45 protein-coding genes and 1 pseudogene are annotated in these 42,669 nt (G+C 73.3%); 24 read left to right on the plus strand and 22 right to left on the minus strand.

What is annotated here, in order from left to right; genetic code table 11:
- Nucleotides 1-82 precede the first annotated feature (82 nt).
- The gene (locus ACWDN5_RS28200; RefSeq protein WP_449678393.1) at nucleotides 83-1,351 is read right to left on the minus strand and encodes an ATP-grasp domain-containing protein; all 1,269 of its coding nucleotides are present in this window, start codon (nucleotides 1,349-1,351) and stop codon (nucleotides 83-85) included.
- Nucleotides 1,352-1,434: 83 nt separating this feature from the next.
- Here ACWDN5_RS28200 and ACWDN5_RS28205 point away from each other — a divergent pair, with 83 nt between their 5' ends.
- Nucleotides 1,435-2,937: an FAD-dependent oxidoreductase gene (locus ACWDN5_RS28205; protein ID WP_449678394.1), complete on the plus strand. Its 1,503-nt coding sequence runs from the start codon at nucleotides 1,435-1,437 to the stop codon at nucleotides 2,935-2,937.
- Nucleotides 2,938-2,956: 19 nt separating this feature from the next.
- Here the strand turns inward: ACWDN5_RS28205 and ACWDN5_RS28210 are convergent, their stop codons facing one another.
- The 3 genes and pseudogenes from ACWDN5_RS28210 to ACWDN5_RS28220 form a co-directional block, all read right to left on the minus strand.
- The gene (locus ACWDN5_RS28210) at nucleotides 2,957-3,481 is read right to left on the minus strand and encodes a DUF1360 domain-containing protein (protein WP_449678423.1); all 525 of its coding nucleotides are present in this window, start codon (nucleotides 3,479-3,481) and stop codon (nucleotides 2,957-2,959) included.
- Nucleotides 3,478-3,960: an SDR family NAD(P)-dependent oxidoreductase gene (locus ACWDN5_RS28215; protein WP_449678395.1), complete on the minus strand. Its 483-nt coding sequence runs from the start codon at nucleotides 3,958-3,960 to the stop codon at nucleotides 3,478-3,480. The genes ACWDN5_RS28210 and ACWDN5_RS28215 overlap by 4 nt, the downstream gene beginning before the upstream one ends.
- Before the next feature lie 82 nt (nucleotides 3,961-4,042).
- Nucleotides 4,043-4,420: pseudogene (locus tag ACWDN5_RS28220) on the minus strand (SDR family NAD(P)-dependent oxidoreductase); the annotation flags it as partial.
- Between ACWDN5_RS28220 and ACWDN5_RS28225 the strand changes: the two are divergent.
- Nucleotides 4,365-5,378: a DNA topoisomerase IB gene (locus ACWDN5_RS28225; protein ID WP_310975705.1), complete on the plus strand. Its 1,014-nt coding sequence runs from the start codon at nucleotides 4,365-4,367 to the stop codon at nucleotides 5,376-5,378. The pseudogene ACWDN5_RS28220 and the gene ACWDN5_RS28225 sit on opposite strands and share 56 nt — an antisense overlap.
- An 81-nt stretch (nucleotides 5,379-5,459) precedes the next feature.
- Nucleotides 5,460-5,789 (plus strand): hypothetical protein, encoded by a 330-nt coding sequence (locus ACWDN5_RS28230; protein WP_449678396.1) that lies wholly within the window; start codon nucleotides 5,460-5,462, stop codon nucleotides 5,787-5,789.
- 511 nt (nucleotides 5,790-6,300) lie between these two features.
- Here ACWDN5_RS28230 and ACWDN5_RS28235 read toward each other — a convergent pair.
- Nucleotides 6,301-6,681 (minus strand): VOC family protein, encoded by a 381-nt coding sequence (locus tag ACWDN5_RS28235; protein ID WP_449678397.1) that lies wholly within the window; start codon nucleotides 6,679-6,681, stop codon nucleotides 6,301-6,303.
- A 4-nt stretch (nucleotides 6,682-6,685) separates the two neighbouring features.
- Nucleotides 6,686-7,699, minus strand: a complete 1,014-nt coding sequence (locus ACWDN5_RS28240) for a YihY/virulence factor BrkB family protein (RefSeq protein ID WP_449678398.1) — start codon at nucleotides 7,697-7,699, stop codon at nucleotides 6,686-6,688.
- Nucleotides 7,700-7,752: 53 nt separating this feature from the next.
- On the opposite strand from ACWDN5_RS28240, the gene ACWDN5_RS28245 reads away from it, so the two are divergent.
- Nucleotides 7,753-8,220 (plus strand): SRPBCC family protein, encoded by a 468-nt coding sequence (locus tag ACWDN5_RS28245; RefSeq protein ID WP_310975701.1) that lies wholly within the window; start codon nucleotides 7,753-7,755, stop codon nucleotides 8,218-8,220.
- A 500-nt stretch (nucleotides 8,221-8,720) separates the two neighbouring features.
- On the opposite strand, the gene ACWDN5_RS28250 is transcribed toward ACWDN5_RS28245, so the two are convergent.
- The 6 genes from ACWDN5_RS28250 to ACWDN5_RS28275 form a co-directional block, all read right to left on the minus strand.
- On the minus strand, nucleotides 8,721-10,313 hold the full coding sequence (locus ACWDN5_RS28250; RefSeq protein ID WP_449678399.1) for a phytoene desaturase family protein: 1,593 nt from the start codon (nucleotides 10,311-10,313) through the stop codon (nucleotides 8,721-8,723).
- Between the two features lie 17 nt (nucleotides 10,314-10,330).
- Nucleotides 10,331-11,404 (minus strand): NAD-dependent epimerase/dehydratase family protein, encoded by a 1,074-nt coding sequence (locus ACWDN5_RS28255; RefSeq protein WP_449678400.1) that lies wholly within the window; start codon nucleotides 11,402-11,404, stop codon nucleotides 10,331-10,333.
- A 34-nt stretch (nucleotides 11,405-11,438) separates the two neighbouring features.
- On the minus strand, nucleotides 11,439-13,463 hold the full coding sequence (locus ACWDN5_RS28260) for a CocE/NonD family hydrolase (RefSeq protein ID WP_449678401.1): 2,025 nt from the start codon (nucleotides 13,461-13,463) through the stop codon (nucleotides 11,439-11,441).
- Between the two features lie 22 nt (nucleotides 13,464-13,485).
- A complete protein-coding gene (locus ACWDN5_RS28265) occupies nucleotides 13,486-14,670 on the minus strand; it encodes a zinc-dependent alcohol dehydrogenase (RefSeq protein WP_449678402.1) in 1,185 nt (394 codons plus the stop codon).
- A 64-nt stretch (nucleotides 14,671-14,734) separates the two neighbouring features.
- Nucleotides 14,735-15,730: an inorganic phosphate transporter gene (locus ACWDN5_RS28270; RefSeq protein ID WP_310975696.1), complete on the minus strand. Its 996-nt coding sequence runs from the start codon at nucleotides 15,728-15,730 to the stop codon at nucleotides 14,735-14,737.
- Nucleotides 15,731-16,345: a DUF47 domain-containing protein gene (locus tag ACWDN5_RS28275; protein ID WP_449678403.1), complete on the minus strand. Its 615-nt coding sequence runs from the start codon at nucleotides 16,343-16,345 to the stop codon at nucleotides 15,731-15,733.
- A 93-nt stretch (nucleotides 16,346-16,438) separates the two neighbouring features.
- Between ACWDN5_RS28275 and ACWDN5_RS28280 the strand changes: the two genes are divergently transcribed.
- Entirely contained in the window at nucleotides 16,439-17,380 is a 942-nt protein-coding gene (locus ACWDN5_RS28280) for a glycosyltransferase (protein WP_449678404.1), read from the plus strand.
- 23 nt (nucleotides 17,381-17,403) lie between these two features.
- Nucleotides 17,404-18,612 (plus strand): glycosyltransferase family 4 protein, encoded by a 1,209-nt coding sequence (locus ACWDN5_RS28285; RefSeq protein WP_310975693.1) that lies wholly within the window; start codon nucleotides 17,404-17,406, stop codon nucleotides 18,610-18,612.
- 53 nt (nucleotides 18,613-18,665) lie between these two features.
- On the opposite strand, the gene ACWDN5_RS28290 is transcribed toward ACWDN5_RS28285, so the two are convergent.
- The 3 genes from ACWDN5_RS28290 to ACWDN5_RS28300 are packed head-to-tail and all read right to left on the minus strand — an operon-like array spanning nucleotide 18,666 to nucleotide 21,255.
- Nucleotides 18,666-19,556 (minus strand): glycosyltransferase family 2 protein, encoded by an 891-nt coding sequence (locus ACWDN5_RS28290; RefSeq protein WP_449678405.1) that lies wholly within the window; start codon nucleotides 19,554-19,556, stop codon nucleotides 18,666-18,668.
- On the minus strand, nucleotides 19,535-20,401 hold the full coding sequence (locus ACWDN5_RS28295) for a glycosyltransferase family 2 protein (protein ID WP_310975691.1): 867 nt from the start codon (nucleotides 20,399-20,401) through the stop codon (nucleotides 19,535-19,537). Before ACWDN5_RS28295 ends, ACWDN5_RS28290 begins: the two co-directional genes overlap by 22 nt.
- Nucleotides 20,398-21,255 carry a polysaccharide pyruvyl transferase family protein gene (locus ACWDN5_RS28300; RefSeq protein ID WP_310975690.1) on the minus strand — a complete coding sequence of 286 codons (858 nt, stop codon included), beginning with the start codon at nucleotides 21,253-21,255 and terminating at the stop codon, nucleotides 20,398-20,400. Before ACWDN5_RS28300 ends, ACWDN5_RS28295 begins: the two co-directional genes overlap by 4 nt.
- A gap of 73 nt (nucleotides 21,256-21,328) precedes the next feature.
- On the opposite strand from ACWDN5_RS28300, the gene ACWDN5_RS28305 reads away from it, so the two are divergent.
- From ACWDN5_RS28305 to ACWDN5_RS28345, 9 genes are all read left to right on the plus strand, one after another.
- Complete coding sequence (locus tag ACWDN5_RS28305) at nucleotides 21,329-22,294, plus strand: UDP-glucuronic acid decarboxylase family protein (RefSeq protein ID WP_449678406.1); 966 nt, start codon at nucleotides 21,329-21,331, stop codon at nucleotides 22,292-22,294.
- Between the two features lie 112 nt (nucleotides 22,295-22,406).
- Entirely contained in the window at nucleotides 22,407-24,080 is a 1,674-nt protein-coding gene (locus tag ACWDN5_RS28310; RefSeq protein ID WP_449678407.1) for a carbamoyltransferase family protein, read from the plus strand.
- Nucleotides 24,080-24,640: a D-sedoheptulose-7-phosphate isomerase gene (locus ACWDN5_RS28315; RefSeq protein WP_310975762.1), complete on the plus strand. Its 561-nt coding sequence runs from the start codon at nucleotides 24,080-24,082 to the stop codon at nucleotides 24,638-24,640. Before ACWDN5_RS28310 ends, ACWDN5_RS28315 begins: the two co-directional genes overlap by 1 nt.
- Nucleotides 24,637-26,004 (plus strand): PfkB family carbohydrate kinase, encoded by a 1,368-nt coding sequence (locus tag ACWDN5_RS28320; RefSeq protein ID WP_310975687.1) that lies wholly within the window; start codon nucleotides 24,637-24,639, stop codon nucleotides 26,002-26,004. Before ACWDN5_RS28315 ends, ACWDN5_RS28320 begins: the two co-directional genes overlap by 4 nt.
- A 36-nt stretch (nucleotides 26,005-26,040) precedes the next feature.
- On the plus strand, nucleotides 26,041-26,727 hold the full coding sequence (locus tag ACWDN5_RS28325) for an SDR family oxidoreductase (RefSeq protein WP_449678408.1): 687 nt from the start codon (nucleotides 26,041-26,043) through the stop codon (nucleotides 26,725-26,727).
- Nucleotides 26,718-27,668, plus strand: a complete 951-nt coding sequence (locus ACWDN5_RS28330) for a glycosyltransferase family 9 protein (RefSeq protein WP_449678409.1) — start codon at nucleotides 26,718-26,720, stop codon at nucleotides 27,666-27,668. The genes ACWDN5_RS28325 and ACWDN5_RS28330 overlap by 10 nt, the downstream gene beginning before the upstream one ends.
- Nucleotides 27,661-28,971, plus strand: coding sequence for a UDP-glucose dehydrogenase family protein (locus ACWDN5_RS28335; protein WP_449678410.1), 1,311 nt, complete (start codon nucleotides 27,661-27,663; stop codon nucleotides 28,969-28,971). Before ACWDN5_RS28330 ends, ACWDN5_RS28335 begins: the two co-directional genes overlap by 8 nt.
- Nucleotides 28,968-29,573, plus strand: coding sequence for a flavodoxin family protein (locus ACWDN5_RS28340; RefSeq protein WP_310975683.1), 606 nt, complete (start codon nucleotides 28,968-28,970; stop codon nucleotides 29,571-29,573). Before ACWDN5_RS28335 ends, ACWDN5_RS28340 begins: the two co-directional genes overlap by 4 nt.
- Before the next feature lie 97 nt (nucleotides 29,574-29,670).
- Complete coding sequence (locus tag ACWDN5_RS28345; RefSeq protein ID WP_310975682.1) at nucleotides 29,671-29,850, plus strand: hypothetical protein; 180 nt, start codon at nucleotides 29,671-29,673, stop codon at nucleotides 29,848-29,850.
- A gap of 3 nt (nucleotides 29,851-29,853) precedes the next feature.
- On the opposite strand, the gene ACWDN5_RS28350 is transcribed toward ACWDN5_RS28345, so the two are convergent.
- Nucleotides 29,854-30,972 (minus strand): FUSC family protein, encoded by a 1,119-nt coding sequence (locus tag ACWDN5_RS28350; RefSeq protein ID WP_449678411.1) that lies wholly within the window; start codon nucleotides 30,970-30,972, stop codon nucleotides 29,854-29,856.
- Between the two features lie 536 nt (nucleotides 30,973-31,508).
- Nucleotides 31,509-32,840, minus strand: a complete 1,332-nt coding sequence (locus ACWDN5_RS28355; protein WP_449678412.1) for an aldehyde dehydrogenase family protein — start codon at nucleotides 32,838-32,840, stop codon at nucleotides 31,509-31,511.
- 90 nt (nucleotides 32,841-32,930) lie between these two features.
- Here ACWDN5_RS28355 and ACWDN5_RS28360 point away from each other — a divergent pair, with 90 nt between their 5' ends.
- Together ACWDN5_RS28360 and ACWDN5_RS28365 are read left to right on the plus strand one after the other, a co-directional pair.
- Nucleotides 32,931-34,403 carry an HAD-IIIA family hydrolase gene (locus ACWDN5_RS28360; protein WP_449678413.1) on the plus strand — a complete coding sequence of 491 codons (1,473 nt, stop codon included), beginning with the start codon at nucleotides 32,931-32,933 and terminating at the stop codon, nucleotides 34,401-34,403.
- Nucleotides 34,400-35,446, plus strand: a complete 1,047-nt coding sequence (locus ACWDN5_RS28365) for a glycosyltransferase family 9 protein (RefSeq protein WP_449678414.1) — start codon at nucleotides 34,400-34,402, stop codon at nucleotides 35,444-35,446. The genes ACWDN5_RS28360 and ACWDN5_RS28365 overlap by 4 nt, the downstream gene beginning before the upstream one ends.
- Nucleotides 35,447-35,483: 37 nt before the next feature.
- Here the strand turns inward: ACWDN5_RS28365 and ACWDN5_RS28370 are convergent, their stop codons facing one another.
- Both ACWDN5_RS28370 and ACWDN5_RS28375 read right to left on the minus strand, forming a co-directional pair.
- Complete coding sequence (locus tag ACWDN5_RS28370) at nucleotides 35,484-35,672, minus strand: DUF2795 domain-containing protein (RefSeq protein WP_310975677.1); 189 nt, start codon at nucleotides 35,670-35,672, stop codon at nucleotides 35,484-35,486.
- A gap of 60 nt (nucleotides 35,673-35,732) precedes the next feature.
- Nucleotides 35,733-36,752 (minus strand): Ppx/GppA phosphatase family protein, encoded by a 1,020-nt coding sequence (locus tag ACWDN5_RS28375; protein ID WP_310975676.1) that lies wholly within the window; start codon nucleotides 36,750-36,752, stop codon nucleotides 35,733-35,735.
- Between the two features lie 72 nt (nucleotides 36,753-36,824).
- Between ACWDN5_RS28375 and ACWDN5_RS28380 the strand changes: the two genes are divergently transcribed.
- The 5 genes from ACWDN5_RS28380 (at nucleotide 36,825) to ACWDN5_RS28400 (ending at nucleotide 39,251) form a co-directional block, all read left to right on the plus strand.
- Entirely contained in the window at nucleotides 36,825-37,655 is an 831-nt protein-coding gene (locus tag ACWDN5_RS28380) for an SDR family oxidoreductase (protein WP_449678415.1), read from the plus strand.
- 152 nt (nucleotides 37,656-37,807) lie between these two features.
- Entirely contained in the window at nucleotides 37,808-38,245 is a 438-nt protein-coding gene (locus tag ACWDN5_RS28385; protein WP_449678416.1) for a DUF4383 domain-containing protein, read from the plus strand.
- Nucleotides 38,246-38,311: 66 nt separating this feature from the next.
- Nucleotides 38,312-38,479, plus strand: a complete 168-nt coding sequence (locus tag ACWDN5_RS28390) for a hypothetical protein (RefSeq protein WP_310975673.1) — start codon at nucleotides 38,312-38,314, stop codon at nucleotides 38,477-38,479.
- The gene (locus ACWDN5_RS28395; protein WP_449678417.1) at nucleotides 38,476-38,892 is read left to right on the plus strand and encodes a hypothetical protein; all 417 of its coding nucleotides are present in this window, start codon (nucleotides 38,476-38,478) and stop codon (nucleotides 38,890-38,892) included. The genes ACWDN5_RS28390 and ACWDN5_RS28395 overlap by 4 nt, the downstream gene beginning before the upstream one ends.
- The gene (locus ACWDN5_RS28400; protein WP_310975671.1) at nucleotides 38,889-39,251 is read left to right on the plus strand and encodes a VOC family protein; all 363 of its coding nucleotides are present in this window, start codon (nucleotides 38,889-38,891) and stop codon (nucleotides 39,249-39,251) included. Before ACWDN5_RS28395 ends, ACWDN5_RS28400 begins: the two co-directional genes overlap by 4 nt.
- Before the next feature lie 11 nt (nucleotides 39,252-39,262).
- Here ACWDN5_RS28400 and ACWDN5_RS28405 read toward each other — a convergent pair whose 3' ends face one another.
- The 3 genes from ACWDN5_RS28405 to ACWDN5_RS28415 all read right to left on the minus strand — a co-directional run bounded on the left by ACWDN5_RS28405 (nucleotide 39,263) and on the right by ACWDN5_RS28415 (nucleotide 40,752).
- A complete protein-coding gene (locus tag ACWDN5_RS28405; RefSeq protein WP_449678418.1) occupies nucleotides 39,263-39,685 on the minus strand; it encodes a DUF6292 family protein in 423 nt (140 codons plus the stop codon).
- Between the two features lie 82 nt (nucleotides 39,686-39,767).
- Nucleotides 39,768-40,409, minus strand: coding sequence for a phosphoribosyltransferase (locus ACWDN5_RS28410; protein WP_449678419.1), 642 nt, complete (start codon nucleotides 40,407-40,409; stop codon nucleotides 39,768-39,770).
- A 4-nt stretch (nucleotides 40,410-40,413) separates the two neighbouring features.
- Nucleotides 40,414-40,752, minus strand: coding sequence for a hypothetical protein (locus ACWDN5_RS28415; protein WP_449678420.1), 339 nt, complete (start codon nucleotides 40,750-40,752; stop codon nucleotides 40,414-40,416).
- Nucleotides 40,753-40,859: 107 nt separating this feature from the next.
- On the opposite strand from ACWDN5_RS28415, the gene ACWDN5_RS28420 reads away from it, so the two are divergent.
- Nucleotides 40,860-40,988, plus strand: a complete 129-nt coding sequence (locus tag ACWDN5_RS28420; protein WP_449678421.1) for a hypothetical protein — start codon at nucleotides 40,860-40,862, stop codon at nucleotides 40,986-40,988.
- A 155-nt stretch (nucleotides 40,989-41,143) separates the two neighbouring features.
- Entirely contained in the window at nucleotides 41,144-42,574 is a 1,431-nt protein-coding gene (locus ACWDN5_RS28425) for a glycoside hydrolase family 76 protein (protein WP_449678422.1), read from the plus strand.
- Nucleotides 42,575-42,669: the final 95 nt, after the last annotated feature.

The following is a 42,669-nucleotide window of genomic DNA, read 5'->3' on the forward strand; positions in this document are numbered from 1 at the left end:
GTCGAGCGCGCGGGTGTTGCCGCGGCAATCGGCCGGGATCTTCGCCAGCAGCGACCCGAACACCAGCCCGGTTTTTCCGTGCTCAGTCGAATTCGAACGGCAGGGCGTCCACGCACGCCTGGTACTTCTGCACCATCTCGTGCTCGGTGTGCCCGGCGACGAACAGGTGGGCCAGCTCGAAGCTGTAGCTGTCCTGCTCCGGCAGGTCCGACAGCCGCTGCCCCACCTCCGGCACGATCTCGATCTGGATGCCGTCGATGCGGTTCTGCACCGTCGCGATCTCCTCGGGCGTCGGCACGCGGGTCACGACGCCGTCCTCGAACCGGCGCAGGTACCACTTGCCGGCGATCTGGTAGGTGCCCTTGCGGGGCCGGCGGCCGGGGTCCTGGCCCAGGCCGAGGCGGACCATGATCTCGTGGTTGGCGACGCCGTCGACGAACTCGAACAGCTCGGCGTGCGACTGCGAGTGCCGCGGGTTGATCTCCAGCAGGCACACCTGGCCGGAGTCGGGGTCGCAGAAGAACTCGATGCTGAAGGTGCCGTTGTCGAAGCCGATCTGCTTCATCACGCGCTCGGCGACGTCGCGCATCCGCTGGACCGGCTCCTCCCCCAGCTGCGACGGGTACTGGTGGCGCAGGAAGGACGAGCTGTCCGGGTAGTTGATCGAGTCGAGCGCACCGTAGACGGTGACTTCGCCCTGGTAGACATACCCTTCGACGGCCGCCTGGACGCCGTGCAGCGCTTCTTCCGCAAGGCAGGCGGCCCCGCCGACCCGGGCGATCTCCGGCGGCAGGTCGACCTGGTCGAGGACGTAACCGAACGGCTCCCCCACCCGGCCGACGCCGGCCCGGATCTCGGCCACCGCGTCGGCGAATTCCGCGTCGTTCTCGGCCTTGAAGGCGAGCTCGGAGGAGAAGGACTTCACCGGCTTGAGCCACATGGGGTAGCCGACGCCTTCCGGCGGGGCGGGCCGTTCGTCGTCGAGGTCGACGACGCCGAAGTTCGGCAGCTCGTCGATCACCTTTCTCTGCTCCAGCCGGCTCCAGTATTTGTGCTCGCACTTCAGTACCGCTTCGAGCGAGACGCTGGGCAGGCCGTAGCGGCCGCACAGGATGGGTACGAGCGTCGCGGCGGGGAAGTCCCAGTAGCTGACGATCGCGCCGACTTCGCCGTCGAACGCGTCGAGTTCGTGCTGCGCCGTCTTCAGCAGCGCTTCGAAGTCGATTTCGCCGTGTTGCAGCTCTTCGGGGGTCAGGAGCCCGTGGAACCGGTAGCTTCCGGCCCACGGCAGGCGATCCAGTACGCGCTGGTTCTCCTCGTCCAGGCCGATCACGAAGATGTCGGTACTCATGAGCTGGGGCTACCCGGGGTTTCGCGCGGCCGAAACGGGCCGGATGGCCGGTTTGGCCGGGCGTTCAGCGGGCACCCGCAGGCATGACAGCCCTGCCCGAACCGCTCTCGCTGTGGGTCGAAACCGCTCCCGCCCCGGATCGCACCGCCGTCCCGGTGCCGGAATCCGCCGACGTCGCGGTGCTCGGGGCGGGCATCGCCGGGCTCACCACCGCGCTGCTGCTCGCGCGCGCCGGCCGGTCGGTCGTCGTGCTGGAGGCCGAGCGGGTCGCGGCCGGGGTGTCCGGCCACACCACCGCGAAGGTCAGCGCCCAGCACGGGGCCAAGTACGCGGACCTGACGTCCCGCCACGGCGCCGGTGCCGCGAAGGCCTACGCCGGAACCCAGTCGGCGGCCCTCGAATGGATGGCGGCCACCGCGGCCGAGCTCGGCATCGACTGCGGCTTCACCCGCGCCGACAGCTACGTCTACACGACCCGGGAAAGCACCGTCGACTCCCTCAAGCAGGAGGCCGACGCGGCCGCCGCGGCGGGCCTCGCGGCGTCCTTCACCGAGGACGTGGCGCTCGACGTGCCCGCGCTGGGGGCCGTGCGGACCACCGGGCAGGCGCACTTCCACCCGCGGCGGTGGCTGCTCGGCCTGGCCGCGGAAATCGAGCGGGCGGGCGGCACGATCGTCGAGCACGCCCGGGCGACCGCGCTCAACGGCCAGACCGTCCGGACCTCGCGGGGTGACGTCGTGGCGGGCGAAGTCGTCGTCGCGACCCACTACCCCGTGCTCGACCGCGGCCTGTACTTCGCCCGGCTCGACCCGGTGCGCGATCTCGTCGTCGCCGGCCCCGCGGCCGCGAACAGCGCGCCCGAGGGCATGTTCCTCGACGCCGACACGCACCACTCCGTGCGCGGCTACACCGAGCAGGGCACCCCGATGGTGATCGCCGGCGGCGAGCACTACCGGGTGGGCGCGCACGTCAACGTCGAACGCCGGTACGGGCGGCTCGCGGACTGGGCGGACAAGCACGCGGGCCTGCACCGCGTCACCCACCGCTGGTCGGCGCACGACATGTCCACACCCGACCTGCTGCCCTACGTCGGCCGCTACCTGCCGGGGACGAAGAACCTGTGGGTGGCCACCGGCTTCGGCCAGTGGGGCATGACCGGTGGCACGGCCGCGGGGCACGTGCTGGCGGCGCGGATCCTCGGCGAGCCGCACCCGGCCGCGGACCTGTTCGACCCCAACCGCTTCGACGTGCGGTCCGTGCTCGAGGTGACCCAGGACAACCTGACCGTCGCGAAGTACCTCGTCGGCGACCACGTCGCCGCGCTGTGGCGGTCCGAGAAGCTCGACGACCTCCGGCCCGGCGAGGCCGAGGTCGTCCGCGTGGGTGGCGAGCTCGTCGCGGCCCACCGCGACGACGCCGGAAAGCTGCACACCGTCGGCGCGCACTGTACCCACCTGGGCTGCCTGGTTTCGTTCAACGACGCGGAGAAGACCTGGGACTGCCCGTGCCACGGCTCGCGGTTCGGCGTCGACGGCGAAGTGGTGCAGGGCCCGGCGGTCCGCCCGCTGCGCCGCGGCCCGGAATGAGCCGCGGCGCAAGCCCGGGCTAACCGGACGCGAGCTTCTTGCCCGCGTCGTACAGCAGGTGCAGGGCGTCCGCCAGGCCGACGGCCGTCAGCATCGTCGCCGCCAGGCGGGTCACGCGCGGAGCGATCACCAGGCCGGCGGCCAGTCCCGTGCCGACCCAGACGTTCAGGCAGAACGGGCACGACACGAGTTCGCCGACCGCGTGCTCGACGTGCCCCTTGGCCGGGACGGACTCGTTCAGCTCGTCGTCCCCGGCCGGTTCTTCGTACCGGGTGAACGGGGCGCGCAGCGGGCTGGTGACGGCGTCCTTGGCCAGGAGACGGCTGGCCTTGAACGTCGCCGCGCCCAGCAGGACCGTGTCGCCGACGCCGAACCGCTGCGGCAGCCGGGCCCCGACGGCGCGACCGAGCAGCGTCAGCCCGCCCACCAGGCCGCTGTAGGCACCCATCGCGGCGACGTACCCGCCCAGCGGCCGGTCTTCCCCGCCGGCGTAGCTGCGCTGGACCTGCTTCGCCTTGCGGGTGAAGTCCTCGATCACGCTCATGCGTCCGCCGATCCGGGCTGCATCATCTTGCCCTGCTGCTTCGCCTTGGCCTGGTCGGGCAGGACGCGCGAGCCGGCCGCCTGGAGCTTGTTCTTCACCGCGCCGGGAACGATCTTGTCCTTGCCGGCCATCAGCGCTTCGTAACCCGCTTCGGCGATCTCGGCCGGGCTGTCCTTGTCGCCGGCGGCGATCTTGGTGTCTTCCATGCCGGCGCGTTCGAAGAACTCGGTGTCGACCGGGCCCGGCAGCATCGCGGTGACGGTGACGCCCTTGTCCTTCACCTCGGCGCGCAGGCCTTCGGAAAACGACGTCAAGAACGCCTTCGAGGCGGCGTAGACGGCCTGGTAGGGCGCGGGCGACGTGCCGGCGATCGACGAGGTGAACAGCACCCGGCCGTGGCCGCGGCCGACCATGCCGGGCACCACTTGCTTGGTCAGGTGCACGGCCGAGCGAACGTTCAGGTCGACGACCGTCAGCATGGTCCTCCAGCCGGGTGTCCCCGGCGAACTCGCCGTTGATCCCGACGCCGGCGTTGACGGCCAGTGCTTCGACCGGGCGGTCCGCGACCCGGCGCACGAGCTCCTCGACGCCGTCCGGGGCGGCGAGGTCGGTGCGGACCGCCTCGACCTGCGCGCCGCACGCACGCACCTCGTCGGCGGCCGCGGCGAGCTCGGCGTCTTCGGCGGCCAGGACGAGGTCGAAGTCGTGCCGGGCGAACTGTTTCGCCAGCTCCAGCCCGATCCCGCTCGACGCGCCGGTGACGACGGCGAGCGGCTTGGTTGCGGTGGTCATCCGTGCTCCTTCCGTGCTTCTCCCGTCGGCTACCCGCCGCTGGGGGCGGCAATCATGGTTTCCCGGTACGCCGGGCGGGTATTTCGCGGCGGTGGGACGCACCAGACTCCGGCGCAGTGACCTGCGCGGCCCGGGCATCAAGCGCATCCGCCGCGGCCGCGGGTTCTCCTATGCCATGCCCGACGGTTCACCGGTGACCGACGACGAGCTGCTGACCCGGATCAAGGACCTCGTGATCCCGCCGGCCTGGCGGAACGTGTGGATCTGCCCGTACCCGAACGGGCACGTCCAGGCGGTCGGCACGGACGACGCGGGGCGGCGCCAGTACCTGTACCACGAGCAGTGGCGGCGCGACCGCGACGAGGAGAAGCACGACCGGGTGCTGCAGATGGCGCGCCGGCTGCCGGCCTGGCGTTCGTCGGTGGCGGAAGACCTCGCCGGGCGCGGCCTGACGCGCAAGCGGGTGCTCGCGGCGGCGTTGCGCATGCTCGATCGGGGGATCTTCCGCACCGGCGGCGAGGAGTACGCGGAGGAGAACGGCACCCACGGCGTCGCGACGCTGCTGCGTTCGCACGCGGCGGTCCGGGGTGACGAGTGCCGGTTCTGCTACGTCGCGAAGGGCGGTCTCGATCGCGAAGTGGCCATCTGCGACGCCGAGCTGGCGTCGGTGGTGAAGGCGTTGCTGCGCAGCCGGTCGGAGAGCGACCGGCTGCTGGTCTACCGCGAGGGCGGCACGTGGCACGAGGTCCACGCGGCCGACATCAACGAGCGGTTCAAGGAGCTCGCGGGCGAGGACTGCACGGCCAAGGACATGCGCACGTGGAACGCGACGGTCCTGGCGGCGGCGGCCTTCGCGGCCGCGGACCCCCCGACATCCGAGACGGCCCGCAAGCGCGCGGAGGCGAAGGTGATGAAGGAGGTCTCCACGGCGCTGGGCAACACGCCGGCGGTCTGCCGCTCGTCCTATGTGGACCCCCGGCTCGTGGAGGCCTATCGCGCGGAGCGCACGATCGCCCCGGCGTTGAAGAGGGCAGCACGGCTGGACGGCGACGAGGCGCGGGCGGTGCTGGAGAGGGCGTGCGCGCGGCTGCTGAACGCGTCGTGACGGTGTGGAGTGGGAGGTACGGTGGGATCCATCCGAACGTGTACTGGCCCGGGGCTGCACCGGTCGGGGACCCTGGAGGGGATGACGACTTCGGCAGTCCGCTGGCGCGCCTCGATCGCCCTCACCGTGGGCGGTGAGGGCACGGTGGCGAGCATCGTCGAGTCCGATCACGGGAGTGAAGGGTCGGCGCGCGAGTGGGTGGAACGGAAGCTGCCTGCGGCCCGGTTTCCGGCGTGGATCCCGGCGGCCCGGCGGCGGGATGGGGTCGAGTTGTTCGGCCGGGTGGTGCGGGGAAGGGTGGTGACGGACCGGCTGGTGCCGACCTGGGAGACGGAGGCGGAGCCGGTGTGGCATGCGGATCGGGCCGGGGACGCGGTGCAGTGGCGTCGCTGCGCGGCTGAGGACCGCTGAGGTTCCCGGCGGCCGGTGAGATCGGGCCGGGCCGAGGTTGGGCCAGTGGGAGGCCGAGGTTCGGACCAGTGCGAGGTCGGGCTGAGGCTGATGCGGCCGCAACCCACGCGCGCCCGCCACAATAAGGCCTCGGCGCCGCCCAACGCAGCTCTCCGCGCACCTGAGCGGCCCTCAGCGCGCCCACCGCACCCACCGCACCCCAAGCCGCCCCAAGCGGACCTACCGCGACCGGAGCCACTCGAAGCGCACCGCCGCAACCCGAGCCACTCTCAGCGCACCCCAAACGGCCTCAGCGGGCCCACGCCGCCTCACCACGCCCACCGCAACCCAAGCCGCCCCCAGCGCTCACCCGCAACCCAAGCCGCCTCACCGCGCCCACCCGCAACCCAAGCCGCCCTCAGCGTGCCCACCGCGCCGCAAGCCGCCCCCACCGCACCCCAAGCCACACCGGACCACCGCCACCGGAGCTTCCGGCCGCCCCGGGCCGCAGCCCGCAAGCGCCCAGCCGAGCTCAGGCCGCGCCCACGTCCTTGCGCAGCAAGCAGAACTCGTTGCCCTCCGGGTCCTGCAGGACCACCCACGACTCCTCGCCCGTCTGGCCCACGTCCGCCGGCCGGGCGCCCAACGCCGTCAAGCGCGCCAGTTCCGTCTCCTGATCGACCCCCGCCGGGCTCACGTCGAGGTGCAGCGGGAGCTTGCCGCGGCGGGGATTGTCCGTCTGGGCGAGGATGAGCGTCACCGGCCCCTCACCGAAAGCCGCTCCCGGCGGGCCCAGGGCCAGGCCGTCCGGCTCGTGGCCGATCACCTCGTAGCCGAGGACCGCGCACCAGAACTCGGCCAAGCGGTCCGGGTCGTGGCAGTCCAGCACCAGCTCGGTGATCCGGCAGGCCATCCGCTCACTTCCGTTCGGACTCCGCCACCGCCGCGGCTTCGTCGTCGTCCATCGCCTTCGTGTCCCGCGGCGGCAGGAACGGCTCCTCCTGGTCGTCCGCGCGGCCCGCCTCGATCGTGCGGCCGCGGGCCAGCTCCGCGTCCAGCTCGGCCCCCAGCAGAATCGCGAGGTTGGAGATCCACAACCATACAAGGAACACGATCACCCCGGCCAGCGAACCGTAGGTCTTGTTGTAGGAACCGAAATTCGCGACGTACAGCGCGAAGCCGGCCGACGCCAGCACCCACAGCACCACCGCCAGCAGCCCGCCCGGCGTCAGCCACTTGAAGCCCGGCAACCGCACGTTCGGGCCCACCCAGTACAGCAACGCGAACGCCAGGCTCACCAGCAGCGCGATCACCGGCCACTTCGCGATCTCCCACACCAGCACGCCGGTCGAGCCGAGGCCGATCAGGTCGCCGAGCCGGCGGGCCACCGCGCCCGTCGCCACCACGCCCAGCGCGCACGCCGCCAGCAGCACCACGATGCCGACCGTCAACGCGATCCGCAGCGGGATCGTCTTCCACACCGGCCGCCCCTCCGGCATGCCGTAGATCGCGTTCGACGCCCGCATGAACGCGCCGATGTAGCCCGACGCCGACCACAGCGCACCCAGCAGGCCGATGATCGCCAGCGGGCCGGCCAGACTGCGCGAGCCGGTCAGCTCCCGGATCGCGCCGACGAGGATGTCCTTGCCCTGGCCCGGCACGACCTGGTTGATGTTGTCGATCACCGTCTGGATCTTGTCCGGACCGAGCAGGCCGAGGATCGCGGTGAGCACGATGATGCCCGGGAACAGCGACAGGACGCCGTAGTAGGTGAGCGCCGCGGCCCAGTCCGTGAGGTTGTCGCGGTTGAACTGCTTGAACGTCCGTTTCAGCGCCCCACCCCACGACCGCTTCGACAGGTCCCCGGGTCCTTCGGGTTCTTTCCCGTGTCTGGCCACCGTCGCCACCTCCTGCTTCGTCGGGGCGGGCATACCCCGTCCGGGAGTGGGTATGCCTGTTTCGTCACCCGAACCAGGAGGAAGCCGTGCCCGAGGTCAGCCGCGTGATCGACGTACCACCCGACGCCGTGTTCGCCGTGCTCGCCGACGGCTGGATGTACGCCGGCTGGGTGGTCGGCAGCTCCCACATCCGCGACGTCGACGAAGACTGGCCCGCGGTCGGGTCCCGCATCCACCACAGCGTGGGCCCGTGGCCGGTGCACATCCAGGACGTGACGGTGGTCCGCGCGGTCGAGCCGGGCCTGTCGCTGTCGCTGGAGGCCCACGGCTGGCCACTGGGCTCCGCGGCGGTCGGCTTGACGCTGGTTCCCCACGGCGACGGGCAGACGCTCGTCCGGATGACCGAGCACATCGTCCGCGGCCCCGGCAAGGTGCTGCCCGAGGTGGTGCAGGCGCTGATCGCCAAGCCACGCAACACGGAGTCCCTCGCCCGGCTCGCGGACCTGGCGATGGGCAAACACGCCCGCGCCCAGCACGGCCACCCCAACCCCTAGCCGGACGCCCCCGCCCGGCCGACCCGCGCACCGGAACGGTCGGCTGGCGTGTGGGAAAGGCCGGCTCGCGTACGGAGATGGCCAGCCCGCGCGCCGGAAGGGGCCAACTCGCGTACCGAGCCGGTCGGCCCGTGCACCGGAAGGGCCGGCTCGCGAACGGAGCCGGTCAGCCCGCGCACCGGAAGAGCCGACTCGCGTAACGAGCCGGTCAGCCCGCGCGTCGGAAGGTCAACTCGCGTACCGAGCCGGTCGGCCCGCGTGCCCGGAAGGTTGGCCCGCGTACCTACGGGGTCGGCCCACGTGCCTGCAGGGTCCACACGCGTGATTGAAGGGGCAGCTCGCGTGATTGGGAGGTCGACACCCGTGATTGGGAGGTCGACACCCGTGATTGGGAGGTCGACACCCGTGATTGGGAGGTCGACACCCGTGATTGGGAGGTCGACACGCGTGATTGGGGGGTCGACACGGCGGAGGCCGCCGCCCGGGCGACCGAAGCGGGGTCAGCCGTAGATGGCCCGGTGGGCGGCCCGGATCACAGCCGCGTAGCCGCCGCCGAGGCGGCCTGAACGGGCCAGGGCCGCGCGGGCCGCGTTCGCTCCCGGACCGCCGTGGACCGCTCCGCCCGGGTGGGCCGAGGCGCCCGCCAGGTACAGGCGGTCCACCGGGGTGTCCGGGCGGCCCGTTCCCGGCAGCGGGCGGAAGAACAGCTGCTGGTGGATCGCCGACGTGCCGCCGTTGACCGCGCCGCCGACCAGGCCCGGGTCGTGCTCCGCCAGCTCGGCCGGGCCCTGGACGTACCGGGCCTTGATCAGGCCCGTGAACCCGGGCGCGTTGGCCTCGACCGTCTCCTCCATCCGCCGGGCCCGGCGGTCGAGGGCCGCGCGGTTCTCCATCGTGCCGCGCGGGACGTGCGTGTACGCCCACGCCGACTCGGTCCCCGCCGGGGAGCGGGAGGGGTCGGCCGTCGTCATCTGGCCCAGCAGCAGGAACGGGCGGCGCGGGGTCCGGCCGCGGCCGAGCTCGCCGCCGAACGCCGACAGGCCGTCCAGGTCCGTGCCCAGGTGGATCGTGCCCGCGCCGCGCGCCGCTTCGGCCGTCCACGGGATCGGGCCGGACAGCGCCCAGTCCACCTTGACCGTCGCGCTGTCCCACTGGAACCGCCGGAGGTCCTCGAGGAACCGGGACGGCAACCAGGCCGGGTCGAGCAGCGAACCGTAGAGCAGCGGCGCCGGGATGTCGGCGAGCACCGCCTTGCGGGCCCGCACCGGGTCTCCGGCGGCGTCGCGCACGCCCAGCGCCCTTCCCCCGGCGACCAGCACCCCGGTCACCGGACGTCCACAGTGGACACGTCCGCCCCGGGACTCCAGGCGGCGGACCAGCGCCGCGGTCAGCTCCCCCGCGCCGCCCACCGGCACCGGGAAACCTTCGTCCTGGCCGATCATCGCCATCAGCCAGCCGAACACCGCGCTGCCGGCGTTGTCCACCGAAAGGTCGCTGTGCGCGGCGTTCCCGGCCAGCAGCAGTTTCGCGCCCTCGCCCGTGAACATCTCGTCGCCGAAGCGGCGCACCGGCAGCGTCAGCATCCGCGCCAGCCGCAGCGCGTCGCCGGTTCCCGTGCGGCGCAGCAGCTTCAACGCCGGACGGACCGGCGGGAACGAGGTGAACAACGTCTCCAGCAGCGGCTCGCGGATCTCCCGCCACTGCCGGAACAGCCGCCGCCACGCGTCGCCGTCGCCGTCGCCGAACTCCTCGACCGACGCCGCCGTGCGGTCGAGGTCGCGGGACAGCAGGACGCACCGGTCGTCGGGCAGCACGTGCGCCAGGACTTCGGGCGCGTGCCGCCAGCGCAGGCCGTGCTCCTCCAGGCGCAGGCCCCGGATGGCCGGGGACACCGCGCTCATCGGGTAGAACGCGCTGAAGAGGTCGTTGCGGAAGCCCGGCTCGGTGACCTCGGCGGTGCGGACGGCGCCGCCGGCGTGCTCGGTCGCCTCCAGGACCAGCACCGACCAGCCCGCGTCGGCCAGCAGGTTCGCCGCCACCAGGCCGTTGTGGCCGGCGCCGATCACCACCGCGTCGACGGCTTCCGTACTCACTCCGGCCTCCCGGCTGGTCAGGCTTGCGACTGGTGGCTCGGCCCGACCCGGGTGAGCGAGCGGAGCCGGGCCAGGACCCCGTCGCGGCGCGGCGGGGCCAGGGGCGGGCTCGCCGCTCCCGCGCCCGACCGGAGCCCGGCGACCAGGTCGGCGAGCGCGGCCGCGGCGTCATACCGAGGTTGCCAGCCCAGCGCGGTCTCCGCCAGCGTCGTGTCCGCGAGCGCCGCCCGGTCGGCCAGTTCCAGCCAGCCGGGGTGCACCGGCAGCACCCCGCCCAGCCAGGCCGCGCGGGTCGCGAGCCGCACCACCGGCTTCGGCACCGGGAGGCGCGCTCCCCCGAGGACACCGGCCAGCGCGTCGGCGTCGAGCACCTCCGGCGCGGCGAGGTTGACCGCACCCGAGAACCCCTGGTCGAGGATCAGCCGGATCGCTTCGGCGACGTCGGTGGTGTGCACGATCTGCGCGCGCAGGTCCGTCCACAGCGGAACCGGCAGCCGCCGCCCGCCGACGAGGTGGGCGGGCACAGCCGGGCCGAGCAGCCAGCGCGCGAACTCGCCCGCCGCTTCCCGGTGCAGGATCGCGCACGGCCGGATCCGCGCCACCGCCACCTGCGGGTACTTCTCTTCGAACCGGTCCAGCAGGGCTTCCAGCGCGGCCTTCCCGCGGCTGTAGGCGCTGCCCGCGATGCCGTCGCACGGGAAGTCCTCGGCCACCTTCTCCCAGCGGGGCGCGGGCCCGTAGGCGGCCACGGACGAGGCCACGACCAGGTGCGGCACCCCGGCGGCCGCCGCGGCGGCGAGCACGTTCCGGGTGCCGTGGTCGTTGGTGCGCCACATCGGCGGGTCCCCGCGCACCGGTGAGATCGCCCACGCCAGGTGCACGACGGCGGCCGCCCCCGCGAACACCTCGGCCAGCTCCTCTTCGGCGCCGGGGTGGCCGACGTCGACGGCTCGCCAGCCCGCCCGGCGGTACGGCTCGGCCGTCGTGTCCGGCAGCCGCCGCGCGAGCCCGACCACGTCGTGGCCGGGCTCCAGCGCGGCCAGCAGTGCCGTTCCGACGTTCCCGGTCGCCCCGGTGATCACGATACGCACCCGAAAGGCTTACCCGGTGTCGCGAAAGTGAAACTCAGACCAGATCGCGCGGGATCCGCCGGTGCCAGTTCCGCGACACGACCCGGCGGGCCCCTTCGTAGCCGTCGAGCTGGGCGTCGATGACGAACTCGGTGTCGGTGCACGACACCCGGGTGCGGGTCTCGCTGCGGGCCACCCAGTCGCCGCGCGCGAAGGTGACGTCCCACGCGGTTTCCGCCACCGGCGAGCAGAAGTCGTCGGCCACCCAGCTGTAGCGCTCGCGGACGTCGCGGGTGACTTCCAGGTCGAGGTCGTCGAACCGGACCGTCCCGGCGTCCTTCACGATGTCCAGCGCCGACCGGTAGCCGACGAGGTCCCGCGAGACGGTCCAGCGCTGCTCCCCCGGCGTCACGGCCGTCACGGACATCGGCGGCGCGCCTTCGGGTTCGCCGAACGGCCGCGCCGGCAGCTCGTCCGGCTCGGCGACCGGGCGCACCGGCAGCTCCAGCGCGCTGTGTCCGGTGTGGACACTCAACAGGACCGGCGTCGGCGGCGGCCAGGCCAGCGGCCAGTACGACGTGGACAGCGAAAGCCGGATCCGGTGCCCGGCCGGGAAAGCGTGCGCCACGGCGTTCAGCTCGATCTCCACCGGGCACCGCTGTCCCGGTTCCATCGGCGCCGGTTCGTCGTGGCCGTCGCGGTGGGTCAGGTTGAGCAGCCCGTAGGTGACGCGGGTGGCCCGCCCGTCCGGGGCGACGTCCGAGATCCGCGCCGCGATCATCGCGACCGGCTGGTCGGCCGACACTTCCAGCCGCACCTTCGGCGAGCCGAGGATCTCGCAGCGTTCGGTGAGCACGTCGGTGTCGAACACGAGCGACCCGCCGTCCTCTTCGCGCTGGTCGTAGGGCAGGTCCGGCGGGGCGCTGTAGGAGGCCCACTTCCCGGAGAACTGCCCGACCGACAGCGGCGAAGACACGGTCAGGGCCTCGTCGGTCACGTCCTCGCCCGGCCGCGCGAGGCGGTGCCGGGCGAGGGGCAGTTCCTGCGGCTCGACGTGCGGGGACGGCCAGGTGGCCTCCCCGACCCAGCGGCCGGGGCGGTCCTCGTAGGACGTCGACGGCGGCACGCTCTCCTGCATCCAGGTGCGCAGCATCGGCCCGTCCATGGCGCCGTTCTCCTCGCCGCGCAGCCAGTGGTCCCACCACCGCACGACCTCCTGGAGGTAGCCGATCGCCGGGCCCGGCTCGCCGAGGTGCGGGTACTTGTGCGACCACGGCCCGATCAGGCCGCGGCGGGGGACGTCGAGGTGGGCCAGCAGCCGGATGACGGCGTTGGAGTAGCCGTCGGCCCAGCCGCTCGAAGCCAGCACCGGCACCTGGACGTCGGTGTAGTTCTCCGACACCGACGCGTGCCGCCAGTAGTCGTCACGGCGCTGGTGGCCGAGCCAGTTCTCGATCCACAGGCTGCAGTTGTCGAGGCGCTCCAGCCACATTTCGCGCCACCGCTCGCCGACGACCGCCGGGTCGGGCGGCAGCGTCGCGTAGGCGAACATCGTGCCGGACTCGGCGACGTTGTCCGAGAGCAGGCAGCCGCCCATGTAGTGCATGTCGTCGGCGAAGCGGTCGTCGGTGAACGACGAGATCACGATCGCGCGCAGGCTCGGCGGTTTCCGGGCCGCGACCTGCAACGCGGCGAACGCACCCCACGAGATCCCCATCATCCCGGTGTCACCGGTGCACCACGGCTGCCCGGCGATCCACTCGAGGACTTCCTCGGCGTCGAGCTGCTCGCGTTCGAGGTACTCGTCGGCCAGGACGCCCTCGGACTCGCCGGTGCCGCGGATGTCCACCCGCACGCAGGCATACCCGTGCCCGGCGAGGTAGGGGTGGTGGATCGAGTCGCGGGGCGCGGTGAGGTCCCGCTTGCGGTAGGGGATGTATTCGAGGATCGCCGGCACCGGCTCGGCGTCCGACGAGACCGGCCGCCAGATGCGGGCGGACAGCACGGTCCCGTCGGACATCGGGATCCGGACGTGGTCTTCCTCGGTGATTTCGTACGGCAGCGAGGTGACGGCTCGCAAGAGTCAGTTCCCTCCCAAGGGGTTACGGCTGCAGCAGGATCTTCTGGGCGCCGTCGAGCTTCTTCTGGAAGATCTCGTACGCCCGCGGCGCGTCTTCCAGCGGCAGCTTGTGCGTGGCGAAGCCTTCGACGCCGAGCGGGTCGCCGTCGCCGGTGAGCACCGGCATGACGTCGTCGAGCCAGTGCCGGACGTTGGCCTGGCCCATCCGCAGCTGGATCTGCTTATCGAACAGCTCCATCATCGGCACCGGGTCGACCATCCCGCCGTAGACGCCGGACAGCGAGATCGTGCCGCCGCGGCGGACGCTGTCGATGGCGGCGTACAGCACGCTCAGCCGGTCGATGCCGGCCTTCTCGGTGATCTTCTCCCCCAGCGGCTGCGGCAGCAGCCCGACCAGCGTGTGCGCGAGCTTGCCGACCGGGGCGCCGTGCGCCTCCATGCCGACCGCGTCGATCACCGAGTCCGCACCGCGCCCGTTGGTCAGCTGGCGGATGGAGTCGCCGATTTCCTTGTGGTCACGCGTGTCCAGCGCGGTGGCGCCGTGTTCGCGGGCGCGGGCGAGGCGCTCGGGCACCAGGTCGACGCCGATCACCTGGCCGGCCCCGCGGTGCCGGGCGATCCGGCAGCTCATCTGCCCGATCGGGCCGAGCCCGAACACGACGACCGTGCCGCCGTCGGGGATGTTCGCGTACTCGACGGCCTGCCAGGCGGTCGGGACGACGTCGGAGAGGTAGACGAACCGCTCGTCCGGCGGGCCGTCGGGGACCTTGATCGGCCCGTAGTGCGCCTGCGGGACGCGCAGGTACTCGGCCTGGCCGCCGGGGACCTGGCCGTAGAGCTTGGTGTAGCCGAGCAGCGCCGCGCCCTTGCCCTGCTCTCGCACCTGCGTCGTCTCGCACTGCGACTGCAGGCCGCGCTCGCACATCCAGCAGTGGCCGCAGGAGATGTTGAACGGGACGACCACCCGGTCCCCCGGCTTGAGGTTCGTGACCTCCGGCCCGACCTCTTCGACCACGCCCATCGGCTCGTGGCCGAGGATGTCGCCCTCGGTCATGAACGCGCCCAGCACCTCGTACAGGTGCAGGTCGGAGCCGCAGATCCCGGTCGAGGTGATCCGCACGACCGCGTCCGTGGCCTCCTCGATCTTCGGGTCCGGCACCTCGTCGACGCGGACGTCGCGCTTGCCGTGCCAGGTCACTGCCTTCATGGCTCTCCCTTTCCGCGGGCGGGGGTCTTTCGCCCCGGCTTCCCGCGGAGGGCGGCGGGCAAACTCAGGTGAGCAGGTCGGCCACCAGGTAGACGGCGGCCGCCACCGCGGCGGCGGCCGGGAAGGTCAGCACCCAGCCCAGCACGATGTCGCGCGCGATCCCCCAGCGCACCGCCGACAGCCGCCGGGTCGCGCCGACGCCCATGATCGCCGCCGTGATGACGTGCGTGGTCGAGATCGGCGCCTTGACCGCGAACGCCGTCACGTACAACACCGACGAAGCCACGGACTCCGCGACGAACCCGTGCGGCGGGTCGAGCGGGAAGACTCGCCTGCCGAGCGTCCGCATGATCCGCAGGCCACCCGAATAGGTGCCCAGCGACAAGGCCGCGGCACACACCAGGGTCACCCACAACGGCACCGAGAACGTCGTCTGTTGCCCCGCAGCCACCAGCGCCAGGACGATCACGCCCATGCCCTTCTGGGCGTCCTGCAGGCCGTGGCCGAGCGCGAGCGCCGACGCGGAGACGATCTGGAACCGGCGGAACACCCGGCCGCTGCGGTGCGGGTTCGCCCGCCGCAGCAGCCACAGCGCGCCGACCATCGCGAGGTACCCCAGTCCCAGCCCGAGCAGCGGCGACGCCACCATCGGGATCAGCACCTTCTCGGCGATCCCGGCCCAGTGCACGGTGCTCGCGGCGGCCAGTGCCGCGCCGACCATGCCGCCGATCAGCGAGTGCGAGGACGACGACGGGAGCCCGAAGTACCAGGTGATCAGGTTCCAGGTGATGGCCCCGGCCAGCGCGGCGAAGACCACGGTGAGCGCGTCCGGCCCCATCGGGACGTCGATGATCCCCTTGGCCACCGTCGCGGCGATGCCGGTGGACAGCAGTGCGCCCGCGAGGTTCATCACCGCCGCCAGCACGAGAGCGGCGCGCAGGGTGAGCGCCCGGGTCGACACCGCGCTGGCGATGGCGTTGGCCGCGTCGTGGAAGCCGTTGGTGTAGTCGAAGACGAGCGTCAGGACGATCACCGTGACCAGGGCGGCGGTCCCCGTCACTCAGGACTCCTTGACCGCGATGGTCTGCACCACGTCGGCGAGGTGCTCGAAGGCGTCGGCGGCCAGCTCGAACTGCTCGACGACCTCCTTGGTCTTCAGCACCTCGAGGGCGTCCCCGCCCGGCTCGAACAGGTGGGCCAGGATCCGCCGGTAGACGCGGTCGGCCTCGTTCTCCAGCTCGTTGATCTCGATCCAGAACGGCTCGAGCTCGCCGACCTTGGCCAGGCCCGGCATCGAGGACGCGGTCAGCTCGGCGGCCCGGCAGAGCACCCGGACCAGGACGTCGATCCCCGGCGGGAAGGTGCCGATGCGATAGAGCACGGCCAGGTCCGCCGCGGTGTCCATGAAGTCCAACACGTCGTCGATCTTGGCGGCCAGGGCCTGGATGTCCTCGCGGTCGAACGGCGTCACGAACGAGCTGTTGAGCTCCACCATGATCGTGTGCGTCAGCTCGTCGCCCTGGTGCTCGACCTCGTGCAGGCGCTTCGCGATCGCGTCCCGTTCGGCCGGGTCGGCGGCGACGAGGTCGCTCAGCAGTGCGGTCGCGGCGACCAGGTTCTTCGCGGCGTCGGCGAGCAGATCGAAGAACCGGGTGCCCCGTGGGGTGAACCGCATGGATGGAAGTCCCTTCGTCGCGCACGCCGGTCAGGGGCCGGGTACCCCGTCCGGCCGTACGTTTAACAGCCGATCTCCGGGAAACCAGGAGTCATGACCGATCCCGGATCCCGGCGCCTGAGAGTACTGCTCTGGCACGTGCACGGCTCGTGGACCGACGCTTTCGTCCGCGGCCGCCACGACTACTTCCTGCCGGTGTCGCCCGACGGCGCGCCGTGGGGCCTCGGCACGGCGGGGCGGGACTGGCCGTCGGTGACCGAGGTACCGCTCGACCGGCTGGCCGAAGCCGAGCCCGACGTCGTCGTGCTGCAACGCCCGGAGGAGCTCGAATTCGCTTCTCGCCTGGGCGTTCCGGCCGTCTACGTGGAACACAACGCGCCCCGGCCGTACGCCGCTTCGAGTGAACATCCGCTGGCCGGCCGGTCTGACGTCACCGTCGCGCACGTGACCCACTTCAACGCGGCCATGTGGGACTGCGGCCGCGCGCCGGTGACCGTCGTGCCGCACGGCATCCCCGACCCGGGCCCGCGCTACACCGGCGAGCTCGCCGCCGGGGTGTCGATGATCAACGAGCCGGTGCGCCGGGAGCGCGTCACCGGCGCCGACCTGCTCGGCACGCTCGCCGAGGCGGCTCCGGTCGACGTGTTCGGCATGGGGACCGAAGAGCTCGGCGCGCCGCTGCGCGGGCTGGGCGACGTCCCGGCGCCGAAGCTGCACGACGAGATCGCCCGTCGCCGCGTCTACCTGCACACCGCCCGGTGGACGTCGCTGGGACTGTCTCTTTTGGAGGCGATGCACCTGGCGATGCCGGTCGTCGTCTTCGCCGCCACCGAGGCGGTCGAGGCGGTGCCGGCCGACGCGGGTGTGCTCTCCACCGACGTCTCCGTGCTGGCCCGGGGTTTCCGTGAGCTCCTGCACGAACCCGACTTCGCCGCGCTCGCCGGCAAGAACGCCCGCGAACACGCCCTGAAGCACTACGGGCTGGCCGCCTTCCTGACCGCTTGGGACCACCTCCTCGCCGAGACGGCCCGCTGAACCTCGAAGGGAACGCCTCACCGATGAAGATCGCGATGGTGTCCGAGCACGCCAACCCCCTCGCCGCACTGGGCGAAGCCGACGCCGGTGGCCAGAACGTGCACGTCGCCGAGCTGTCGGCCGCGCTGGTGCGCGCCGGGCACGAGGTCACCGTCTACACGCGACGGGAGAGCCGCGACGAGCCGCCGGAGGTCCGGACGCCGCAGGGCTACCGCGTCGTGCACGTGCCGGCCGGGCCGCCGCGCAAGGAACCGAAGGACCACCTCCTGCCCTACATGGGCGAGTTCGGCAGCTTCCTGCGCGACCAGTGGGCGCTCGAACGCCCGGACGTGGCGCACGCGCACTTCTGGATGTCCGGCCTGGCGACGTCGCTGGCGGCGAGCGCGACCGGGACGCCGGTGACGCAGACCTTCCACGCCCTCGGCGTGGTCAAGAAGCGCTATCAAGGCGACCAGGACACCAGCCCGGCCGACCGGATCCGGCTGGAGCGGATCATCGGCCGCCAGGCCGGGCGCGTGATCGCCACCTGCTCCGACGAGGTCTTCGAGCTCTCGCGCCTCGGCGTGCCGCGGTCACGGATCTCGATCGTCCCCTGTGGCGTCGACCTCGGCCGCTTCTCCCCCGACGGGCCGATCGCCCGCCGCCGGCTGCCGCACCGGCTGGTCGCGGTCGGCCGGCTGGTCCCGCGCAAGGGGTTCGACATCGCGATCACGGCGCTGGCCCAGCTCCCGGACACCGAGCTCGTCATCGCGGGCGGCCCGGAGCGCGGCCGGCTGTCCCAGGACCCCGAAGCGGGGCGGCTGCGGGAGCTGGCCGAGAAGCTCGGCGTCGGCGACCGCGTCCGCTGGCCCGGCCAGGTGTCCCGGGAGGACATGCCGGCGCTGCTGCGCTCGGCGGACGCCGTGGTGTGCACGCCGTGGTACGAGCCGTTCGGGATCGTGCCCCTGGAGGCGATGGCCTGCGGCGTCCCGGTGGTCGCGGCCGCGGTCGGCGGCTTGACCGACACGGTCGTCGACGGCGTCACGGGGCTGCTGGTCCGCCCGCACCAGCCGAAGGAGCTCGCGTCGCGGGTCCGCCGGCTGATCGACGACCCGGCGTTGTGCCACGCCTACGGGACGGCGGGCCACGACCGCGCGGTGGCCCGCTACTCGTGGGACCGCGTCGCCGCCGACACGCTGCGCGCCTACCACAAGCTGGTCCCCCAGACCGCAGCCACCGCCTCGGCCCGCTGACCCGTCGTGAGTGGTGAGGCGGGTTCTGACCCGCCTTACCATTCACGACCGCGTCAGCCCACGTAGCGGCGGGCCTTCGATTCACGCTGGGGTGCTTCCAGCAACCGCAGGCCGTACTCCACGTGGTGCGGGACCACGCGGCGGTCGCGCAGCACCCCCGGCAGTCCCCGGGCCACGTCGAGCAACGCCGCCGCCGTCGCCGCGTCGAACGGTGCGGACCGCAGGACGTCTCGGCCGCGGCGGAAGACCGCGGGCCAGGGGCGGCGCAGCAGGAGTGTCCACATCGTGTTGCGGATGCCCAGGCGGCGGCGGTGGCGCGGGTCGCGCAGCTTCGACGGTGCGTGGTGGATCACCACGTCCTCCGCCCAGCACATCCACCAGCCGCGGGCGGCGAGGTCGAGGGCGAACAGCTCCTCCTCGCCGCCGAGCCACATCCGGGTCGAGAAGCCGCCGACCTCGCGGAACGCGCTGACGCGCACCGCCGTCAGGCCGGCCATGATGCCGAGCAGCGCCGGTCCGGGCAGCCAGTCCGGGCCGGGTACCGGCGACTCGCGCAGTTCCGGCGTGATCGGGTCCTCCGCCAGGCCGGGCTCGACCAGGCAGCGCCCGGTCACCGAGCCGAGGCCCGGGTACGACTCCAGCAGGTCGGCGGCCCGGGTGAGGGCGCCCGGCTGCCACGTCGTGTCGTCGTCGCAGAAGGCCACGTACGGCGTCGTCACCTCCTCGACCGCGATGTTGCGGGCCACCGCGCCGAGGTTCTCCGCCAGCCGGAACAGGCGGACACCCGGGAACTCCCGGGCGACCATGTCGGCCGTGCCGTCCGCCGACCCGTTGTCCGCGACGAAGATCGGTGCGGCGTCCGGCAAGGACGTCATGTGCGCCAGTGTCTCCCGCAACTGCGACCGGCGGTTGCAGGTGATGATCACGACCGAGATTCGCGCCATTCGGCGGTCCTTTCCAGAGTCCGGGCCTGGTGTTCGACGTGGGCGGGCAGGACGCGCCGCGAGCTCAGCGCGCGCGGCAGCCGCGGGACCGCGCCGAGGACGGCGCCGGGCGCCCGCACCAGCGTCCGCGCCACTTCGCGGCGGCACACTCGCGGTGGGCGGCGCAGCACGGCGATGAGCAGCTGGTTGCGCAGTTCCGCCCGGCGACGCCACGACGACGGCGGCCGCGACCGGGACGGGTGGTGGTGGGCGCGCAGATGCCCGACGTAGCAGACCTCCCAGCCGCGGGCGGCCAGGTCGTAGGCCAGCAGCTGTTCTTCCGCGCCGAAGTGCAGCAGCGGGCTGAAGCCGCCGACCTGCAGGTACGCCGCGCGGCGCACGATCGCGGAGCAAGCCAGGAAGCCGAGCACCAGCGGTCCGGGCGCGCCGTCCGGGTGCCCCAGCGGGCTGCGCTCCATTTCGGGCGTCACCGGGTCGTCCCGGCATTCCGGGCCGACGAGGGTGCGCGCGGCGAGCAGGCCGGTCCGCGGGTGCTCGTCGAAGATCCGTTCCGCCTCCACCAGCGCGTCCGGCGCCCACCACGAGTCGTCGTCGCTGAAGGCGACGTACGGCGTGTCGGCCGCGATGACGCCGAGGGTACGCGCGGCGGCGCCGAGGTTCTGCGGCAGGCGGATCACGCGGACGCGTCCATACCGCCGGGCGACCTCGGCCGTGTCGTCCTCGGACGCGTTGTCCAGCACGATGACCGGCGGCTGGGGGTCCAAAGAGGACAGCCGGTCGAGGGTGCGCGCCAGCTCGGCAGCGCGGTTGCGGGTGGCGATGACGACGGTCGTGCGCGCGCTCACCGCGCCCCCACCAGCTCGTCGACCAGCGCAGCCAGGGACGCCGGGTGCGCGGGTGGCCGCACCTTCGCCGACAGGCACCACTTCAGGCGGGCGTCGAGCAACGCCGGGTCCGTGACGTCCGAAGCGGCCACCACCGGCCAGTCCAGCGCGTGGCCCTGCGCGGTCACCTTGCCGCCGCCGGCCACCGGGTCGACGGCGAGCACCGGCACCCCGGCCTTGAGCCCGAAGACCAGCCCGTGCAGCCGGGTCGTCACCACGGCGTCCATTTTGGACACCGCGGCGGCGAACTGGTCCGGGGTGGCGCACCGCTCCCAGTCCTCGTGCGCGAGCCGGGTGTCCAGCGGCACGCGGGCGCAGTCCAGGCCGGCGAGCCAGCCGGTCAGTGCCTCGTGGACGTCGCCGTGCCGGCCCGCGCTGCCGTATTCCGGCTGGTGCGGCGCCAGGATCACGCCCAGCACCGGCGTGGGCGACACCGGCGCACCCAGGGCAAGGTCGAGTTCGGCGGTGACGCCGTCGTCGCGCGGGAGGACCCGGTGGAACCCCGTCACCGCCGGGTCTTCGGGGTCGGGAACGGACACGCCGACCGCGATCCGGCGGCAGGCCGCGTAGCGTTCGTGCAGCGAACGCACCTGCGGCCCGTGGACCGGGCCGCAGGCGAACACCACGTGGGTGTAGTCGTCGGGGGGTGCGTCGGGCAGGTGCAGGGTGCCGGGCCGGAAGCCGGGGCTCCACGCGACCCGGTGGTCGATCCCGGCCTCCGCCAGCGCGGCCCCGGCCGCGCGCAGGCTCAGGACGTCACCCGCCGTGGCTTCCCCGTGCAGAAAACTGGCCCAACCGGTGAGCAGAACTCGCATGGTGGTGGCGCTTACCCGCTCGCCACCCCGTTACACGGGTTTGCGTCCACCGGGGCCGGGTAGCCGCCACGGCATGACGGATCCGGGAGTGGCCAGGCGGTTCGAGCGTGCGGTGGTGACCGGGGGTGCCGGCTTCGTCGGCGCCCACCTGTGCGAGCTGCTGCTCGAAGAGGGCATCGAAGTCGTCGCCGTCGACAACCTCGCGACGTCCTCGGCGGACTCCCTGGACCATTTGCGCCACTACGACCGGTTCCGGTTCGTGCGCCACGACGTCACGCAGCCGATGCCGCTGAGCTGCGAAGCCGATGTCGTGTTCCACCTGGCTTCGGCCGCGTCGCCCCGCGACTACCTGGCCCTGCCGATCGAGACGCTGCGCGCGGGTTCGCACGGCACCGAGAACGCGCTGGAGCTGGCCCGCCGCGACGGTGCCCGGTTCGTCCTCGCCTCGACCAGCGAGGTCTACGGCGATCCCCTGGAACACCCGCAGCGCGAAGGGTATTGGGGCAACGTCAACCCGATCGGGCCGCGCAGCGTCTACGACGAGGCCAAGCGCTACGCCGAAGCACTGACCTCGGCGTACCGCCGTGAATTCGGCACCGACACGGGGATCGCGCGGATCTTCAACACCTACGGCCCCGGCATGCGCGCCCACGACGGCCGGATGATCCCGGCCTTCCTCGACCAGGCGCTCCGGAACGAGCCGATCACCGTCACCGGCACCGGCGAACAGACCCGGTCCATCTGCTACGTCGAGGACACCGTCCGCGGCCTGCTCGCCCTCGCGCGGTCGGGCCACCCCGGCCCGGTGAACATCGGCAACCCGGACGAGCTGACCGTCCGCCAGGTGGCCGAGCGGATCAAGGACATCACCGGCTCCGGTTCGCCGATCGAATACATCGACGCCGTCGTCGACGACCCTCAGCGGCGCTGCCCCGACATCGCCCTCGCCCGCGACGTCCTCGGCTGGGAACCGAAGATCGACGCCGACGACGGCCTCCGTCGCACTGCGGCGTGGTTCCGCCGCGCGCCGTCGCTCTGAGTAGCGACGCCCAGGGCTTATGCGCGCCATCGTTTATCAACGACTTCGCCGGGTAGCGCTATAGGCGAGAGCGGGCCCTGCGAGTCCGCGCCGAAACGCCAGAGGCAGGTCGATGCGCATACTCGGGATCAACGCCGTTTTCCACGACCCGGCCGCAGCGCTGGTGGTGGATGGGGAGATCGTCGCCGCGGCGGAGGAAGAACGCTTCAGCCGCCGCAAGCACGGCAAGCAGGCGGTGCCGTTCTCCACGTGGGAACAGCCCGCCCAGGCCGCCGCCTGGTGCCTCGCCCAGGCGGGACTGTCCGCGAAGGACCTCGACGCCGTCGGCTACTCCTACGACCCCGCGCTGGTCGAACCGGGCCTGCCCGGGCACGACCCGAGCGGTGAGGAGCTGCGGACGGAGTTCGCCAAGCGGGCGCCCCTCTTCCTGAAGTCCGCCTTGCCCGGGCTCGACCCCGGCATCGTCAAGTTCGTCCGCCACCACGTCGCCCACGCCGCCTCGGCCGCGCTCGCCGCGCCGTTCGGCGACTGCGCCGTGCTGGTCGCCGACGGCCGCGGCGAAAGCACGTCCTACCTGGCCGGTGAGTACCGGGACGGGCGGTTCAAGGAGCTGGCGGCCCAGAAACTGCCACATTCGCTCGGGCTGCTCTACGAGGACCTCACCGAGCACTGCGGCTTCGCGCGGTCCAGCGACGAGTACAAGGTCATGGCGCTCGCCTCCTACGGCAAGCCCGCCTTCCTCGACGAACTCTGCGAGCACGTCCACGTCACCGGCGACGGCGGCTTCCACGCCTCCGGCGTCAACCTGGCCGACCTGGCCCCGCGCCGCGAAGCGGGCGAGGAACTCACCCGGCGGCACGCCGATCTCGCCGCGAGTGTCCAGAAAGTCCTCGAAGACATCCTCCTCGAGCTGGCGGACTGGCTGCACGAGGCCACCGGCCAGCGCGACCTGGCGATAGCGGGCGGGATCGCGCTCAACTGCGTCGCCAACAGCCGGCTGCACGCCGAGGGCCCGTTCGACCGGATCTGGGTGCAGCCCGCCGCCGGGGACGCGGGCACCGCGCTCGGCGCCGCTTTGCAGCTGGCCGCCGACGCCGGAGAGCCCCGCACGTCCATGGGCGACGCCGGGCTCGGTCGCGGGTGGACCGACGAGGAGCTCGAAGCGATCCTCGTCAAGGCCAAGCTGCCGTACGAGCGACCGGACGACCTCGCCGAGACCGTTGCCGAAGCGCTGGCGAACGACGAAGTGATCGCCTGGTTCCAGGGCCGCGCCGAGTTCGGTCCGCGGGCCCTCGGCCACCGGTCGCTGCTGGCCCACCCGGGCCGCAAGGCGAACCTGGAACGCCTCAACGACGTCAAGGGCCGCGAGCAGTTCCGCCCGGTGGCGCCGATGGTGCGGGCCGAGCGGGCGGCCGAAATCTTCAGCCGGGGCCCGCTGCCCAGCCCGTACATGCTGTTCGTGCACGACGTCGCCGAAGACTGGCGCGAGCGCATCCCGGCCGTCACGCACGTCGACGGCACGGCTCGCGTGCAGACCGTCGAAGAACGCGAAAACCCGGTGCTGGCCCGGATGCTGGCCGCCTTCGAGCGGCGGACCGGCCTGCCGGTCGTGATCAACACCAGCCTCAACACCGCCGGCCGTCCGATGGTCGACTCCCCGCGAGACGCCCTCGAGTGCTTCGGCTCGGCCCCGATCGACCTGCTCGCGCTGGGGCCGTTCGTGCTCCGGCGTCCGCGATCCACCCCGACCGGCGCGGCGTCGCCGGAGAAGAAGGAGGTGCCGTGATGGAAGACCATCTCGCCGCGCTGGCCGAAGCGGCCGGCCGGGCCCGTGAATCCGCCCCCAAGATCATCGCGTGGGGCCGGCACCTCGCCGGCGTCTTCGAAGCCGGTGGCAGGTTGCTCGCCTGCGGCAACGGTGGCAGCGCCGCCGAAGCCCAGCACCTGACCGGCGAGCTCGTCGGCCGGTTCCGCCACGAACGCCGTCCCCTCTCGGCCATCGCGCTGCACGCGGACACGTCCGCGACCACCGCGATCGTCAACGACTACGGCGACCACGAGGTGTTCGCCCGCCAGGTGCACGCCCACGGGCGGCCGGGCGACGTCTTGGTGTGCCTGTCCACCAGCGGCGGCAGCCAGAACGTCGTCGCGGCCGCGAAGGCCGCGCACGAACTCGGCGTGACGACCTGGGCGCTCACCGGCCCCGCCCCGAACCCGCTCGCTGCCCTGTGCGACGACGCCGTGACGGTGGAAGCGCCGACCGTCGCGACCGTGCAGGAGATGCACCTGGCGCTCGTCCACGGCCTGTGCGCGGCGCTCGACGACGCGCTCGGAGTGACCGCGTGAAGCCGCTGGTCGTCCTGGGCGACACCCTGCTGGACGTCGACGCCGAAGGCACCGCCGAGCGGCTGTGCCCCGAGGCGCCGGTCCCGGTGGTCGACCTGACGGCCCGGCGCCGCCGCCCCGGCGGGGCCGGCCTGGCCGCCCTGCTGGCCGCGCGATCCGCGGCGGAGGTCGTCCTGGTCACGCCGCTCGGCGACGACGAAGGCGGCCACGCGCTCACCGGGCTGCTGGAACCGGACGTCACCGTGCTGCCGCTGCCGCTGCGCGGTACCACGGTGTGCAAGACCCGGGTCCGTGCGGGCGGGCAGTCGCTGCTGCGCCTGGATTCCGGCGACGGGACGGCGACCACCGACCCGCTGCCCGCCCGGGTGCACGAGGTCCTGGAGGACGCCGGCGCGATCCTCGTGGCCGACTACGGCCGCGGCCTCACGCGCAATCCCGACGTCCGCCGGCTGCTGCGGGAGGTGGCCGAGCGGATCCCGGTGGTCTGGGACCCGCACCCGCGCGGGGCGCAGCCGGTGCCCGGCACGCGGCTGGTCACGCCGAACCTCGCCGAGGCGCGCGCGGTGCTCGCCGGGCACGAGGAACCGGCCGAGCTCGCCAAGCTGCTGCGCGGCCACTGGCACGCCGACGCGGTCGCGGTGACCGTCGGGTCCCGGGGTGCGGTGCTCGCCGACGGCCTCGGCGAGACGACCGTCCCGATCCCCGTCGCGGCGCGGACGCCGGGTCACACCGCGCCTGACACGTGCGGGGCCGGCGACCGGTTCGCCGCCGCGGCCACCGCGGCGCTGCTCGGCGGTGCGGACACGACCGAAGCCGTGGTGACGGCGGTCGAGGCGGCCGCCCGGTTCGTCGCCGCCGGCGGCGCGACCGCGTTGTCCACGAACGACGGCCCGGTGCCCGACCCGCAGCCGGCCACCGACGCCTTCGGCCTGGCCGAGCGGATCCGGGAGACCGGCGGCCGGCTGATCGCCACCGGCGGCTGCTTCGACCTGCTGCACCCCGGGCACGTCAGCCTGCTGCGGCAGGCCCGCGCCCTCGGCGACGCGCTCGTCGTCTGCCTCAATTCCGACGCTTCGGTGCGGGGCCTCAAGGGCCCGGGCCGCCCGCTGGTGCGCGACCGCGACCGGGCCCGGCTGCTCACCGCGTTGTCCTTCGTGGACGCCGTCGCCGTCTTCGACGAGGCCTCGCCCACCACCGTCCTCGAGAAGCTGCGCCCGGACGTGTGGGTGAAGGGCGGCGACTACGCCGACGCGGACCTGCCCGAACGCGAAGTGGTCGAACGGCACGGCGGCGAGGTCGTGCTCGTCCCGACCGTGCCCGGCTACTCGACCTCCCGGCTGGTCGCCGCGGCGGCCAGTGCCTGACCCCAGTGCCTGATCCTCTGCCCGCGAAGGAGAGCGATGCGACCCCTCGGCAACGTCCTGATCACCGGTGGCGCGTCCGGACTCGGCGCCGCCACCGTCGACGCCGTCCGCAAGGCCGGCGGCACCCCGTACATCCTCGACCGCGTCCGGCCCGAAGACCCGGCGGAGTACGTCGAAGCCGACCTGACCGACACCGCCGCGACCGAGGCCGCGGTCCGGGAGCTCGCCGAGCGCGCCGGCGGCCTGGACGGCGTCTTCACCGCCGCCGGCACCGACGCCTGCGGACCGCTCGGCGAAGTGTCCACCGAGGACTGGGAGCGGGTGGTCAAGGTGAACCTGTTCGGCACGGCCGCGGTGATCCGCGCCGCGCTCCCCTACCTCGAACGCTCGCACGGCACGGTCGTCACCGTGGCGTCCACGTTGGGCATCAAGGCGGTGAGCGACGCGACCGCCTACTGCGCCTCGAAGTTCGGCGTCGTCGGCTTCACCCGCGCGCTGGCCGCCGAGCTCGCCGGGCGCGTCGGCGTGACGCTGCTCGTCCCGGGCGGGATGTGGACGCACTTCTTCGACGACCGCACCGACCAGTACAAGCCGCCGCCGGACGCGAAGCTCAACCAGCCCGAGCACGTCGCGAACACCGTCGTCTTCGCACTGCAGCAGCCACCCGGCGCCGAAGTCCGCGAAATGGTCGTGTGCGCATCGGAGGAGGGGTCGTGGCCGTGAGCTCCGCGGTCCTCGTGCTGCGCGCGCTCGGCGTCGGCGACTTGCTGACGGCGGTGCCCGCGTTGCGCGCCCTGCGTGCGGCGTACCCCGGCGACCGGCTGGTACTGGCCGCGCCGGAAGGCCTGCGGGACCTGGTGGAGCTGATCGACGCGGTCGACGACCTGCTGCCGACGTCCGGGCTCGGCGAACTCGCCTGGCCGGGCCCGCCGCCGCGGCTGGCGGTGAACCTCCACGGCAGTGGCCCGGAGAGCATCCACGACCTGCTCGACACCGACCCGGCCGAGCTGCTGACCCACCGCCACCCCGACTTCCCGGACGTTCCGGGGCTCGAGTGGCGCGACGACGTGCACGAGGTGGACCGCTGGTGCCGGCTCGTCGAGTACCACCACCTGGAGGCCGACCGGTCGGCCCTGCACCTGCCCGCGCCGCCGGGCCCGAGCCCGGCGCCGGACGCCGTCGTGGTGCACCCCGGGGCGGCGTTCCCGGCCCGGCGCTGGCCGCCCGAGCGGTTCGCGACCGTCGTCCGGGACCTCGCCGCGACCGGACACCGCGTGGTGCTCACCGGCAACGTGACCGAACGCGACCTGGCGGTGTCGATCGCCGAGGCGGCCGGGCTCGGCGAGGAGGCCGTGCTGGCCGGGCGCACCGGCCTGGCGGAACTGGCCGCGCTGGTGGCCGGGGCGGCCCTGGTGGTCTGCGGCGACACCGGCGTCGGGCACCTCGCCACGGCGTTCGGCACGCCGTCGGTGCTGCTGTTCGGCCCGACCCCACCGCGGCTGTGGGGCCCGCCGCCGTCGGCGCGGCAACACGTCGTGCTCTGGGCCGGGAACGTCGGCGACCCGCACGGCGAAGAGCCGGACGGCGGGCTGCTGCTGCTCGGCGAAGAGCGCGTGCTGGCCGCGACGCGGTCGGCGCTGGAAATGCGGGTGGCGCATGGCTGAGCACATCGGGATCGTCGGTGCGGGCTACGTCGGGCTGACGAGCGCCGCGTGTTTCGCGCGGCTCGGGCACCGGGTCACCTGCGTGGACGCCGACAAGTCCAAAGTGGACGACCTGGGCCGGGGTCTCGTCTCGATCGCCGAACCCGGCCTCGCCGAGCTGGTCGGCCAGGGACTCGCCGACCGGACGCTGAGCTTCACCACCGCCCAGGCCGAGCTCTACGGCGCGGACCTCGTCTTCCTGTGCCTGCCGACACCGCCCGCCGAAGACGGCCGGCCCGACCTCGGCGTGCTCGAGCAGGTGGTGCCGCAGCTCGGCCGGTTGCTGCGGCCCGGGTGCGTGCTGGTGACCAAGTCGACGGTGCCGGTCGGCACCGCGGCCCGGCTCCCGCACCTGCTGGGCCGCGACGACCTGCCGGTGGTGGCCAACCCGGAGTTCCTCCGCGAAGGCCACGCCGTCGACGATTTCCTCCACCCGGACCGGGTGGTCGTCGGCACCGATCCGGCGGATTCGCCGGCGGCGCACCGGGTCGCGCGGCTGTACGAGCCGACCGGCGCCCCGGTGGTGGCGACCGACTCCGCCAGCGCCGAACTCGCGAAGTACGCGAGCAACGCGTTCCTCGCTGTGAAACTGTCCTATGTGAACGTCCTGGCCGAACTGTGCGAGCGGTTCGGCGCGGACGTCCGCGAGGTGTCGCGCACCATGGGCCTCGACGCGCGGATCGGCCCGGAGTTCCTCGCGCCGGGCCCCGGCTGGGGCGGGTCGTGCCTGCCGAAGGACACTTCGGCGCTGCTGCACGCGGCCGAGTCGGCGGGGGTCGACTTCGGCATCCTGAGGGACGCGGTCCGCGTCAACGCCCGGCAGCGCGCCCGGGTGGTGCGGACCGTGCGGCAGGCGGTGACCGGTTCGCCCGCCGGCTCCCTCGCCGGAGCCCGCATCGGCCTGCTGGGGCTGGCCTTCAAGGCCGGCACCGGCGACCTGCGCGACTCCCCCGCCCTGGCGGTGGCCGACGACCTGGCCCGCGCGGGCGCCGAGCTGACCGCGCATGACCCGGCCGTCGCGTGCGTGCCCGGCACGAGCTCGGTCCAGGTCGTCGACGACCCGTACCTGGTGGCCAAGGACGCCGCGGCGCTGGTCGTGCTCACCGAGTGGCCCGAGTTCCGGGACCTCGACTGGGCCCGGCTGGCCGCGTCCGCCGACCGGGCGGTCGTCGTCGACACCCGCAACCTGCTCGATCCCGACGTCCTCGCCGGAGCGGGGTTCGCCCACCTCGGCGTCGGCACCCACCCCAGGAGGCAGTCATGACCCTGCGCGTCCTCGCGCTGACCTGCACGCTCAAGCCGTCGCCGGCGAAGTCGAGCAGCGACCTCATCGCCCGGCAGCTGCTCGACCTCTTCGCCGAACGCGGCGCCACCGGCGAGCTGGTCCGGGTGGTCGACCACGACGTCCGGCCGGGGGTCGAGGCCGACATGGGCAACGGCGACGCGTGGCCGGACATCCGGCGGAAGATCGCCGCCGCCGACGTCCTCCTGATCGCCACCCCGACGTGGGTCGGCCACATGTCGAGCGTCGCGCAGCGGGTCCTCGAACGCCTCGACGCCGAGTTGTCCGAAACGGACGACGAAGGGCGGCCGGCGATGTTCGGCAAGGTCGGGGTGGCCGCGGTCGTCGGCAACGAGGACGGTGCCCACAAGATCATCGCGGACCTCTTCCAGGCGCTGAACGACGTCGGCTTCACGGTGCCGGCCCAGGGCGCGACCTACTGGAACGGCGAGGCCATGCAGGGCGGTGACTACCAGGACCTCGACGAGACGCCCGAGGCCGTGGCCTCGACGAACGCGACCCTGGTCCGCAACGCCGTCCACCTCGCCGAGGTGTTGCGCGCGCAGCAGTACCCGGCCAAGTGACTACGCCGTTCGAGTGACAACACTGCGCCGGACGAGTGTGGCGCAGGACACGGGGGTAACCCGCCGGGACCTTCCAACCTGTCAGGGGGCTCCACCCATGCCGAACCGAGTCATGATCAGCCGCGACAGCAAGCCGATCCCCTGCGAGGAGTGCGGCCTGCCGACGTTGCACGTCGCGCGGCTGGTGTCCGGCGACGGCACGCTGCTGGGCCAGACGATGGTGTGCACCGCCTGCCGCCGGCACCGGTCCGACGCCGACGCGATCGCGGTGCACTAACGCTCAGCGCTTCTCCAGCTGTTCCAGCAACAGCCGCGCGGGCAGCGTCATGGTGCCAAGGCCGAGCCGGGCGGGCACGCCGTCCTCCTCGGCCGTCACCAGCCGCTCCTCGAGCTTCCCGAGCAGGGCGCGGCATTCGTCCAGTTCGACGGGTTCACCGGCGACCGCGACGGCCTGCACGGCTCCGGCGAGGTGGTGCATCAGGTCGGCCAGCGCTTCCCGCGCGTCCGGCCAGGGGTACTCGAACGGGTGCTCCCGCCGCCCGGCCGTGGTCCGCACGCCGGCGATCAGCTGCGCCATCGCGGGCCAGAGCCCGATGAGCGTCCGAAGCGGACGTTCATGCCGGGCACCGGCCGACGGCCGCCCCCGCCGGAGGTTCAGCATCCGCCCTTCCCGCGTCAGGCCGACGGCTTCCTCGGCGGCCAGCACCAGGCTGCGCGTGTCCTGCTCCTGGGACAGCAGGTGATCGAGGTCCTCCGGCGGCTCGTCGCGGCGGATCAGATCGGACAGCGATTCGAGCAGGTCGGCCAGGGCTTTCCCGAGCCGCCCGGCGGCCGCGGCGAGCCGTTCCCCGTAGAGCGGCGGGAGGATGAGGGTGTTGACGGCGACGCCGATGGCGGCGCCCAGCGCGGTTTCCAGGAGACGGTCGCCGAGGAGAACGGGCTCGCGGGCGGTGCCGTAGGAGATGACGAGCATCCCGGTGACGCCGACCCAGACCCCGGCGTCCCCGAACCGCCGCCAGCTCCCGGCGAGGAGCCCGAGGAAGACGACGGCGGCGAGCGCAACGGCTTGCCAGGGGATGAAGTGCCCGGCGACGGCGGCGAGCAGGACCCCGGAGGCGACCGACCCGACCTGCTGGAGCCATCCGCGGAAGGAGCGGTAGACGGTGGCTTCGACGAGGAAGACGGCGGCGTAGGGAGCGAGGAAGGGCTGGGGCAGGTGGAGGACGAGCGTGGCGAGCAGCCAGGCCGCGGTCGCGGCGAGGGTGGCTTTGGCGCTCTGGACGAGGATCCGCCGCTCCCGGCCGGGAACGCGGAGGGCCCGGGCGATCCAGCCGGCGGGGGTGCGATCGTGCCGGTCGTCGTCCGATGAGGAGTTTTCGCCGCTCCGCTGCCGCAGCATCCGCGCAAGGCGGCTCGCCCAGGCGCGGTCACCGCTCGGCGGGGAGCCGCTCTGCGGGGAGCCGCTCTGCGGGGAGCCGCCCCGCCCGGACCGGCCCACCCGAGCCCGCTTGCCCCGCTCCCCGTCCGATGAGGAGCTTTCGCCGCTGCGCTGCCGGAGCATCCGCGCGAAGCGGCTCGCCCAGGCGCGGTCACCGCTCGGCGGGGAGTCGCTCGGCGGGGAGCCGCCCCGCCCGGACCGGCCCACCCGAGCCCGCTCGGCCCGCTCCCCGTCCGACGCTGAGCCGCCCCGCCCGAGCACCTGAGCGAACCTGCCGACCAAAGCCGGACCGCCCTGCTCGCTAATCGACGCTGAGCCGCCTCGCCCGAGCGCGAACCTGCCCACCGGAGCCCGGTCGCCCCGCTCCCCACCCGAATCGCCCCGCGCGGCGCGGGCCACCCGGCCGGCGGGGGCCCGGCCGTGCCGCTCCCCCGCCGATGAGGTGTCGTCACCCGGATCCGGTGAGTCCCGCTCTCCGTGTCTCTCCCGCTGTCCGGTCATGCCGGCGGGGCGATGTGCACGAGCTTCGTCTGGGTCAGCTCGTCGAGCAGCTCCGGCCCGTAGCCGTACCCGTTCCCGCTCCGGCGGCGCGGATGTGCCGCCCCGCCCGGTGCGCCGCCGAACACGTTGTTCACCTTGACCGTCCCCGCCGGCAGCTCGCGCCACGCGCGCTGGGCGTGGGCCATCGAAGCCGTCAGCACCGTCGCCGCCAGGCCGTACTCGCCCTGGGCCGCCTCCGCGAGGCCCTCGTCGAAGGTCGAAACCACCCGGACCGGCGCCACCGGGCCGAACGTCTCCTCCGTCATCACCCGCAGATCCGGTGCGCAGTCGGTCAGCACCGTGGCCGGGTAGTGCGCGCCGGGGCCGTCCGGGACCAGGCCACCCGCCACCAACCGCGCGCCACGGGACAGCGCGTCCTCGACGTGGGCGTGCACGTGGTCGCGGTGCCGCCGGTCCACCAGCGGCGCCAGGGTCCGCGTCTCGGCCTCCTTGACCAGCGCCGCCAGGAACGGCTCGGCGATCGCCGCGCACACGTAGATCCGCTCGACCGCCACGCAGATCTGGCCCGAGTTGGCGAACGCCCCCAGCGCCGCCTGGCCGGCCGCCCACGCCGGGTCGACGTCCTCGTCGATCACCAGCGGGTCGTTGCCGCCGTTCTCCAGCAACGTCTTGGCCCCGGTCGCCGCCGCGCTCGCGGCGATCGACCGGCCGGTCGCCGTACTGCCCACGTGCGCGATGACGTCGACGCCGGCGTGCATCGCCAGGATCGCCCCGACTCCGCCGTCGCCGTGCAGAGTCTGCAGCACGCCTTCCGGGAACACGTCCCCGAGCACCTCGCCCAGCAGCTGACCGGTGTGCGGCGCCCGCTCGCTCGGCTTGTGCACCACCGTGTTCCCGGTCGCCAGCGCCGCCCCCAGCAGCCCGCAGGCGACCGCGACCGGGTCGTTCCACGGCGTGAGCGCCACGACCACCCCACGCGGTTCGGGCACCATCAGGTCCGTCGCGCCGACGTCGCCGAGCAGGCTGCGGCCGCGGTGGACCGGGCCGAGCTCGGCGTACTGGTCCAGCGTTCCCGCCCCGGCGAGCACGCCTTCGCGCGCTTCGTCGCGGGGCCTCCCGGTCTCCGCTTCGTTCGTCTTCGCCAGCTCGTCGGCGTGCGCCCGCAGCCGCTCGGCCGCGGTGTGCAGCAACGCCCCGCGCTCGGCGGCCGGCGTCCGGGCCCACGGCGTCCGGCGGGCCCGCGCGAGCGCCGCGTCGATCTCGTCTTCGCCCGCGGTCGGCACGGTGCCCACCACGGTGCCGTCGGCCGGGTTCCGAATCTCGATCATCCGCACCTCCTTCTCGTCGCCCGCCGGTTACCCGGGCGCGGCGGCTCCGACACGCCGTTTGATCACCCCCGCCCGGGGTAACCGGGGCCGGTGACGCTCGACTACACCGTGGTGATCCCCACGACGGGCCGGGAGACACTTCGGCCACTGCTGGAAACCGTGCTGACCGGCCCGGACCCGCGGCCGGCGGAAATCCTGGTCGTCGACGACCGCCCGAACGGGTCCGCGCTGGACGTCCCCGGCGGCGTCCGTGTGCTGCGCTCCGGCGGGCGCGGGCCCGCGGCGGCGCGGAACCTCGGCTGGCGCACCGCCAAGAGCGAGTGGATCGCCTTCGTCGACGACGACGTCGTGCTCGCCCCCGACTGGGCGCGGCAGCTCGAAGCCGACCTCGGCTCGCTGCCGCCGGACGTGGCCGCCTCCCAGGGCCGGATCACCGTGCCGCTGCCCGCGGACCGGCGGCCCACGGACGACGAGCGCGGCACCGCCGGGCTCGAGCACGCGCGGTGGATCACCGCCGACATGGCCTACCGCCGCCGCGCCCTGGTCGAAGCGGGCGGGTTCGACGAGCGGTTCCCACGCGCGTTCCGCGAAGACTCCGACCTCGCCCTGCGCGTCGCCGAGGCCGGGCACCGGATCGACCAGGGCGAACGGCTGACCACGCACCCCGCCCGGCGGGCCGGGTTCTTCTACAGCCTCAAAGCCCAGCGCGGCAACGCCGACAACGCGCTGATGCGGGCCAAGCACGGCGTGCTCTGGCGGCAGCGCACCGGCGCCGGGCCCGGACGGCTGGGCCTGCACGCACTGTCCACAGTGGCCGGTCTGGCCGCGCTCGCCCTGCTGCTGGTCAAACAACGCGGGAAGGCCTTGCTCGCGGCCGGGGTCTGGGCCGGGCTGACGGCGGAATTCGCGACCCGCCGCATCCTGCCCGGCCCGCGGACCCCCGGCGAAGTGGCGCGGATGGTCGTCACCAGCGCCCTGATCCCGCCCGCCGCGTGCTACCACCGGTTGCGCGGGGAGGTCGCCGCGCGGCGTCCCCGGCCCCCGGTCGCGGTGCTGTTCGACCGGGACGACACACTCATCGTCGACGTCCCCTACCTGAACGACCCGGACGGCGTCCGCCCGGTGCCCGGCGCCGTCGAGCTCGTCCGCGGGCTGCGGGAGCGCGGGATCCCGGTCGGCGTGGTGAGCAACCAGTCCGGGGTCGCGAAAGGACTGATCACTCCCGGCCAGCTCGACGCGGTGAACGCCCGCGTCCAGGAACTGTTCGGCCCGTTCGGCACCTGGCAGGTCTGCGTCCACGACGACGGCGACGGCTGCGCGTGCCGCAAACCCGCCCCCGGCATGGTGTTGCGGGCCGCCGGCGAGCTCGGCGTCGACCCCGCGTCCTGTGTGGTCATCGGCGACACGGGCGCCGACGTCGATGCCGCGCTCGCCGCCGGCGCCCGCGCGGTGCTGGTGCCGACGCACCGCACGCTCGAACCGGAGATCGCCCGGGCCCGCCGGCACGCCGCCGTCGCGCGGGACCTATCCGAGGCGCTGCGCGTCGCCGGGGTCGCCGGATGACCCGGGTGCTCGTCGCCCGCCAGGACAACCTCGGGGACGTCCTGCTCGCCGGTCCCTGCGTCCGCGCGGTCGCCGCGTCCGGAGCGCACGTGACGCTGCTGACCGGGCCGCACGGCCGGGCCGCGGGCGAGTTGCTGCCAGGGGTGGCCGACCTGCTCACCTGGACCGCGCCGTGGATCGACCCCGAGCCGCCGCCGGTGACCGCCGAGGACACCGGCGCGTTCGTCGCGCTGATCCGCTCGAAGTCGTTCGACCGTGCGCTGATCCTGACGTCGTTCCACCAGTCCCCGCTGCCACTGGCGCTGCTGCTGCGCCAGTCCGGGGTGCCGTGGGTCGGCGCGATCTCCGAGGACTACCCGGGCAGCCTGCTCGACCTGCGTCACCGCGTCGACGGCGATCCGCCGGAGCCGGAACGCATGCTGTCCCTCGCCGAGGCGGCCGGATTCTCCCTGCCCCCGGACGATCACGGCGCCCTGGCGCTGCGCCGCCCGCTGCCGGACATGGCCCGGCTGACCGGCGGCGGGGCGTACGTCGTGGTGCACCCCGCGGCCTCGGTGCCCGCCCGCCAGCCGTCGGCGGCGTGGAGCCGTGAGACGGTGCGGGCTCTCGCCGCCGACGGGCACCGGGTGCTCGTGACGGGCGCGCCGTCGGAGCGCGCGCTGACCCAGGAGGTGGCCGGGACGGCGGCGGTGAACCTCGGCGGCCGGACGTCCCTGCCCCAGCTGGCGGCGGTGCTGTCCGGCGCTCAGGTCGTGGTGGCACCGAACACCGGCCCCGCACACCTGGCCGCGGCTACCGGCACTCCGGTGGTTTCGCTGTTCGCACCGGTGGTGCCGCAGGAAAGGTGGGCGCCGTACGGCGTTCCCACGGTGGTCCTGGGCGACCAGCACGCCCCCTGCCGCGCCACTCGGGCGCGGGTCTGTCCGGTCCCAGGTCACCCGTGTCTCGACACGATCGATCCCGCCGACGTCTGCCGCGCGGTGACGGCTCTCGCCCAGCCCGGCGCCGTCGTCCCGGAGAGCGCCGAGCTGACGGCGCGGTGACCGCGGCCCGGGCGCGGAGCCCGGGCCGCGAAGCACGTCAGCCGCCGATCTCCTTGCTCACACCGCTGGGACCTTCGTAGGTCCGGTCCGGCAGGCCGCGCACGACGTCCAGGGTGTCCGAGTCGGCGCCGTTCCGCTCGGCGGCCCGGACCAGGTCGTCGCGCTTCGCCGGGTAGTCGACGCCGGACAGGTACTTCTGCAGTTCGATCGGGTTCGGCTTGCTCACGGGAGCTCTCCTTCCGTTCGGGGAACCGCGCGGTTACCCCACCGGACGGTCCACACACGCTCAGGACGGCACCGGCTGCTCCCCCGCCGGGTGAAGGTGGCGGACCTCCGCGTCCGGGTGGCGCGTCAGCGGCACCAGCGGCAACGGCGTCGATTCGGCGAGTTGTTCCAGGTGCCGCAACAGGATTCCCTCCCGCAACGCCCACGGGCAGACTTCGACGCTCGGGACGTCCAGCGCCGACAACGTTCCCTCCGCCGCCAGCGCGCCGGCCACCACCTGCCGGGCCCGCGGCTTCGAAATACCGCGGAACCCGGCCCGTTCGGCCGCCGGGACGCGGGCCAGCCGCGGGATCCAGCCGCGCACGTCGGCGACCACCAGTTCGCGGGTGACGAACGGGCCCTTGCGCTGCGGCGCGGCGCCGGTGAGGCGAGCCAGCTGCTTGAACGTCTTCGACGTCGCGACGACCCGGCGCGGCGGCCCTTCCCAGCGCAGGCGGTCCAAGACCTCCGACAGCGTGTCGCGGACGTGCCGGCGCAGCGCCTTCACCTGCTTGCGCGTCGGCGGGTCGGCGGTGAGGAACTCGCGGGTCAGCCGGCCGGCGCCCAGCGGGAGCGAGACGGCCAGTTCGGGCTCGACGTTCCGGCCGAGCACCAGCTCCATCGACCCGCCCCCGATGTCGATCAGCAGCAGCCGCCCGGCCGACCAGCCGTACCAGCGGCGCGCGGCGAAGTACGTCAGCCGCGCCTCCTGCTCGCCGGAGAGGAACTGCGGCCGGATGCCGGAGCCCGCCTGGATGCGGTCGATGACCTCGTCGCGGTTCACCGCGTCGCGCACCGCGGCGGTGACGAACGGGTACAGGTGGTCGACGCCGAGCCGCACCGCCGCGTCGACCGCCCGGCCCACCGCGCCCGTCACCCGCTCGATGCCCTCGTCGCTCAGCGTGCCGTCGGGCCGCAGTTCCTCGGCGAGCAGCGTCGGTTCCTTCACCGCGTGCGCCGGGAGCGGCGGGGCTCCGGCGGAGACGTCCACCACCTGCAGCTGAGCGGAATTCGACCCGATGTCCAGCACGGCCAGTCTCATCGGGCCGGAATACCCCGCGGGCCTCGCGTTTAGTCCCTGGCGGGGGTGGTAGCCGACCGGGAACGAAAGGAGATGCCCGTGTCGCTCCCGGCGCCGCTACCCGCCGAAGCCGCCTCGCCGCGGCGCGCCGTCGTCACCGGTGCCGACTCCGGCATCGGCCGCGCGGTCGTCGCCGCGCTCTCCGGCGGCGGTCTCGACGTCGGCATCACCTACCACTCCGACGCCGGCGGCGCGGAGGAAACGGCGGCCGAAGCCCGCTCGCACGGGGTGACCGCGCACGTCCGGCAGCTCGACCTGACCGACCTGCCGGCCGCCGCCGGCGTCGTCGACGCGTTCGCCGAAGACCTCGGCGGTATCGACGTCCTGGTCAACTGCTCCGGCACCGGCAGCAGCCAGCTCGCGGTGGACCTCGACTACGAGAAGTGGCGGCAGGTCCTCGACGTCGACCTCGACGGCGTCTTCCTGCTGTCCCAGCGCGCCGCCCGGCACATGATCGACGCCGGGCGCGGCGGCCGGATCATCACCATCACCAGCGTTCACGAGCACGTCCCGCGCGTCGGCGCCGCGCCTTATTGCGCCGCGAAGGCGGGCGCGGGCGCGTTGACTCAAGTTCTCGCCCTGGAGCTCGCGGAGCACGGCATCACGGTGAACTCGGTGGCTCCCGGCGAGATCTCGACCCCGATGACCGGCCAGACCGACGCCGACCCGCGCGAGCAGGACCGGCCCGGCATCCCGCTCGGCCGCCCCGGCCACGCGGCCGAGGTGGCGGCCGCGGTCGCGTTCCTGGCCACCCCGGCGGCCGGCTACATCACCGGCACGTCGCTCGTCGTCGACGGCGGCCTGCTGCTGATGGGAGCTCAGCACGGGACCGCCCACCGCGGTCACGACTGGCGTTCCCCCTGAGACCAGGGGCCCGCGTCCTGGCTGCAGGGACCGGCGTGGGCTCCGGCCGCGGGCCGGACGGCGGCTCCCCCAGCCCGCCGTCCGGCCCCTTCCACTTGTCCGTTTTCCGCACGCCTGAGGGGGTATCCGGCCGCGGAGGGAAGGAGAATCCCATGTCTTCCGCCGAAATCCGCACCCCGGCGTCGTGGCTCCGGCCGGTCGTCGCCGTGCTCGGGCTGCTCTACCTCGTGCTGGGGATCGCCGGGTTCCTGACCCCGGAAACCGCCGCGGTCGGCCACGAGACCGGCCGCGCCGTCTGGATCTTCAGCGTGACGCCGTTGCTCAACCTCGTCCACACGGTGGTCGGGGTGCTCGGGCTGCTCGCCGCGACCCGCCGCACCGGGGCGATCATCTACTGCTGGGTGCTGTTCGTCGGCTTCACCGGGATGACCGCGTACGGCATCCTCGCCACCGCGCTCGTCAACCCCGAGGACCCGATCAACCTGAACTGGGCCGACAACTGGCTGCACGGGCTGACCGCGGCGGGCGCGCTGGTGCTCGGCATCGTGGCGGCACGCGCGGTCAACCGGACCGGGGCGCGCTCGCGGTGACCCCGGCCGTTTCGCCGGCCGATCGCCGGGTAGCCGCAGAAGAACACCACGTGAAGGAGGGTTCCCGTGCACCGTGAAAGCGACCGGCATTCGCCCCGCGAGGACGACGCGATGAAGGCCGAGCTGCAGGGAACCCTGCAGGGCAACGGCCCGACCCGCGCCGAGCAGTGGCGCGACCCCGAACTCCCGGCGGACGACGAGCCGGAAGTCCCGCCCTTGGGCGGCGGCGCATGACCGCGGTCGACGCCCCCGCCGTCGTCGTGCACTACCGCCTCCACGCGGACTTCGCCGTCGGATCCCCGCTGGTGCGCCGGATCCTGGGTCCGCGCGCCGGCCTGGAACTCGACGCCGACGGCTTGCGCGTCCGCTTCGGGCCGTGGCTGGTCGAGACGCCGCTGAGCAACCTCGCCGGCGCCGAGGCCACCGGCCCGTACCGCGCGGTTCGTGTCTTCGGCGTCCGCCTGTCGCTGGCCGACCGCGGCCTGACTTTCGGCACGACGACACGAGGTGGCGTCTGCCTCCGGTTCCGGGAACCGGTCCGGGGCATCGATCCGTGGGGGCTGTTCCGCCACCCGGGCCTGACGGTGACGGTGTCCGAACCGGCACTGGTCGCCGAAGCCATCAACCGGATCGTGGGGGCCGCATGACGGCGGCCCGGATCCTGGCCGTGACGGTGGACTGCCGACAGCCGGACCTGCTGGCCGAGTTCTGGGCCGCGGCGCTCGGCAACGCGAAAACCCGCACGTGGACGGATTCCCATGGCCTGACGTACCGCCAGGTCGAGTTCGACGACGGCCCGGCGCTGCTGTTCCAGCCGGTGCCCGAGGAGAAGGCCGGCAAGAACCGGCTGCACCTGGATCTCGCCCCGGTCGAGGGAGATCAGCGCGCCGAGGTCGAACGCTTGGTGATGCTGGGGGCGAAGGTGCTCGACGACCCGCCCGACGACCCGTGGATCGTGCTCGCCGACCCGGAGGGCAACGAGTTCTGCGTGCTGCCGGCCCGCTGATCCAGCCTGGTTCAGGCTTGGCCGACCGGGTCGCCGGCGTAGGCGGCCAAGCGGTCGTCGAAGCCGTCGGTGGTGCCGGGTCTGCGGAAGTCCGGGGGGGCGGGCCGGCCCGGGTACTTCTCGCCGTACAGGCCGGTCACGAAGGCCACCACCGCTTCCGGAGCCGGCAGGACGTCCTCGCCCAGGTACGCCAGCACGATGACTTCGTCGCCGCTCGAGGACTCGACCGCCGCGGCCCAGCCGTCGCGTTCGTCCCACAGCAGGGCCGTCTCGTGGTCCGGGAACCGGGCGAGCCGCCGCTCCAGCGCGACATACGCGCCGGCTGGGACGTCCACCTCGCAGAACCAGGCGGGCGCGTCCAGTTTGGCCGCCACGGCCAGGAGGTACTGCCGCAGCCCGCGCGCCGCCGGGCCGAGCCCGTCCCGTTCGCTCATCCCGCTCCCGCCTCTTCGGTCGGTGCCCCATCGGGTGATACCCCGTCACCCACCCGGTCAATCCGGGGTGCCGCGGGTGACGTCACGGGGTGAGCAGGGCGAGAACGTCGTCGTCACCCAGCTGGCGGAAATCGGCGTACCACTGCCCGACTGCGCGAAACTCCGGCGGCTCGGCGACGCAGACGACGTCGTCCGCTTCGCGCAGGATCCGCGCGGCGGCGCCGGGCGCGGCGACGGGTGCCGCGAAGACGAGCGTCCGAGGCCGGGCCGCGCGGACGTCACGCAGCGCTGCCGTCGCGGTGACGCCCGTCGCGAGCCCGTCGTCGACGAGGACGACGTCGCGGCCGGTGAGGCCGGCGGGCTCGCGGCCGGCGCGGTACCGCTCGAGCCGGCGGCGCGCCTCCGCCCGCTCCCGGGTCTCGGTCCGGGCCAGCCGTGCGGCGGTCAGTCTCATCGCGCGCAGGCCGGCTTCGTCGTAGATCGCCGGGCCGTCCGGGGTGACCGCGCCGACGCCGAACTCGCGGTGGCCGGGCGCGCCGATCTTGCGAGCGACCGCGACGTCCAGCTCGGCGCCGAGCCGCCGCGCGACGACGGCGGCCACCGGCACCCCGCCGCGGGCGAGCCCCAGCACGACCGGATCGGCCCAATCGCGCCGCCGCAGTTCGCCCGCGAGCCGTCGCCCGCCGTCCTCCCGGTCGGCGAAGATCCGCGGCCGCGCGGGCATCAGGTCACGGGCGCCACTCGTCGCGCCAGTCGGGGTGGGCTTCGTACACCGACGCGATGAGCTTGACGGACACGTCGTCGTGGGCGTCGCGGATCTCGCGGCGCAGGAACTCGGCCTTCTCGGCGAACGGCACCGGGTGCCGGTCCTCCATCGCTTCGACCGGCCCGCCGGCGAGCAGCAAGCCGTCGCCGTCATCGGCGTACATGATCCGCAGCCGCCCGCGCCGTTCGGCCTCGTCGATCAGCGGCAGTTCACCCGCCCGGACGCGCTCTTCGTCCTCCGCGAGCCGGGCGAGCACGAATTCGTCGAGCTTCGCGGTCGTGGTGTCGTCGAGATTCGTCATGGGCCCGGGATACCCGCCGGGCGACGCCCTCAAGCGTCGGCGCGGCTCAGGCGCCGGGCCACCGCGCCGCCGCGGTGACCGTCCGGGTGGGCGACACGGTCACCTGGATGCAGCACGACGAAGCCCCGCACGACGTCGTCACGACGAGCGCGCCGGTGGCGTTCCGCAGCCCGCGACTGTCGGCCGGGCAGAGCTGGAGCTACACGTTCCGGCAGCCGGGCACGTACCAGTACTAATGTTACTGGTCACCGGGATCGCGGTGCTGTGCCTGCTCCTGCTCATACCGCGGCGGGTGTGAATTCCTGTCCGGAACCTGTCCCGGAAAGGACTGGACCAATAATATCGGCACCGGACAATGGGAAGCATCGCCCTTCGACGCGGAAGGTGGCCGATGCACTTCCTCGCCCCGCTGCTGACTGTGGTCCTCGCGGCCACTCCGACGCCGACGCCGTCCGCCGCGGCAGTGGCGACGATCTGCAACAAGTACTGCGACGCGCGAGATCCCGCGTCGTCACCGGGCGACCGCGAAGGCGCTTCGGCCGGCGTCGGCGCCCGGCGGATCACCTTGCACCTCGACGACGGCGACGCCATGGGCTGGGCGGCGATCACCGGTGGCGCCGCCGGCGACCACGTTTGGCTGGACCGCTCGTTCGACGCCGGGCGCACCTGGGCGTCGGGCAGCAAACTCGGCGACACCGCGACGCCGTCCGGCGCGACGGGCTGGCGGACACTGATGTACAACGCCGACGACTGGGCGAACAAGGGCGTCGGCCTGCTTCGCGCGTGCGGGCAGCCCGCGGGGTCGGGCAGCATCGCCTGCACCGGCTGGGCCCGCCCGACGTGGAACGCCTGGGACCGGCGCACCGCGGCCGCGACGGCGTTGATGGAGCGGTACAACCTGGGCACCGGCCTGTTCGACACGACCGGGTGGTGGAATTCGGCCAACGCGCTCACCGCGGTCATCGACAACATCCGGATCAGCGGCATGGGCAGCTACCGCTACGCGATCGACACGACGTACACGAAGAACCTCTCGGCGCAGGGCGGCAGCTTCCGCAACGACTACCTCGACGACACCGGGTGGTGGGGCCTCGCGTGGGTCGACGCCTACGACCTGACCGGCGACGGCAAGTACCTCAACACGGCCCGAGCCGATGCCGACCACATGTACGCGTACTGGGACGGCGTCTGCGGCGGCGGGGTCTGGTGGAGCACGAGCCGCACCTACAAAAACGCCATCCCGAACTCGCTGTACATCCAGCTCAACGCGGCCCTGCACAACCGCATCCCGGGTGACACGGTCTACCTGGCACGGGCCCGGGCGAGCTGGACCTGGTTCGCCGGGAGCGGGATGATCAACGGCTCGAACCTGGTCAACGACGGCCTGACGTCGGCCTGCGCGAACAACGGCCAGCCGACCTGGACGTACAACCAGGGCGTGCCCCTGACGGCGCTCACCGAGTTGTCCCGCGCCACCGGTGACGCGAGCCTGCTGACGAAGGCCCGCGCGATGGCGAACGCCTCGACGACGAACGCGTCCCTGAACCCGGGCGGCATCCTCCGCGACCCGGGCGAGACGGCCGGCGGTGGCGGCGTCGACGGCCCGAGTTTCAAGGGCGTGTACGTCCGGGACCTGGCGGCGCTCAACGCGGCCCTGGCCGACCACCCGTACACGCCGTACCTGCAGCGACAGGCGAACGCGGCGTACGCGAACGACCGAAACAGCGCGGACGCCTACGGGTTGCTGTGGGCAGGCCCCTTCGACCAGCCCGACGCGGCCCGCCAGCAGAGCGCCCTGGACCTGATGAACGCGGCCCCCTGACCGGGTCGTGCCCCCACTGCGACCTGCGGACGGAATGATCGCGCCGCGGGCGCCGTTAGACTTCGTTGGCTCTTTTTCCCCGAGGCGAAAGATCG

The organism is Amycolatopsis sp. NPDC003731 (genome assembly GCF_053586895.1).

Excerpts from the sequence above, each read along its gene's own strand:
- ACWDN5_RS28200 (WP_449678393.1), bottom strand. The coding sequence starts at position 1,351 with ATGAGTACCGACATCTTCGTGATCGGCCTGGACGAGGAGAACCAGCGC.
- ACWDN5_RS28205 (WP_449678394.1), top strand. The coding sequence starts at position 1,435 with ATGACAGCCCTGCCCGAACCGCTCTCGCTGTGGGTCGAAACCGCTCCC.
- ACWDN5_RS28210 (WP_449678423.1), bottom strand. The coding sequence starts at position 3,481 with ATGAGCGTGATCGAGGACTTCACCCGCAAGGCGAAGCAGGTCCAGCGC.
- ACWDN5_RS28215 (WP_449678395.1), bottom strand. The coding sequence starts at position 3,960 with ATGCTGACGGTCGTCGACCTGAACGTTCGCTCGGCCGTGCACCTGACC.
- ACWDN5_RS28230 (WP_449678396.1), top strand. The coding sequence starts at position 5,460 with ATGACGACTTCGGCAGTCCGCTGGCGCGCCTCGATCGCCCTCACCGTG.
- ACWDN5_RS28235 (WP_449678397.1), bottom strand. The coding sequence starts at position 6,681 with ATGGCCTGCCGGATCACCGAGCTGGTGCTGGACTGCCACGACCCGGAC.
- ACWDN5_RS28240 (WP_449678398.1), bottom strand. The coding sequence starts at position 7,699 with ATGCCCGCCCCGACGAAGCAGGAGGTGGCGACGGTGGCCAGACACGGG.
- ACWDN5_RS28265 (WP_449678402.1), bottom strand. The coding sequence starts at position 14,670 with ATGAAGGCAGTGACCTGGCACGGCAAGCGCGACGTCCGCGTCGACGAG.
- ACWDN5_RS28275 (WP_449678403.1), bottom strand. The coding sequence starts at position 16,345 with ATGCGGTTCACCCCACGGGGCACCCGGTTCTTCGATCTGCTCGCCGAC.
- ACWDN5_RS28280 (WP_449678404.1), top strand. The coding sequence starts at position 16,439 with ATGACCGATCCCGGATCCCGGCGCCTGAGAGTACTGCTCTGGCACGTG.
- ACWDN5_RS28285 (WP_310975693.1), top strand. The coding sequence starts at position 17,404 with ATGAAGATCGCGATGGTGTCCGAGCACGCCAACCCCCTCGCCGCACTG.
- ACWDN5_RS28290 (WP_449678405.1), bottom strand. The coding sequence starts at position 19,556 with ATGGCGCGAATCTCGGTCGTGATCATCACCTGCAACCGCCGGTCGCAG.
- ACWDN5_RS28300 (WP_310975690.1), bottom strand. The coding sequence starts at position 21,255 with ATGCGAGTTCTGCTCACCGGTTGGGCCAGTTTTCTGCACGGGGAAGCC.
- ACWDN5_RS28305 (WP_449678406.1), top strand. The coding sequence starts at position 21,329 with ATGACGGATCCGGGAGTGGCCAGGCGGTTCGAGCGTGCGGTGGTGACC.
- ACWDN5_RS28310 (WP_449678407.1), top strand. The coding sequence starts at position 22,407 with ATGCGCATACTCGGGATCAACGCCGTTTTCCACGACCCGGCCGCAGCG.
- ACWDN5_RS28315 (WP_310975762.1), top strand. The coding sequence starts at position 24,080 with ATGGAAGACCATCTCGCCGCGCTGGCCGAAGCGGCCGGCCGGGCCCGT.
- ACWDN5_RS28325 (WP_449678408.1), top strand. The coding sequence starts at position 26,041 with ATGCGACCCCTCGGCAACGTCCTGATCACCGGTGGCGCGTCCGGACTC.
- ACWDN5_RS28335 (WP_449678410.1), top strand. The coding sequence starts at position 27,661 with ATGGCTGAGCACATCGGGATCGTCGGTGCGGGCTACGTCGGGCTGACG.
- ACWDN5_RS28340 (WP_310975683.1), top strand. The coding sequence starts at position 28,968 with ATGACCCTGCGCGTCCTCGCGCTGACCTGCACGCTCAAGCCGTCGCCG.
- ACWDN5_RS28345 (WP_310975682.1), top strand. The coding sequence starts at position 29,671 with ATGCCGAACCGAGTCATGATCAGCCGCGACAGCAAGCCGATCCCCTGC.
- ACWDN5_RS28350 (WP_449678411.1), bottom strand. The coding sequence starts at position 30,972 with ATGCTGCGGCAGCGGAGCGGCGAAAACTCCTCATCGGACGACGACCGG.
- ACWDN5_RS28355 (WP_449678412.1), bottom strand. The coding sequence starts at position 32,840 with ATGATCGAGATTCGGAACCCGGCCGACGGCACCGTGGTGGGCACCGTG.
- ACWDN5_RS28365 (WP_449678414.1), top strand. The coding sequence starts at position 34,400 with ATGACCCGGGTGCTCGTCGCCCGCCAGGACAACCTCGGGGACGTCCTG.
- ACWDN5_RS28375 (WP_310975676.1), bottom strand. The coding sequence starts at position 36,752 with ATGAGACTGGCCGTGCTGGACATCGGGTCGAATTCCGCTCAGCTGCAG.
- ACWDN5_RS28380 (WP_449678415.1), top strand. The coding sequence starts at position 36,825 with ATGCCCGTGTCGCTCCCGGCGCCGCTACCCGCCGAAGCCGCCTCGCCG.
- ACWDN5_RS28385 (WP_449678416.1), top strand. The coding sequence starts at position 37,808 with ATGTCTTCCGCCGAAATCCGCACCCCGGCGTCGTGGCTCCGGCCGGTC.
- ACWDN5_RS28395 (WP_449678417.1), top strand. The coding sequence starts at position 38,476 with ATGACCGCGGTCGACGCCCCCGCCGTCGTCGTGCACTACCGCCTCCAC.
- ACWDN5_RS28400 (WP_310975671.1), top strand. The coding sequence starts at position 38,889 with ATGACGGCGGCCCGGATCCTGGCCGTGACGGTGGACTGCCGACAGCCG.
- ACWDN5_RS28405 (WP_449678418.1), bottom strand. The coding sequence starts at position 39,685 with ATGAGCGAACGGGACGGGCTCGGCCCGGCGGCGCGCGGGCTGCGGCAG.
- ACWDN5_RS28410 (WP_449678419.1), bottom strand. The coding sequence starts at position 40,409 with ATGCCCGCGCGGCCGCGGATCTTCGCCGACCGGGAGGACGGCGGGCGA.
- ACWDN5_RS28415 (WP_449678420.1), bottom strand. The coding sequence starts at position 40,752 with ATGACGAATCTCGACGACACCACGACCGCGAAGCTCGACGAATTCGTG.
- ACWDN5_RS28420 (WP_449678421.1), top strand. The coding sequence starts at position 40,860 with ATGCAGCACGACGAAGCCCCGCACGACGTCGTCACGACGAGCGCGCCG.
- ACWDN5_RS28425 (WP_449678422.1), top strand. The coding sequence starts at position 41,144 with ATGCACTTCCTCGCCCCGCTGCTGACTGTGGTCCTCGCGGCCACTCCG.